Below are 55,192 nucleotides of genomic sequence, written 5' to 3'. Positions count from 1 at the left end.
CGTGCGTAAAATTAAACGTTCAGACCCCTGCCATAAGGACAGCTACTGCCATGATGAACCTGATGCACTGGCGCTTGCTGGTGGCCGTGGCCGATCACGGCAGCATCACCGCCGCCGCCGAGCGCGTGGGCATGACCCAATCCGCCGCCAGCCAGGCTATGGCCGGTATGGAAGCGACGCTGGGGGCGCAGCTGTTTACCCGTGAACCGCGCAAGACCTTGCCCACCGCCCTGGGCTTGAGTGTGATCGAGCAGGCGCGAGTCATGCTTGGGGCGTTGCAGGCGATTCGTAGCACCGTGGACGAAGCCAGGCCCATGTTGCGTGGGACGATTCGCATCGCCAGTTTCCCCATGGTGCTGGCGACATTTCTGACACCCGCATTGCAGCGTTTTGCGCAGCTCTATCCTGGTATTGACGTCACCACCTTGGATGTCACTGACAACGAAGTGCTCACCCTGCTCGACACCGGCCTTATCGACTTGGGCGTGGTGCTCAACCCCACGCCCGAGCGCAATGCGACGGTGTTGGGCCGTGACTTGTGGATGGCCGTGCTGCCAGTGGAGCACGCGCTGGCGCAGCGCCCCGCCGATGCCACGGTGTCGCTTGAGGAATTGCTTGAGCAGCCTTTCGTGCTGGCTACCGGTGGCTGTACCGCTAATGCCCGCAGCCTGGGCGCCGCCGCCGGGCTGACCCTGCGCGATGTCCGCGTTGAGGTGCGTGAATGGAACAGTGCCTTCAGCCTGGTGCGTGAGGGCGTCGGCGTCACACTGGTGCCGGAAATGGCCTTGCCGTCCCAGCGCAAGGGCCTGCGCGTGATGGCGTTGGATGTGCCGCTGCACCGCGAATTTGCCTTGGTCGGCTCGCCGGATCGCCCACTGTCAGCCGCCGCCCTCGCATTGTTAAAAATGCTGGCTGACTAGTGGCCTTGCATAGCGCCAAGCCCTGTCTATGCTCACCCGGAACCGTTTATGACGCTTGGCATATAAAGCGATTTGGATGGTTATTTCCCCATGAAGGTGTGCCAGCAATAGCCAACAAATGAATGGAATGCGCCTTCCAGGCGCCGGGAATCTAGGGTGATCTGACCATGTTCTACCGCCATCACAAATCCGACCTGCAACAAATCGAACGTTTTTCCTGCGCACTCACCGAATCCAACGCCAAACTCGCCGCTATCAGCCGTTCCATGGCCATGATCGAGTTCGACCCCAGTGGCGTGATCCTCGACGCCAACGACAATTTCTGCAAAACCATGGGCTATAGCGTCGAGGAAATACGCGGTAAACATCACCGCCTCTTTTGCGACGAGCCCTACACCCACACCGATGCCTACGCCAAGCTATGGCGCGACCTGGCGCGGGGCGAGGCCCTCAGTGGCACCTTCATGCGCTTGAACAAGCATGGCCAGGAAGTCTGGCTGGAAGCCAGCTACATGCCGGTGCTGGACAAGGACAATCACGTTCAGAGCGTAATCAAAGTCGCGTCGGACATTACTGCGCGAGTCCATCACGAGCATGAAAACCAGAGCCTGATCGATGCTATTGGCCGTTCCATGGCGGTGATCGAGTTCACCCCGCAGGGCCAGATCATCAACGCCAACGAAAACTTCCTGAAGACCGTGCAGTATTCTCTGGATGAAATCGTCGGCCAGCACCACAGCATGTTCTGCCACCGTAATGAAGTGGAATCGCCGGCCTACAAGGCGTTCTGGGCGTCGCTCAATCGTGGCGAATACCACTCGCACCGCTTCGAGCGCAAAAACAAGTACGGCAAGACCCTGTTCCTGGAAGCCTCCTATAACCCGATCTTCGACACCAATGGCCGCCTGTACAAAGTGGTGAAGTTCGCCAGCGACATCACTGACCAAGTCACCACCCTGCGCACCGCCGCCGACTCGGCCCACGCCACCTCGGTGCAAAACGACGCCTGCGCACGCAAGGGCTCGGAGGTGGTGCAGCAAACCGTACAGATCATCGAAGAAATTTCCCACGATTTGAACCAAGCGGCGCAGAGCATCGATGCGGTGAGTAAACAATCGGACATCATCGGAGCCATCGTGCAGACCATCCGTAGCATTGCCGAGCAGACCAACATGCTCGCGCTCAACGCCGCGATTGAAGCGGCGCGGGCCGGCGAACACGGGCGCGGCTTTGCAGTGGTGGCCGACGAGGTGCGCAGCCTGGCCGCACGGACGAGCCATGCGACGGTGGAAATTGTCGATGTGGTGCGCAAGAACCACGACCTGTCGCTGAGCGCGGTGTCGAGCATGCAATCGAGCTTGAGCCGCACGGGGCTGGGGGTGGAATTGGCGAATGAAGCGGGGCAGGTGATCCTGGAAATTCAGGAAGGGTCACGGCACGTAGTGGATGCGATCGGTCAGTTCAACTCGACGTTGCAACTGCAATAACCCAAACCCTATAGGAGCAGGCCTGCCGGCGATGGCGATCTTGAGGACGCTATCGCCGGCAAGCTGGCTCCTACACTGATTTGGGTGGCTTTTAGATTGCGGCCAGGGTTTCTTTTACTGTCTGGGCCTGCGGGTCAGCGGTTTTGGCGGCTACCTGCTGTTCTTGCTGTTGCTTCAAGCGCTCGGCCACTTGCTTGGCGAAGGCATCCTGCTTTTCCTTCGACATGTTCTGCAAATCGGCTTCAGTCAACCCCTGCTCCTTGAGCAGTTGGTCACGGATGCGCTCGGCCGGGGATTTGCTCATGTAGTCGGTGAATTCCGAGCGTGCACCGGAAGCGGCGCTGGTCGCCGGCACATCGCTGGTCGACGCGCTGGTCTGCAACTGCACGCGGGTCTTGGCAAAGGCTTCGTCGATGCGGTCGGCGGCCTTGTCCAGTTCCTTCTGCGCGGCGGGCACGGTCACGCTTTGCTGAGCGGCTTGCAAGGCGCCGCTGTACAGCGCGCTGGCGGCGGCGTTGGCGGGGTCCATGTCGGGCCGCTTGATCTGTTGAACAGTCGAAACGGCTTGGGTGTTGTTGTTAACCAGCATGATCGGTCACCTGGGGGAATGTTCGGTGCCACAGGTGGAGCAAATAGTGTGCCGGGTGTGAAGTGCCCGGTTTTATTGGGGATCGCCTGGCCGCTGCGGCAAGCATTGTCCCGCAGGCGGCCAACCGTTGCCGTCAATGGGCGATGTTTTCCAGCGCCAGGTTCCGCGTGCGCGGCCCGAACCAACTGATGGTGATCATCACGATCAACATGCTGCTGGCAATGAACGCCAACACGCCCGGCGTGCCCAGGTGTTCGAGGATAAAACCGATCAACAAACTGCTGAACACCGTGGACAAGCGGCTGAACGAGTAACAGAAGCCTACTGCCCGTGCGCGGATGTTGGTGGGGAACAATTCACTCTGGTACGAGTGATAGCTGAAGCTCAGCCAGGCGTTGCAGAACGTGATCATTACCCCACAGATCACCAGCCCCACCGCCGTGGTTTGCAGGGCAAACAGGCTGCCGAAGATCATCGCGCCGAGGGCCGAGCCGACGATCTGCCATTTGTTTTCAAAACGGTTGGCCACCTTCACGAACAGCAGCGGCCCCAGCGGATAGGCGAGGGTGATGATGAAGGCGTAGAGCAAGCTGTGGGTCACGCTCACACCCTGGCCGGACAGCAACGCCGGCAGCCAGTTGCCGAAACCGAAGAAGCCGATGGCCTGGAACACATGGAACACGATCAGCATCAAGGCGCGGCGGCGGTAAGGGGGCTGCCAGATATCGGCGAAGCGGCCGCTGCCTTGCACGCTGACGGCTTCGGGTTCGGGCTCATCCAAGGGTTTGCCATGGTCTTTCTGGCAGCGCGCTTCGAGGTTGTCCATGATCAGACCGGCCTCTTCAAAACGCCCTTTTTGTGCAAGCCAACGCGGCGACTCCGGCAAACGCTTGCGCAGTTGCCAGATAAACAGCGCAAACACGGCGCTCGACAACACCACCCAACGCCAACCTGACACGCCGAACGGCGCTTGCGGCACCAGCCACCACGACATCAACGCCACCGCCGGCACCGACAGGAACTGGATAAAAAACGCAAAGGCAAACGCCGAGCTGCGCATACGCTTGGGCACCAGTTCCGAGAGGTAAGCGTCGATGGTCACCAGTTCAATGCCCAGGCCAATGCCGACCAGGAAACGCATGCAGATGATGCCCACGGCGGAGGTCTGGATGCCCATCAATACTGTGGCGACGGTGTACCAGATCAACGCAAAGGTGAAGATCGCCCGCCGTCCGAAGCGGTCGGCGATGGGGCTGAGCAGGCTGGCGCCGAGGAACAGGCCGAGAAAAGTTGCCGAGGCGAATGCAGCCTGGTCCGAGAAGCCGAATACGCCCTCGCTGCCGGTATGGAAAATTCCGTCACTGATCAGGCCGGGGCTGATGTAGGCGGTCTGGAACAGGTCATACAGCTCGAAAAAACCGCCAATCGACAGTAACGCCACCAGGCGCCAGACGGTGGCGACGGCGGGGAGGCGGTCGATACGTGCGCTGATGTGGGCGGCGCGGATGGGGTCGATGCCGTCGGTGATAGAGAGTGCGGGCATGGGAAAACTCAATAAGTGATCGGAATCTCAAATGTCTGAAACGCATCATCCTGGGGATGGTAACCCAGCACCCGCGTGGTTTCGCTCAGGTCCAGGCGCTTGAAGCGGTTATTGGATATGCCGTGGGCGATCAGGTGCTTCACGCCCTCGGCTTCCACCGAACGTTGCAGCAACTGCACGGCATCGCGTGGGCTGAGCCAGGCGCTGAGGTCGCGGGCGTTATTGAGGTCGTGGGTTTCGGGGAATTCGAAGGCGCCGATGCGCAGGGCGATGGTCGACAGCGGGGTCTTGGCAGCGTAATAGCCGCACAACGCTTCTCCGTAGCATTTGCTCACTCCATACAGATTGGCGGGCATCACCTGCATGCCGGGCGTGATCTGGCGGTCCACCGGGTAGCCTTCGATGGTTTGCGCGCTGCTGGCGAACACCAGGCGTTTCACGCCAGCGGCCACGGCGGCTTCGAACAGGTGGGTGGTGGCAAGGATGTTATTGGGCAGTAACTCATCGAATGACGCGCTGGCGTGGGGAATGCCTGACAAATGCACGATCACGTCGATCACGTCGATGCCGTCGAGCAAGGCCGCCAGACTGGACTGATCGCTGAGGTCGGCGTGCACGAAGCGGTGCTCGCCCAAGTCGAAATCCGGCGCGATGCGGTCGGTGAGGGTGAAGCGGTAACGGTCTTTCGAGGCGTCGAAAAACGTCTTGCCGATTCTGCCGCAGGCGCCGGTGAGCAGTACGTTGAGTCCTTTCACAGTGGCGTCCTTGTTTTTAGTTATGGCCGTCGAGGGCGAAGGTTTTAAAGCCAGGGCGCTGGCTGAGGCGCTGGTAATACGCCTCCACTGCAAGGTAGGGAGGATGTTCCAGCGGGGCGTTGCGCCAGCGGTGTACCGAGAGGCCGACGAGTATGTCCGCCAGGGTGAATTCAGCGCCGGTGACGTAGGCGCCGGTCTTGATCAACTGTTGTTCGAGCAGGCCCATCTTGTCATTCCAGGCCTGCACGCCGGCTTGAATGCGCTGTGGGTCCTGGTAGTCCGGGTTCTGGCGCACCAACGCATGGAACGCGTAGCCCCAGGACGGGTTGAGTTCGGTGGCTTGCCAGTCCATCCATTGCTCGACCCGGGCCCGTGGCGCGGGTTCGGCGGGGAGCAGGTCGTGGCGTTGATAGAGGCTGACCAGGTAACGGCAGATGGTGTTGGATTCCCACAACACGCCGTGGTCATCGATCAACACCGGCACCTGGGCGTTGGGGTTCAGGGCGAGGAAGTCGGCGGATTGGGTGGGCTTGAAGCCGATGCCCCAGTCTTCGCGCTGGTAGTCGATGCCGAGTTCCTGGCAGGTCCAAAGCACTTTGCGCACGTTGATGGAGGACGTGCGGCCCAAGATTTTCAGTGAGTGTCCCATGGTGCTTTCCTAGCGGTGGAGAGCAACCAATCTAGCAGGGTCAGGTACTCTCCCGCACCTGCAACTCAAACCCCATGTCCACCACCGGCTTGGCGATCTTGTTGCCTGCCATGATTGTCAACAAGTGCTCCGCCGCACGCCGCCCAATCGCCTCACGCGGGGTGCTGATGCTGCTCAGGCGCGGCACCATGAAGGACGAGGCTGGCAGGTCGTTGAAACCGAGCACCGCGACGCGCTCCGGCACTTTGATGCCATGGCGCATGGCTTCCAGCAAGGCGCCCTGGGCCAGGTCGTCGTTGCCGAAGAAGATTGCATCCACGTCGGGATGGGCGGCCAGCAGTTGCAGGAAGAGTTCGCCACCCAGGCCGACTGAGGAAGGGCGGGGTGTCAGCAGTTCCAGCGCCGGGTCGTACAAGCCGGCGTGTTGCAGCGCTCGACGGAAACCTTCGCCGCGCAGCAACGTGCGTTGGTCCAGTTGCGCGCCGATATACGCCAGGCGTTTGTACCCACGGGACAACAGATGCGCCGCCGCCGTTTCGCCCGCGCTCAGTTGCGAGAAACCCACGCAGTTCACCCCGGCGTTGGGGTCCAGGTCCATCATGTACACGCACGGCACATTGCTGGCCTCGACCATCCGTCGGGCGCTTTCGGTGCGATCAAATCCGGTCAGCAGCAAACCCCGTGGCTGGTAGGCCATGTAGTTGCGCAGTAGGTTTTCTTCTTCATCGCGGGAATAATGGAAGTTGCCGATCAGCACTTCAAAGCCCTTGGGCCGCAGCACTTGGTGGATGGCTTCGAGGGTTTCGATAAACAGCAGGTTGGACAGCGATGGCACCAACACCACCACCGAATGGCTCTGGGCTGAGGCCAGGGCGCGGGCGGCGGGGTTGACCACGTAGTTCAGTTCGGCGGCGGCCTGCTGCACTTTTTCCACCAGTTCTGTGGCGACGGTGCTGATGCCGCGCAGCGCGCGGGACGCGGTAATCGGGCTGACGCCAGCCAGGCGGGCGACTTCGTTTAGGGTTGGGCGACCCGTGGTGCGCAATTTTTTATCGTTCTTGGAGGTCATCAGGCGGCTTGCCAAACAAAAATCGAGGCACTAAGGTAGCGCTGTCTCCAAAAGGCTGCAAATTCTTGAACAAAGGGTTGCCTGATCCTGTTCAAAGCGTTGGAGCGGATGCACGCGTCACTCCATAAAAAAAGACAAGACGGCGCGGGAAAAGCCTGTTTTTGCACTAGCCTTACAGCGTGCAAAGGTAGCGCTATCTGCGTCCTGAGGTGTTTCATGAGTCAACCTGTTACCGCCCTGGTCATCATGGGTGTTTCCGGCTGTGGTAAGTCCAGTGTCAGCGAGGCCCTGTGCCGCCTGAACGGCGCTACCGCCATTGAAGGCGACAGCTTTCACCCTGCCGCCAACATCGAAAAGATGAGCGCCGGCCACCCCCTCAACGACGACGACCGCGCCGGCTGGCTCGACATCCTCTGCGATGAACTGCGCCGTTCGCTCAAAGCGGGCGAGCATCCCGTGCTCACCTGTTCCGCCCTGAAAAAGAAATACCGCGATCACCTGCGCGAAGCCGCGCCGGGCCTGGGTTTTGTCTTTTTGGAGCTGACCCGCGCCGTGGCCGCCGACCGCGTGTCCCATCGCCCTGGGCATTTCATGCCAGCCAGCCTCATCGACAGCCAGTTTGCCACCCTTGAATCGCCCAAAGGCGAACCGCTGACCCTGGCTCTGAACGCCAGCGAAGACAGCATCGAGGAACTGGCCGAGCAGACCAACGCCTGGTGGCTGCAACACGGCTTTGAACCTACTCATTAATTTTTTGCCGGAAAAGATAGCGCTATCCCCGGCAGGAAATTCAACACCCGCTTTAATAACAACAACAAACAGGAGAGACCCCCCATGTTTGGCATGTCCCACGAGTCTTACCTGCTGCTTGATGCAGTGGTCACTATCATCGGGTTGATCGTTCTGATCACCAAGTTCAAGGTGCATCCGTTCATTGCACTGATCATCGCGGCCGGCTTCCTCGGCCTGACCTCGGGCATGCCCGTGGACAAGATCATCAAGGCGTTCCAGGACGGCTTCGGCGGGGTGCTCGGCTTTGTCGGCATCATCCTCGCGCTGGGCACGATGCTCGGCAAGATGATGGCCGACTCCGGCGGTGCCGATCAGATCGCCCAGACCCTGATCCGCGCCTTCGGCAAAGAGAAGGTCCAGTGGGCCATGATGTTTGCCGCGTTCCTGGTGGGCATCCCGCTGTTCTTCGAGATCGGCTTTGTGCTGCTGATCCCACTGGTGTTTATCGTCGCGCGCCGCACCGGCGTGTCGCTGATCAAGATCGGTATCCCGCTGCTCGCCGGCCTCTCGGCGGTACACGGGCTGGTGCCACCGCATCCGGGCCCGCTGCTGGCGATCGGCGTGTTTGGCGCGGACATCGGCAAGACCATCCTCTACGGCCTGATCGTCGCACTGCCGACCGCTATCATCGCCGGCCCGATCTTCGGTACGTTTATCGCCAAGTACATCCCGGGCAACCCGTCCCAGGAACTGGTCGATCAACTGGCCCGTGAGTCGGAACACAAGAACCTGCCGAGCTTCAGCATCACCCTGATTACCGTACTGTTGCCGGTGTTCCTGATGCTGCTCAAAACCTTCGCCGATATCGGCTTGCCGGACGGCCACATCGTGCGTAACTGGATGGACATGATCGGTCACCCGATCTCCGCCCTGTTGCTGGCGTTGCTGCTGTCGCTGTACACCTTTGGCCATCGCCAAGGCATCCACTCCAAGCAGATCCTCAAATTGCTCGACGCCAGCCTGGCGCCGACCGCTGCGATCATCCTGATCATCGGTGCCGGCGGTGGCTTCAAGCAGATGCTGGTGACCAGCGGTGTGGGCGACGTGATTGGCCATATGGCGGTGAACGCGCAGATCAATCCGATCCTGCTGGCGTGGCTGGTGGCGGCGGTGATCCGTGTGGCAACCGGTTCGGCCACGGTGGCGACCATTACTGGCGCGGGCATTGTAGTGCCGGTGGTGGGGATGATTCCGGGGGTTAACCGTGAGCTGCTGGTGCTGGCAACGGGGGCGGGTTCGTTGATCCTGTCTCACGTCAACGATGCAGGGTTCTGGCTGGTGAAGCAGTACTTCAACATGACCGTGGCCGAGACGTTCAAGACGTGGACAGCGATGGAGACGATTCTGTCGATTGTGGCCCTGATCTTCATCATGTTGCTGTCGTTGGTGGTCTAACCGACACACTACAAAGGCCCTTTGAAAATGGGCCTATTGTGGCGAGCTGGCTTGTGTGGTGAGCGGGCTTGTGTGGTGAGCGGGCTTGCCCCGCGCTGGGTGGCGAAGCCGCCCCAACAAAAACGCCGCATTCTGTCAGGCAGAATGCGGCGTTTGGTTTTAGGGCTGCTACGCAGCCCAGCGCGGGGCAAGCCCGCTCACCACATAAACCTGTTGTGTCAGGTCTTGTGAACCAGCCCATCCGCCCTGAACATCCCGCGAATCCCCCGCACCGCCTGGCGAATCCGGTCCTGGTTCTCGATCAGCGCAAAGCGCACATGGTCATCGCCATACTCGCCAAAGCCGATGCCCGGCGACACACACACCTTGGCCTCCAGCAGCAGCTTTTTGGCAAATTCCAGCGAACCCATGGCGGCATATGCCTCGGGAATCTTCGCCCAGACGTACATCGACGCCTTCGGGTTCTCGACCATCCAGCCCAGTTCATGCAGGCCCTTGACCAGCACATTGCGGCGCTGGCGGTATTGTTCGGCGATGTCTTTCACGCACTGCTGGTCGCCTTCCAATGCCGCAATCGCCGCGACTTGCAGCGGGGTGAAGGTGCCGTAGTCGTGGTAGCTCTTGATGCGTGCCAGGGCGTTGACCAGTTCCGGGTTGCCGACCATGAAACCGATGCGCCAGCCGGCCATGTTGTAGCTCTTGGACAAGGTGAAAAACTCCACCGCGATGTCCTTGGCGCCCGGCACTTGCATGATCGACGGGGCTTTCCAGCCGTCGTAGACGATGTCGGCGTAGGCCAGGTCGTGGATCACCAGCACGTCGTACTGCTTGGCCAGCGCGATCACACGTTCGAAGAAGTCCAGTTCCACGCACTGCGCGGTGGGGTTGGACGGAAAGCCGAGGATCATCATCTTCGGCTTGGGAATCGAGCCGCGAATCGCCCGTTCCAGCTCCGCGAAGAAGTCCACGCCAGGCACCAGCGGCACCGAGCGCACCTGGGCGCCGGCAATTACCGCACCGTAGATGTGAATCGGGTAGCTGGGGTTGGGCACCAGTACGGTGTCGCCCTGGTCCAGGGTGGCCAGCATCAAGTGCGCCAGGCCTTCCTTGGAACCGATGGTCACGATAGCTTCCGACTCGGGGTCGATGTCCACTTCATAGCGGTCCTTGTACCAGCGCGAAATCGCCCGGCGCAGACGCGGAATGCCTTTGGACGTGGAGTAGCCGTGAGTGTCTTCACGCTGGGCGACTTGCACCAGCTTTTCAACAATGTGCGGCGGCGTGGCGCCGTCAGGGTTGCCCATGCTCAAGTCGATGATGTCTTCGCCGCGCCGACGCGCAGCCATCTTCAGCTCGGCAGTGATGTTGAAAACATACGGGGGGAGTCGATCTATGCGCGCAAAGCGGCGCGGCGAACCTTGGTCTGCCATTGTTGCCTCGAGAGTACGTAAGCGCCCGGAACCGTCCGAGCGACGTCGGCCACTGCGGTGGCCTGCGGGGCAGACAATACGGTCGATGATGGCCCGTTGTCCAGATGCGCCGAAAAATTCTCTACATGGAGTACGACGTGGATATGCCCCTATACTCGTTGCGGGTTTGTTCCCTCATAAGAAGGAGACTGTTCGTATGGATCAGCAGACAAAACAACCGTTAGAGCCACGCATGGAAGCCGGTAAAGCCCTGGTGATCGCCGGGGTGCAAGGGCGTTATTCGAAGGCCACCGTGGGGGATATCCCCAAACTGTGGGAGTTGTTCGATACCTGCATCAAGGACATCAAGAAGCGTGTGGGCGGTGTGACGTATGGCGTTTGCCATAACCCCAAGCATGGCGAATTCGACTACATGGCCGGTGTCGAAGTCCCGACCAAAGCCGATGTGCCAGGCAACTTCGAATGCATCGAAATTCCACCGCTCAACTATGCCGTGTTCCCGCATTACGGGCCGGTGCAGGCGCTTGAGCAAACCTACGAGCGCATCATGTTCGAATGGCTGCCGCACTCGGGATACAAGGTGATGGGCGCGGATTTCGAGCGCTACAGCGCGGACTTTGACGTGAGCAAGGGCACCGGGACGGTGGAGATCTGGTTGCCGGTGGGCGAAAGAGGCTGACGCCCCTTGTAGGAGCCGGCTTGTCGAATCGTCGCACCGCGGCGATGGCGACCTTGAATTTGGCGACGATCTTTCGGGCCTCATCGCCGGCAAGCCGGCTCCTACCGATGTATCAATACAGCGTGCTTCGGACCCGCTCTGGCATCTCCCGGTCATAGGCCTCGGCGTCAAATTGCCCATCATTGAGCCGTTTGTGAAACGCGCCGGCCGACGGTAATGCCGAGCGGTCCAGATGCTTCTCGGGGTTCCAGCAGTCCGAGCGCACAAACGCCTTGGAACAGTGGAAATACGCGGCCTCCACCTGCACCAGAATCACCGACCGCGCCGCTTTGCCATTCACCGCAAAACTCTCCAGCAGTTCCGGTTCGATTGAAATCTGCGCCCGGCCGTTAACGCGCAAGGTCTCACCAATCCCCGGAATGATGAACAGCAGCGCAATCCGCGGATCCTGCACCAGATTGCGCAGGGTATCGAGGCGGTTGTTCCCCGGCCGATCCGGAATCGCCAAGGTGCGCTCATCCACAATCCGCACGAACCCCGGCACATCCCCGCGTGGCGAACCGTCGATACCGTCCGGCCCGGACGAACTCACCACCACCAGTGGTGAAGCCCGCACCATTGCCTGGTAGTCCTCATTGAGAAACGGGATTTCCTTGCGTACGGCGCGCTCGTGGGGGAGGCCGTAGAGCGCTTCGAGTTGTTCGAGGGTTGTCAGCATGCTTACCATCTCCTTATCGTTCAAAATATCAACGCCAGCCGGCGCTCATACCCAATCCGCCCCTTATACGCCTCCCCGCTGTCCACCCACCCAGCCCCCAGATACAGCCTCATCGCCGCCCCATTATCCGCATCCACCGACAACTCCAGCCCCTTGATCTGCGGCCACGCCTGCAATGCCGCTGCGGGCAGCGCTTGCAGGCAGCATTTGCCAAACCCACGCCCTTGCTGATGCCGATCCACCTGCAACGCATGCAAGGTTGCGCTGTGTGCATCCGCCCAGTGGGGCAGGCAAGGCGGGCGTTTGAGCAGTAGGAATGCCACGGGCGTTTCGTCGGCGAGCAGGGCGAAGCCTTTGATGGCATCGGGATGGGGATTGACCAGCAGGCTGTTCAGCGCACAGTAGATATCGCCGGAATACGCCAGTTGTTCGGGGTGCACTTGCAGGGTGTCGAGTTGCTGTTTCTGCGCAAGGCTCAGCGTCTCATAAAGGGCGAGGCGGGTTTCCATCGGGGGCGTATCCGAAATCCTACAAAGAGGCATCGATTCTAGCGGGTTTGCCGGGGGCGAAATTTTTTTTAAGCGGCTTGTCGATTTGCCGGTTGGCCATTCGACTAAGGGTGTCTTCCGTGATGTTTTCTACCCCAAGGAGTATCGCCATGAGCACTGCCATCAACACCCTGATCGAACAATGGAAAGAAGCGGTCACCGCCAAGGATGTCGAGAAAATTGTCAGCTATTACGCCGACGATATCGTCGCGTTCGACGCCGTTGGCGCCCTGCAATTCAAGGGCAAGGCGGCGTACCAGGCACATTGGCAGGCCTGCATGGAATTCTGCCCTGGCCCCGGCGTTTTCGACTTTCATGAGCTGCATATCGTTGCCGGAGCAGACAGCGCCTTTGCCCATTGGCTGGCCCACTGTGGCGGCACCGGGCCGGACGGTGTGCTCAAGACTTGCTGGATGCGCGTCAGCGCCGGTTATCAACGCATCGATGGCCAATGGAAAGTGGTGCATGAGCACTGGTCCGCGCCGTTCGACATGGAAACCGGCGCCGGTCTGTTCGACCTGAAACCTTGACCTGCGCGATCTATAGTCAGTAGTCCGAAAACGGAGAAGGCCATGAAATACCTCTGCCTGATCTACAGCAACGAACAGGTGCTGCACACCTCGCCGGATAGCCCGGCAGACCCGGAGTGCTTCGCCTACGCGCAGTCCGTTCGGGCCAGCGGTCGCATGCTGGCTGCCGAGCCGCTGCAGTCGGTGAGCACCGCCACCACCGTGCGTATGCGCAATGGCAAGTTGTCGATCACCGACGGGCCGTTTGCCGAGACCAAGGAGCAGCTCGCCGGTTTCTACCTGATCGAGGCCCGTGACTTGAATGAAGCGGTCCAGGTGGCCGGTGGTATTCCGGCCGCTCGGGTCGGCAGTGTGGAAGTGCGCCCCGTGCGTGAATTGAATCTCTGAATACAACAACCCTAAGACTCAAGAGGTTTACACCATGTCTACGCAATCTGCCGAGTTTGAATTGTCCATCCGCCGTGTGATCGATGCACCGCCTAGCCGCGTGTTCCGTGCCTGGACCGAGCCCGCCTTGCTCCAGCAATGGTGGGGGCCTCACGGCATGACCACCCCCGAGTGCGAAATGGACCTGTGGGTCGGTGGTTTGTTTCGCACCTTGATGCGGGCGCCGGACGGTGCCGAGTACCCGACCCAAGGTGTGTTTCTGGAAATTGATGCGCCCAATCGGCTGGTGTTTACCGACGCTTTCATGCCCGGCTGGATACCTTCGGGCAAGCCTTTCATGAGCGCCGAAGTCACCTTCGAAGAGGTCGACGGCAAGACGCTTTACACCGCCCGCGCCATGCACTGGAGTGCCGAAGACAAGCAGGCCCACGAAGCCATGGGCTTTCATGATGGCTGGGGCCAGAGCCTGGATCGGCTGGTCACCCTGGTGACCGAGGGCATGCCCGATTGACCCATCCGGTCGAGGCCATTTATCGCCGCGAATCACGTCGAGTCCTCGCGACGCTTATTCGCTTGCTGGGCGATTTCGACCTGGCCGAAGAAGCCCTGCACGAAGCGTTTTTTGTGGCGGTGCAGCGTTGGTCGCAGGAGGGTGTGCCGGACAATCCACGCGCCTGGCTGGTATCGACCGGGCGCTTCAAGGCCATCGACCGTCTACGCCGCCAGGCACGTTTCACCCCGTTGTTGCAGGAGCAGGCCAATGCATTGGAAGCGGCTGACTGGAGCGATGAAGACGTGGAAGACGATCGCCTACGGCTGATTTTCACCTGCTGCCACCCGGCACTGGCGGCCGACGCCCAGGCGGCGCTGACCTTGCGCGAGATCTGTGACCTCACCACCGAAGAAATCGCCCGGGCGTTCCTGGCCACGCCGGCCACCATCGCCCAGCGCATCGTGCGGGCCAAGGGCAAGATCCGCGAGGCGAAGATCCCGTATCAAGTGCCATCCCGAGACGAATTGCCTGAGCGGCTGGACAGCGTGTTGCGGGTGATTTACCTGGTGTTCAACGAGGGATATTCGGCGTCCATGGGGGCCGATATGACCCGCGAGGATTTGACCCGTGAGGCCATTCGCCTGGGGCGTTTGTTGACGGAGCTGCTGCCCGAACCGGAAGTCATGGGCCTGCTGGCGTTAATGCTGCTGCACGAATCCCGTCGCCCGGCACGCACCACGGCCAGTGGGGAGTTGGTGTTGTTGGATGAACAGGACCGCTCGCTGTGGGATGTGTCCATGATTGGCGAAGGCTGCGCACTGGTGGAGCATGCACTTGGCACACGGCGCTTTGGTCCGTATTGCCTGCAAGCCGCGATTGCGGCTGTACACGCCGAAGCGTCCAGTGCGGGTGAAACCGATTGGCCGCAGATCGTCGGGCTTTACGATGTGTTGCTCAGGATGATGCCGTCAGCGGTGATCGAACTGAACCGTGCCGTGGCATTGGCCATGCGCGATGGCCCCTTGGCGGGATTGCAGCAGGTCGAAGGGATTCTGGCGCGTGGCGAGTTGCTGGATTATCACCTGGCGCACTCGGCACGCGGGGAGTTTTACCGGCAATTGGGCCGTGTCGAAGAGGCGCGAGTCGCCTACGAACGGGCGCTGGCCTTGGCCCAACAAGCACCCGAACGCAGGTTTATCGAAAAGCGTTTGGCTGGACTCTGAATCAAGGCTGCTGACGCGTTGCCGCCAATACGATTTCGCGAATGCACACATGCTGCGGCTGCTGGTAGGCATAGGCAATCGCCGAGGCCACGTCATCGGCGCTGAGTACGGTGCCGCCCATGGCCTGTTTCCACGCCTGATAGCCGGTCTTGATCGCCTCATCGGTGGTGTGGCTGAGCAGTTCGGTTTCCACCGCACCTGGGGCAATGGTGATGACGCGCACGTTGCTCGGCGACAATTCTTCGCGCAGGTTTTCCGAAATCCCGTGTACCGCGAACTTGGTGCCGACATACGCCACATGATTCGGGAAGGTCTTGCGCCCGGCCACCGAGCTGACGTTGATGATGGTGCCGCCTCGGCGCGCAACCATGCTGCCGGCCACGGCGTGGATGCCGTTGAGCAGGCCTTTTACGTTCACATCCAGCATCTGTTCCCACTGCGCCGGGTCTTGCTCGCTGACTGCGCCCAGCAGCATTACGCCGGCATTGTTGATCAGCGCATCGGCTGGGCCGAACCGGGCTTCGGCTTCTTGCACGGCGGCGACCAGGGCCGCGCGGTCGGTGATGTCGACCCCACGGTTCAAGGTGTTCGGCAGGCGCAGATCGTTGAGGCGATCAATGCGACGCGCCAGCAACAACAGCGGGTGCCCGGCGGCTGACAATCGGCGGGCGGTGGCTTCGCCGATACCGGAACTGGCGCCGGTGATGATGATCAGTGGCTTGCTCATGCATGAACTCCTGGGATAAGAAAAACCGATAACTGAATCGTGACTGCAGTATATTTACCGTCGCAAAGGCTGAAAAATGCCTTATTTCTCTGTCAGCCATCGGATTCAGCTATGGATGTTCGTCACCTCAAGGCATTTCTCGCGGTCTTTGAAGAGCGCAATATCACTGCGGCGGCCCAGCGTTTGTTCATCAGCCAGCCGACCTTGTCGGTAACCATCAAACAACTGGAAGACGAACTGGGCGTGGCGTTGTTTGTGCGTCAGCCACGGGGTGTGGAGGTGAGTGCCGAGGCGCGTGTGCTGTACCCCCAGGCACGACGCATGGTGGCTGAAGCCGATGCATTGAGCCGCCTGTTTCGCGGACGCGAAAATCGCATCGCCCTGGAACTGGGGGTGGAAGGCGATATTGCCGACAGCCAGATCGAAACCTTCCTGCGCATGGCGCACCAAGGCCTGCCGGGTTTGCTGCTGACCTTGCAGGAAGGCTGCGAAGGCGAAGGGCGCCTGGCCGTGGAGGAAATGTGCTGCGAGGACGAGTTGTTCCTGCCGCTTTGGGAAGAGTCGTACGTGATGGCGTTGCCTGCCGCGCATCCCATGGCGCAGCCGGGCAAGGAACAGGCCTGGACGCCGATTGAAGACTGGATCACCTGCCCGCAGCACGATTCCCATCAACGCTTGATGGCCTTGTACGGTCGCTCGCCGCAAGCGGTGGCCGGGCATGCCGGTTCGCTGACCCAGGCGTTGCATATGGTCGCGGCGGGTGTGGGCGTGGCGATGTTGCCGCATTCGCTGGCGGCGGAGCGGGCCGGTGTGGTGATTCGGGAGTGGCATTTGCCGGCCCCCACGCGTCGGGTGGGCTTGTGTTTTGCTGCGCAAGCCTTGGAGTCGCCCGCATTACGTGCGCTGCACGAGTATTTCCAGGCAAACCGCCCGCCGCAACTCGTAGCCGCTTGACTCATATCGAACGTTCAACGGTTGCCAATGTAGGAGCTGGCTTGCCAGCGATAGCGGCGTAACAGTCGATACACGCGGGACTGACCTACCGCTATCGCCGGCAAGCCGGCTCCTACACGGGTGGCGAACTATTCGAGCATCTGGCTCAACATCCAGCTTCCCGCCGGCCCTGGTGGATGTTGGCGCGACCACAGTGCATCCACCGCCACCGAGCGTGGCCAACCCCGGACGTTGAGTTCAACCAGCCCGGCATTACCAAAACGCTCCACCAACCAGCGCGGCAATTCCGCCCAGCCGAAGCCGAGTTGAGCCATCTCCATCAGCATCAGAAAACTCGGCGCCGACCATACACGGCCCGAGGGGCGCGTTTCGTTGGGGCTGATGATGCTCCCCAGGCGCAGTTCACGGTGTTGCTGCAAGGCTTGCGGGTCGATGTTTTGGACGCGGGTCAACGCGTGGGTGGGGGCGACGAACAGCGCGATTTCCGTGCGTTCGGCCACAGGCGAGCGCGTCAGGTCGGGCGGGTAAACCTCCTGGGCTTCGATCAAGGCAATCTGTGCGCGGCCGCTCTGCACCAGGGCGATCAAGTCTTCGCACTCGGCGATCAGCCATTCCAGTTCAAGGTCCGGGTAGCGTTGTTCGAACGCTTTGAGGGCGAGCTCAAAGCGTTCTGACTGGTAGGTGTCTGACATGGCGATCGTCACCTTCGGCTCCAACCCCTGGGCCAACTGGCTCGCCGCCAACTCCAGACGGCTGCTGGCCTCCAGCACCTGCTCGGCGCGTTGCAGCAGCACCTGCCCGGCGGGGGTCAGTGTCGGCTTGCGGCTGCTGCGGTCGAACAGCACCACATCCAGGTCAATCTCCAGGCTCGCCACCGCTGCGCTGACAGTGGACTGGCTCTTGCCCAGCTTGCGCGCTGCGGCAGAAAAGGAGCCTTGGGTCGCGGCCTGGACAAACGCTTGCAGCACTTCGTGGGAGGCCATGACTATCGCCTTGATCGATGGTTATTAGTTATGAAGTATCGATTTAAAGGGTAATCATGGCAACCATCGTCACTCACGGAGAAGGGTCATGCACCCCACCAAGTCGATTACTGAACGTGTTTGCCAAGCCCTGGGTTTTGAAGGCCTGGCGTTGTTGATCTGTACACCACTGCTGGTCTGGATCATCGGCCGGCCGGCGCTGGAAATGGGCGCGGTGACCTTGGGGCTGAGCCTGCTGGCGCTGACCTGGAACATCATTTTCAACAGCCTGTTCGACCGCCTCAAGGTGCGCCTGCAACTCTCGGGCGGCGGTTGGACGCGGGTGTTGCATGCGCTGATGTTCGAAGGCGGACTGATTATCGTCGCGGTGCCGTTGATCGCGGCGTGGCTGAACATCAGCCTGATGCAGGCGTTTATGCTCGACATCGGTGTACTGCTGTTTTTCCTGCCGTACACCTATGTCTATCACTGGGGCTATGACGTACTGCGCGAGAAGTTTCTACAGAAACATGCCGCCCGACGCCTCGATGCGCTGCCCCGTGATCCAGTTGCTGCCGTCGGCCAGCAGGACGCCGATGGCACCGCCAATATCGTCCGGTAAGCCTGCCCGGCCCAGGGCTGTGTTGTTGGCGACCATCGTATTGAGCGCCGCATTGTCGCGCACGGCGCCGCCGCCGAAGTCGGTTTCGATGGCGCCGGGCGCGAGGATGTTCACGGTGATCCCACGCCCGCCCAACTCCTTGGCTTGATAGCGGGTCAGCACTTCCATCGCACCTTTCATCGACGCATACGCCGCATACCCCGGCAGGCTGAATCGCGCCAGACCGCTGGAAATATTGATGATGCGCCCGTCATCGCTGATCAGCGGCAGCAGTTTTTGCGTGAGGAAAAACGGCGCTTTGAAGTGAATCGCCACCAGTTGGTCGAACTGCGCTTCGGTGGTCTCGGCAAAGCTGGCGTGGGCGCCGATGCCGGCGTTGTTGATGAGAAAGTTGAAGTGATCCTGTGCAAATACATCCTTGAGCAAGCGGCCGACTTCACCGACAAAGCCATCGAAGCTGCCACTCTGGCTCACATCCAGTTGCAACATGGCGGCGCGGCCACCCAGAGCTTGAACCTGTTCGACCACCGCTTGGGCTTCAGCCGCCGCGCTGTGGTAAGTGCCGATGATGTCAACGCCCTGTGCCGCCAAGTGCAACGCGGCGTTTTTACCCAGGCCACGGCTGGCGCCGGTGATGAGTGCGATTTTACGGGTCATGGTGCAGTCCTCTCGGGTGATCAGTGGCAGCGAGTGTATTTATTCGCGCATAACGTGATAAACAGCGCTATACCGGAATCACTGGCCGGATAAGGCGAACAATCCCATGAACAAACTTGAGCTGCTGCGCACCTTCGTGCGCGTCACCGAACTGTCGAGTTTTACCCAGGCCGGCGAGAGCCTGGGCCTGCCGCGCTCTACCGTGTCGGAACATGTGCAGGCGCTGGAAGAGTTGCTCGGCGCGCGTTTGCTGCAACGCACCACGCGCAAGGTGCAGGCGACCCAGGATGGCCGTGTGCTGTATGAGCGCAGCAAGGACTTGCTGGCGCACATGGAAGAGTTGGAAGGGTTGTTTCGCCAGGATGAGGCGCAACTGACCGGACGGATTCGCGTGGACATGCCCAACGTGATGGCGCGCAGCATGATTCTGCCGCACCTGCCGCTGTTCATGGAACGCCATCCGCTGATCCAGATGGAAATCAGCAGCTCGGACCGCCAGGTGGACCTGATCGCCGAAGGCTTCGACTGCGTGTTGCGAGTAGGCGCCCAGCCCGATCAAACCGTGGTGGCGCGCCGGGTGTGCAGCATGCCGATGGTCAACTGCGCGAGCCCGGCCTACCTGCAGCGCTACGGTGTGCCGCAGACCCTGGCGGACTTGGCGGATCATCAATTGGTGCATTACGTACGGCCGTTGGGCGCACGCTCATCCGGCTTCGAATACCTGTCGGGCGGCAAAGTGCTGCGGGTGCCGATGGCCGGGCGTGTCACCGTCAACAGCACGGATGCCTATCAAGCGGCGTGCCTGGGCGGCTTCGGCATTACCCAGGTGCCGTTGCTGGGGATACGCACCTTGTTGGCCAATGGAGAACTGGTGTCGGTGCTGCCGGATTACCCGGCGCCGCCGTTGGACGTGTCATTGCTGTATGCCGGCCAGCGTCACTTGCCGTTGCGGGTGCGGGTGTTCATGGACTGGTTGGCCGCGACGTTGCACGCCCACCTTTAACGCCGCGCCGACAATTGTTGCGGTGCCAGGAACGCGTCGTGGAAGTAATCGCGCACCGCCTGCATCGCCGGGGTAAACGCGCGCTCGCGGTGCCAGGCTAGGCCCACACTCATCGGCGTCACTGGATCGGTGACGGTGAGTGTTTCGATACGCTTGCCTTCCAGGGACCAGGGCCTGTGCACCAGGTCCGACAGGATCGCCACGCCGCTGCCATTGGCGACCATGCTGCGCACCGCCTCCACCGAACTGGTGCGCAGGCGCACCTTGGGCGTCTGCCCGGCTTGTTCCCAATAACGCATGGCGCTGTGTTCGGCCTCGTCGACGGTGAGCAGAATGTAGGGCTCCTGGGCCACATCCGCCAGGCTCACGGCGCCGCGTTCGCACAGGGGATGATGGCTGGGCAGCCATAGGCGGCGCTCCGAATTGAACAGGATTTCCGAGACGATATCCGGGTGAGTGAGGTTGGCAGTAAGTACCACCGCCATGTCGAACTGGCCGTCGAGCAACCCTTGTTCGATGGCCTGACGTTCCTGCTCAAAGACTTCGATGGTTACGTCCGGATGCCAGTGTTCCATGCGTTGCAAGTGATGGGGCAGGAAGTAGCCGAGCACCGTGTAACTGGCCGCCAAGCGCAGCACGCCGCGCGCGCGGTAGTCGGGCAGCGGGCTGTTCAGCGCGTCATCGACACTGCGCAGGATCACGTAGGCACGGTTGAGAAAGTGCCGGCCCGCGTCGGTCAGGTTCATGCCTTGGGCTGAGCGCACAAACAACTGCACACCGAGCATGGCTTCCAGTTCCTTGATCGCCGTGGTCACCGCCGATTGCGAGATGTTCAGGTGGATGGCCGCCTGGGAAATCTGGCCGATTTCGGCGGTGGCGACGAAGTAGCGCACTTGGCGCAGGGTCAGGGACATGCCGGGCTCCTCCAGTGGGTGGTGGTATGGAGTATCTGATTTTCAGAAGATGGGCCATCTGATAATAGATCTTCCCAAGGGGTCAAGCCGCAGCCTACTTTTCCTCCATCACTTAGGCGGAGCGACTCTGATGCAGGCAGTGGATTTCAATTCGGACATGGGCGAAGGCTTCGGCCCCTGGACCATCGGCGATGGCGTCGACGCCGAGCTGATGGCGTACATCAGCTCGGCCAACATTGCTACCGGCTTCCATGCTGGCGACCCCGGCACCATGCGTCGTACGGTCGAGCGCGCCAAGCAACTGGGCGTGGCCATCGGCGCGCATCCGGGTTTTCGGGACCTGGTCGGTTTTGGCCGTCGCCACATCAACGCACCGGCCCAGGAACTGGTGGACGATATGCTCTATCAGCTCGGCGCCCTGCGGGAAATCGCCCGGGCCCAAGGTGTGACCCTGCAACACATCAAGCCCCACGGCGCGCTGTACATGCACCTGGCCCGAGATGAAGAAGCGGCGCGGCTGCTGGTGAAGAACCTGCAAATCATCGAACCGACGCTGTTGTTGTACTGCATGCCCAACTCGGTGATCTGGCGCGTGGCCAAGGAGCTGGGGCAGCCGGTGGTGCGGGAGTTTTATGCCGACCGTGAGTACGATCTGACCGGCTCCATCGTGTTTACCCGCAATGTGCGAGCGCTGGATCCTGCGACGGTGGCGGCGCGCGTCCTGCGGGCTTGTCAGACCGGGCTGGTGCGAACCGTGGAAGGCGAAGACCTGTTTATTGAATTCGATTCCATCTGCCTGCACAGCGACACGCCGGGTGCCCTTGAGTTGGTAGAGGCGACCCGCGAAGCGTTGGACCGAGCGGATATCACCGTCAAAACACCACAATAAAAACGATTCCTCAATTTTTTCGCCTGCCTTTCTACAATGATTCCAAGAGGAACAGACATGGCTGAAACATCTCCCATCCGCTACAGCTTCGGCGGTGATGAACACCTGTTTGCCGAGGTCAGCGACAGCATGTCCCTGGAGGCCTTTTTCAAAGGCATGGCGGTGACCCGTGCCGTGGAGCGCCTGGCGCTGGAAGGCGTGCTGGATGTGTGCCTGGCCAACGCGTCGTTCCAGATCCGCTTTGACCCCGACCGCATCGCCCCGCATGTGCTGCTCGATGCGGTGCAGACCGCCGAAGCCCAAGCTGTGGCTGAACGCACCTTGCACACGCGCATCATCGAAATCCCGGTGCTGTACAACGACCCGTGGACCCACGAAACCCTGATGCGTTTTCGCGACCGCCACCAAGACCCCAGCGGTACGGACCTGGAGTACGCCGCGCGCATCAACGGGCTGGCCGATGTCGAGGCGTTTATCGCCGCCCACAGTGGTGCGCCGTGGTTTGTGTCGATGGTCGGATTTGTGGCGGGCCTGCCGTTCATGTTCCAGATGGTCGAGCGCGAGCGGCAATTGCAGGTGCCCAAGTACCTGCGACCGCGCACTGATACGCCGAAACTCACCCTCGGCCATGGCGGCTGTTTTGGCTGCATCTACTCGGTACGCGGTGCCGGCGGCTACCAGATGTTTGGCGTGACCCCAGCCCCGATCTACGACCCGGCGCAGCAACTGGCGTACCTCAAGGAACACATGGTGTTCTTCCGTCCTGGCGATATCGTGCAGTTCAAACCCATGGACCGTGAGGCCTACGACTTGGCGGTGGCCGACGTGGATGCAGGACGTTTCGACCTGCGCATCCGTCCCGTGGAATTTTCCCTCGACGCCTTTCTCGCCGACCCCATCGGTTATCCGAAATCCCTGCAGGAGGCACTGGCATGATCAAGGTCCTCAAACCCGGCCTCGCCACCTCCGTGCAGGACCTTGGCCGTGAAGGCTATTACCACTTGGGCATCCCGCCGTCGGGTGCATTGGATCAATATGCGTTGAGTGCAGCCAACCACCTGGTCGGCAATCCAGTCGGCGCGGCGGGCCTGGAATGCACGCTGATCGGCCCCGAACTGGAGTTTCAGCAGGACGCGCTGGTGGCCCTCAGCGGCGCCTTGATGTCGCCGCGCCTGGACGGTGAAGTGGTGCACCAGGACACCGCGTTCCAGGTCCGCGCCGGGCAGGTGTTGCGCTTCGAGTTTCCCAAGGCGGGCGCACGGACCTACCTCGCGGTGGCCGGCGGGATTGACGTGCCGTTGGTGCTGGGCAGTCGCTCGACTTACATCCTCGGCGCCCTCGGCGGGTTCCACGGGCGGCGCTTGCAGGAAGGTGATGAACTGCCCATCGGTGCAGCCAGTGGCGTGGGCCGGGCGGGCAACAGCCTGCCGATGGCACTGCGCCGATCAGTGGGCGGTGATGTGACTCTGCGTGTAGTGCCGGGGCTGTATTACGAGCGCCTCACGGAGGCGGCCAAGAGTAGCTTTTTTGTCGAACCGTGGACCGTGGGTTCCGAAGCCGACCGCATCGGGTATCGCTTCAAAGGCGGGAGTGCCTTGAGTTTCCAGCCACGTGAGCAGCCGTTTGGCGCGGGGTCGGATCCGTCGAATATCGTCGACAGTTGCTACCCGATTGGCTCGATCCAGGTACCGGCGGGATTGGAGCCGATTGTGTTGCACCGGGATGCGGTGTCGGGCGGTGGCTACGCGATGATCGGTACGGTGATCAGCGCCGACTTGGACCTGATCGGCCAGATGCAGCCGAACCAGCGGGCGGGGTTTGTGGCGGTGACGCTGGAGGAGGCGTTGGAGGCGCGGCGGGTGTACAAAAAACGGCTGAAGGCTATGACTGGGCTTTTCAATCACTGAAGAAATACAAATCCAAATGTGGGAGCGAGCAAGCCCGCTCCCACATTGTTGCCCTGTGTGGTGTCAGAAGAGTTGGGTGAACAGCCAGTAGAGGCTACCTGACAGCAGGATGGCCGCTGGCAACGTCAGCACCCACGCCATCGCCAGGTTGCGGATTGTGCGCATCTGCAACCCGCCCCCGTTCGCGACCATAGTCCCCGCCACACCCGACGACAACACGTGGGTGGTCGACACAGGCAACCCATACATATCCGCCGCGCCGATGGTCAGCATCGCCACCATTTCTGCCGAGGCGCCTTGGGCGTAGGTCAGGTGCGTCTTGCCGATCTTCTCGCCCACGGTCACCACGATGCGCTTCCAGCCGACCATGGTGCCCAGTCCCAGGGCGATGGCCACGGCGATCTTCACCCACAGCGGAATGAAGCGTGTAGAACTGTCGATCTGTTGCTTGAACAGTTGCAGCTTGCCCTGGGTATCCGCGTCGAAATTACCGACCTTGCCCTTGTCCATCAGGCGAATGGTTTCGCTGGTCAGGTACATGTCATTGCGCACGTTGCCCACAGCCTCGGCGGGCACTTTGGCCAAGGAACCGTAGCCTTTGACTTCATCACCGATCTGCCCGGCCAGGGCGGCGAGGGCGGGGACCAGTTCCGGGGTGGCTTCCTTGGTGCGCACGTAGGTCGAGAGGATCGGGCGCGGGTCGCCGGTCAGTGCCTGCGGCGCGCTTTTCACCAGTGCCACTTGGGTCACTTCGGCCACCGCCGCGAACTGCAACGACTGCTCGGCCGGCATGGTGCGGTTCAGCGCGTAGGCCATCGGCAGGGTGCCGACCAGGATCAGCATGATCAGGCCCATGCCTTTCTGCCCGTCGTTGGAGCCATGGGCAAAAGACACGCCGGTGCACGTGGCAATCAGCATGCCGCGGATCCACCACGGTGGCGGGGTGTCGCCTTTGGGTGCCTTGTACAGCGCGCGATTCTTGACGAACGCGCGCAGGGCCAGCAACAGCATCGCCGCAAAGGCAAAGCCGATCAGCGGCGACAGCAGCAAGGCGTAACCAATCTTGATTGCCTGGCTCCAGTCCACCCCGCTGGTGCCATCACGCCCGTGCATCAGGGCATTCGCCACGCCGACGCCGATGATCGAACCAATCAATGTGTGGGACGAAGACGCCGGCAAACCCAGCCACCAGGTGCCGAGGTTCCACAGGATGGCGGCGATCAACAGGGCGAAGATCATCGCGAAACCGGCCGACGAACCCACCTGCAGAATCAACTCCACCGGCAACAACGCAATGATGCCGAACGCTACCGCGCCGCTGGAAAGCAGTACGCCAAGGAAGTTGAAAAAGCCTGACCACACCACCGCAAAGTGCGGCGGCAAGGAGTTGGTGTAGATCACCGTCGCCACGGCATTGGCGGTGTCGTGGAAACCATTGACGAACTCGAATCCCAGGGCGATCAACAGCGCCACCCCGAGCAGCAAGAAGGGCGTCCAGGTGGTGAGTTGGGCGCCCATTTCGTGCATGTCATGCATCAGGCTGTAGGCGGTGAACAACAAGCCCATGGCGAGCACGGCGAAGAAGATGATTACCGTCACCAGGCCGGGTTTCTTGTCCAGCCTGGGTTTTGGGTCTGCAGGTGAGGCGTGGGTGGAGGCAGTCAGGGAAGGGGTGGCCATGCCGGAGCATCCAGTGTGATGAGGATGTCGTTCATAGTCATTGCAGAATGTTACAGAGATGCTGCCATACATCAGTGTTTAGGTGATTGAGCTGGCCGCTGGTCAGTAATCCTTGCGCTTTCTGAAGGCCCAGCGCCCGGCAATCAACGTGAAGGTCGCGACGAGCGCCACCAGAATCCAGAAGCCTTCCGGGTCTTGGGAAAGCGGCACACCGCCCACGTTCATGCCAAAAAAGCCGGCGATGATGTTGATGGGCAACGCCAGCACTGTCACCACGGTTAGGGTGAACAGCGTGCGGTTGCTTTGCTCGTTGAGGTTGGCGGCGATTTCTTCCTGCAACAATTTGATGCGTTCACCCAGGGCCATCAGGTCGTTGATGATCAACGCAAACTCCTCGGTGGATTTGCGCAGCTCCTTGACGTCTTCCTTTTGCAACCACTGCGGCGGCCGGTTGAGCAGGCGCAGCAGCGAGCCCGGCTCCAGCGCCAGCAGGCGTTGCAGGCGCACCAGCACCCGGCGTGCGGCGCCGAGTTCGGCGCGGTTGGTGGACAGGCGTGAGGACAGCAACTGGTCTTCGATATGGTCGACGCTGATGCTGGTCTTGCGCACGATCTGGGTCAGCACTTCACCCTGGTCGCGTAACAGGTGCACCAGTAAGGCCAGCGGCGAGCGAAAGCTTTCACCGGCTTTTACCGACGAGCGCAGTTTATCCACCGAGTGCAGCGGTTGCAGGCGCGCACTGATCAGCAAGCGGCTGCGGGCGCAGACCCACAGCGTGGAAATGTCCGACGAGACCATGCTGCTGAAGTTGAACACCACGTCGTTGACCACCGCCAGCAAGGCCGAGTCGACGTGTTCGATGCGCGTGGAACGCGAGCCTTCGTGCAGGGCTTCGAAGAACTCTTCCGGCAGGTCCAGGTGGGCCTGCATCCAGCGCTCGCACGCGGCGTGGGCTAGGTTCAGGTGCAGCCACAGGAATTCTTCCGGGTCACCCGGTTGGCGCAACGCCTGGAGCGCCGCCGCCGAATCTATCTGCTCACCCTTTTCCCCTGGGCGAAAACGAAAACCGTAGAGCAAGCCAAACAGGTCGGAATCCTGGTGGCTGTGATCGATGCTGTGGTTCATGAGGGCTCGCAGAAAAAGCGCCTGTAGGAGATTTCACAGGTTCGCATGCGCGAATCATTGCAAGTGGATTTGACAGTTTTGTGACGGTTTTGAATTTATTTCGTAGTGATGACATTTATTTGACCTTTTGTCAGGAGCCGTTCAAGAAGGCTCTAATCCGGCCGATTCAAGGCATCAAGGCCCGCTGTGGATGGGCGGTGCCTTTTGATTACAAGGACGTTAGGCGTGCACGCACCAATTCCTTGTATCGAGGCTTTTCCCCGATGAATGTTTTGCGAACCTCCTTGAGAGCACAAATCCTGTCGCTGCTCGGTGGCAGTCTTTTGGCGATGCTGTTGATCGCCCTGGCCTGTTTCAATTTTTTGTCCAACGGGGTGCAGAGCTATCGCAGCTTGATCGATGGGCCGCTGCTGACTTCACAATTGATTGACGAGGCCAACCTGCAATTCAAGGTGCAGGTTCAGGAATGGAAAAACGTCCTGCTGCGCGGCAAACAGCCCCAAGACATGGAGAAATACTGGAATCAGTTTCAGGACCGCCAGCGCGACGTTCAAGGCATCCTCACCCGGCTGGTCACCCAGACTCGCAGCGACCCGAGCCTGAGCCGACGCATCGAAACCTTGCGCCAGGAACACCAGCAACTCGGCGTGGCTTACCAGAAGGGCCGCGATGCCTACGTGGCCGCCGGTGGCGATGCAACGGCCGGCGACACCGCGGTGAAAGGTGTGGATCGCGCCGCCAGTGAGCAGATGAGTGCGTTGGTCAGCGACCTGCGCGAACAAGGCAGCCAGCAATCCAAGGCCATCAGCGCCTATGCCGAGCGCACCGTGCTGGTGGGGCTGGCGATCATGCTGTTGTCGGGTGTGTTGATCGGTCTGTTCAGCCTGTGGTTGATCAACCGCAACCTGATCCTGCCGATCCGTGGCTTGATCGACTACGTGACGCAACTGAGCCATGGTCGCTTTGCCGAGCGTGTTGCCAGCCGTCGTCAGGATGAGCTGGGCCACCTGGCCGCTGCCGCGAATACCTTGCGTGACTTTCTTGCCGAAACCTTCAGCCGTTTACAGCGCAGTGCTACCGACCTGGTCAGCGCCAGCGGCGAGTTGAATGCCATCGCCGGGCAGATGGCGACGGGCACCAATGATCAATTCAACCGAACCGACCAGGTGGCCACGGCCATGACTGAAATGTCGGCCACCGCCCAGGAAGTCGCGCGCCACGCCGCCAGTGCCTCCCGCGCGGCGGACGAGGCCGATCACTCGGCCCGCGAAGGCGGTGAAGTGATGAAAGTCACTATTGCCACCATCGGCCAGATGCGTAACGAGATCCTTAATACCGGCACCATCATCCGCCGCCTGGAAACCGACAGCGTGCGCATCGGCAAGGTGCTGGAAGTGATTCGCGGCATTGCCGAGCAGACCAACCTGCTGGCGCTCAATGCCGCGATTGAAGCTGCGCGCGCAGGCGAAGCCGGCCGTGGTTTTGCGGTGGTGGCCGATGAAGTGCGAAGCCTGGCGCAACGCACGGCGGCGTCGATCATCGAGATCAACGGGATTATCGAAGCGGTACAGAACGGCGCGGTGGATGCGGCTGAAGCCATCGTGAGTGGCCAGTCGTGCAGCGATGAGAGTGTGGAAAAGGTCACGCAAGCCGGTGCCATGCTGGCTCACATTACCCAGGCGGTGGAAGCGATCCGCGACATGAACCGCCAGATCGCCACGGCGGCCGAGGAGCAGACGTCGGTGGCGGAAGATATTTCGCGCAACATCACGCAGATCACCACCGTGGCCACGGCCAACCTCGATAACGTCAAGCGTACCGAAGCGGCTAGTCACAACCTACGTGGGCTGTCAGGTGAGTTGAATGAGGTGACGGCGCGCCTTGGCGCCTGATCAAACGGTCGGCAAGCTGAACGTGAACACGGTGCCGTGCTGCTCGGTAGTGGACACGCTCAGCTCACCACCGTGGGCATCGGCAATCTGCTTGACGATGTACAACCCCAGGCCGAGCCCGGCTTGGGGCGCATCGGTAACTGGACGCGCGTAGGGCTGAAATAATCGCGGCAGGGCTTGTGCGCTGATCTGCCCCGGGTTTTTCACCGTCAGCGTGAACTGCGACTGCTCGACCCTTGCCGTGACTTCAACCGGGCCATCGTGACTGCCGTGGTGGATGGCATTGGCGACCAGGTTGGAGAGCAGTTGCGCCAGTCGCTCCCGGTCACCTTTGAGCCCTTGAAGTTCGCCGATATGCGCAACAATTTCGCGTTGTGGATGAACGCTCTGCACCTCAGACACCACATGTTGCAACGCAGCCTGCAAGCCCTGGCAATCACCCATGCTCAAGGGAATGCCGCTGCCCATGCGCCCGCGGGCGAAATCCAGCACGTCCTCCACCAGTTGCGCCGCGCGCCGACCGCTGGTGAGGATATGGCGCACAATCTTGTCAGTGGCGGGGTCGGGGTGTTTGCGCAGCAGTCGCTCAGCGCCGAAGTTTATGGCGAACAACGGGTTACGCAAGTCGTGCCCGAGCACCGCGATGAATTGTTCACGCAATTCGGCGGTGCCACGTTCTTCCTGCAACTCGGCTTCGGTTTGTTGCTGGCTTTCTTCGGCTTCGATCTGCAGCGACAGCACGCGTGCAAACGACTCCATAGTTGATTGGATGGTGCTGCTGCGCAGTGACGCGGGGTTGGGGTCCAGCGCGCAGATGGTGCCGAAGAAGCGCCCATCGGTGCGGAACACCGGCACGGAAATGTAGCTTTCAAACTGATAGACACGTGGCGTGTGGTGGTCGTGGTAAAGCGGATCTTCGCTGGCTTTGTCGATCACCACGGACACGTGTGAACCGCGGATTTCGTGGCAGATCGTGGTGGTCAGGTCCAGCTCGCCTCCCACACCCAGGCCGAAACCCAGGTTGTCGAGCACCGCGCAGGCCGTCCAGGTGTCTTCCGTTACGCGAGCAACAGCGGCAAACCGCAGGCCGGTCATGTCACTGATCACCTTGAGCATGGCCGGTACAGCGCTGATACGCCCGATAGTGGCGATGTCGGCGGCTTTTTGCCCCATGTAACGGTCCCTGTTCGGGTGCAATGGCGTTATGCCTTGGCTGTAGCTTGAGAGTCTAACGGCCTTGTACTATGTGGGGGTAATTTCATTCGTCTCCAAGGCAGATTTCCTACGGTTTGCCGACGAGCGCCCACAAAAAACGCCACCCGAAGGTGGCGCTGTTTTGTTCAGAGGGTAATCAAGTGTCCAGCTTGTCTTCCAGCACAGCACCGGTCTTGGCATCGAGCTTCACTTCAAACTTCTTGCCAGCGGTGTCGGTCAAGTCAACTTCGTAGACCAGTACGCCGCTGTTGTTATGGTCCAACTCGGTGTCAGTGATGGTGGCACCCGCGTGTTTGGCCACGGCGGCAGCATTGAGTTTTTCGAAAGGCATCACTGCGCCGGACTTGACCAGGCCTTCAATCTGGTCTGGACGAACATCGGCCTGGGCCAGGCCAGCGGTCAGGGTCAGGGCGGTAGCGGCGAACAAAGCGGTCAGGGTTTTCATGATGTGTATCCTTCTGGTGAGCTGTTTAAGTGGGATCAGGTTAACCAGCGCAACTTAATTCACCCTTAATTATTTCAAGCGGTTGCGCAGTTTTTTCAATCCGTCACGCGCGGGGAATTTCATGCTGGAGGCTCACTTCAAAGGAGACTCGGCATGAAACGGTTAGTGAGTTGGATCTACGCCCCTGCATTCCTGCTGGGGTTTCTCGGTTACGGGCTTTGGCAGCCGGACAGCTTGATTCTGCTGTTCGTGATTGCGGTCGTGGTGTCATTCCTGGCAGAACAATGGTTGCCCTATGAACCGCAGTGGAATCGCAGTCTGGGCGATCGTCGGCGCGATACGTTGCATGCCCTGGTCAACGAAAGCCTGAACGCTGTGGGCTTGTTGATCCTGCCAGGGCTCACGGCGTTATTGGCGTTTGAGGGCATTTGGCCGCGTGGCTGGCCGTTGTGGGAGCAACTGCTGATGGCCATTGTGCTGGCCGATGCCGGCATCACCTTGATGCATTACGCCAGCCATCGCGTCCGGCCGCTGTGGCGACTGCATGCGGTGCATCACAGCGTGCAGCGGCTCTATGGTTTCAACGGGTTGATGAAGCATCCGTTGCACCAGGTGCTGGAAGCCACGGCCGGTTTGCTACCGTTGATCCTGCTGGGCATTCCCTTGGACGTGGCCCAGTTGCTGGCGTTGGCCATTGCCCTGCAATTGCTGCTGCAGCACTCCAATGTGGACATGCGCCTGGGGCCGTTGCGCTGGGTGTTCGCCTGGGCGCCGGTGCATCGCTTTCACCATATGAAATATGGCCGCGCCGGGGATGTGAATTTCGGTTTGTTCTTCAACCTGTGGGATTGGCTGCTGGGCACGGCGTATTACCGCGAACGCTATCGCATGGGGCCGGGGGATCTGGGGATTGGCAGTCGTCCGGACTTTCCGGTGGGCTATGGGGCGCAGTTGCGTGATCCCTTCAAGGCGGTTGGCTTGAGCAAGGAGCCGTCACTGCCGGACGATTTACGTTAACAGTTGAACATCCAGCTGACGCAATGAGGCGGCTGCCGTGACGCCAAACAGTTGCTTCATGGTCCGCGAAAAATGCGCCGAATCGGCAAACCCCGCACCGTGAGCCGCATCGGTCAGCGTGCCACCGGCAAGCGCCAGTTGCAGGGCGATGCGCAATCGTCGCCACAGCACCAAACGACGCACAGGTAAACCCAGTTGATGGGCGAACAGTCGCTCCAGTTGGCTCAATGACAGGTGCGCGGCCTGGGCCAGGACCTGGGCTGATACTTTGCCGTCGAGTTGTTGATCCAGTGCGGTGAGGGCGCGCTCCAGACGTGGATCATCCAGGCTGCGCCGAGGGAGTCGGCGCAATGCCTCCAGGGACAGGTCCTGGTGCAGCAAAGGGGCGAGATCAAACACGGCCGGTTCGGCGTACAGCACCGAGACCTCACCTTGAGTCTCAAGAATGGCGTGGGTTTGTCGCGACGGGATAAACAGGCGATGGGCCGTGGTGACCTGGCCATCGAGGCTGATCGTGATCGGTGAACCTTTGGAGGCCATCAACTGATGGGCGTAGTGCGCATGGGGCGCGGTGCGCCCCAGCTCGCCGAGGATCAGGCCGTAGTCACGGCCCAACCATAGGCGGCCTGACCATTCGGCCTTCACTCAGTACTTATAGTCGTGCAGCAGGTCCTGCACGCTGGAGGACGGCCAGCGCTTGTAGAACTTCAGCAGTTCGGCGGCGCGGTTGGTGAAGATGCCATCCACGCCGGCCTTCATCACTTTGTCGAAGTCCACCGGCTCGTCCACGGTGTAGACGTGCACCAGCAGGCCCTTGTCGTGGGTCAGCTTGTTCATTTCCGGTTTGACCAGGTCCGAATAGCTCTGGTCGCCGTGGTCTGTCAGCTCAGCCGAGGGACCGGTGCCGATGGCGCCGAGGCTCTTGGCTTCGTCGACCCACTTTTCGAACTCGGCCGCGTCTTTCGGCTCTTGCTTGGCGTAGTAGGCGGCCTTGGTGGTTTCGCCGGATTCAGCAAATGTCTGCTTGTTCTTCGGCTCGATGCTGCCTTCACCCACCCACAGCAACAGGATCTTCGGGGTGTTGGGCATTTCTTTCTGCAGCTCTTTCAGGCTCGCCACTTCGAAAGTTTGCAGCACCACGCGACCCTTGCCCTGGCCGACGCCGGTGTTGCTCTTGCCCAGCTTGGAGCCGGCGGAGCTCAGCCAGCCTTTGTCGAGCAGCTTGTTCTTGAGGTCAGCTTCGATGCCCGGGAATTGCTTGGGCTCCTTGGTTTCGATGTACAGGCCGGGTTTGTGCTGTGGGTTGCCTTCGGCGATCTTGATGATGTCGTCCAGGCTCTGGATTTTCAGGCCGACGAAACCTGGACGTGCGCGGTCCGGGTAGGCGGCGTTGAACCAGCTGCCGGCGTCGAGGGTTTGCAGTTCTTTCCAGGTGAACTCGTTGGCCGGGGCGTCCTTGCGATCAGGGAACTTGGTGGCCACGTCGGTGGTGCGCTGCAGGTTGTTGTCGTGCAGGGCGAACAGCACGCCGTCCTTGCTGCGCTGCAGGTCCATTTCCAGGTAGTCGGCACCCAGGTCGCGGGCGATCTTGTAGGCGGCAGCGGTGGACTCCGGTGCATCGTAGGACGCACCACGGTGGGCGATCACGGCCGGGTACGGAATGCCTTCATTGGTTGCCAATTCAGCCGGGCTGATCGGATCGGCAGCCTGCGCTTGGCCAAGGCCGAGCATCAGAGCGAGCAGCAGGGCGCTCTTGGTAAACGTGACAGGCATATGCGAAGTCCTTTCGTGGAGGTAGCTTTGAGAAGGCCTCCTTTTTAACAATTGATTGCGAAAGGCGCTATCACCAAACCGACATTAACGTGCGCAGGCTTCAATTTTCTCGGATTTTTTGCCTGGCATTGCAGTATTCTTGCCCGAAGCTGCCCCATTAGAGGGCGGTACTTTCCGCCACGCGTGTAAACCATCTTTCCAGTCCCTGTGGGACTTTTCAGTGAGGTTTACCATGCGCATCACCTCCGAGCTTATCTGCCAGGCCGCCGACCAACTCCACGGTTTTGTTGGCCTCAACCGCAAGACAGGCCAGTACATCGTGCGTTTCAGCGAAGACTCCTTCGGCATGGACGTGGCCGATGACGGCATCATTCCCACCGCCGAATTCGTCTGGCTACCGGCCCCGGAGCAGACCATGACGCTGTCCCGCGAGCGCATCCAGTTGCTGCTGGACCAGAACATCGACGAGCGCATCAACATCACCGAGCCGTTGCGGGTGTATATGCGCCGGGTGGAGATTGCGCAGATCAGTGCGTTGCGCAGTCTGGTGAGCTAGCTCGCTTCAAAACTGTAGGCCCGTTCGACTTTGCATACCCGGGTCTGGAAGGCCGAGTACCAAGTGGCGCGCCCCTGTTCGCGCACCGCCTGGTGCTCGGCCTGCTGCTTCCAGGCCAGGATGGCCGCTTCACTTTCCCAGTACGACACGGTGATGCCCAGGCCGTCTTCCCGTGCGGACTCCACGCCGATGAATCCCGGTTGTTCACGCGCCAGTTCCAGCATGCGGCTGGCCGCCTGGCCGTAGCCTTGATCGCCTTCGGTGCGCAGTGAGCTGAAGATCACCGCGTAATAGGGCGGCGAAGGTGTGCGGGCGATCATGCGGACACCGCCTGGCAAGCCTTGAGCAGGGCCATCGCCAAGGGCGGGGTAATACCTTGCAGCGCGGCGCGTTCGGGTTGGAAGAGGGTGGCGACGAAGAACGGGTGGTCGAGCAGTTCCACCGCGCGCAGGTCGCCGGTCGAATCATGGCCGCTGGGGATCAGGTCGCCTTCGAGCAAGGCATCGAGGAACTCGGGGTTCACGCCGTAACGGCAGCGATAACCTTCCTGCACATCCAGGGTGTCATAGGCCTCGGCGATCCGGGTGTAGGGCGCCAGGCGCACGCCGTCGGTGGCCTCCACCAGGGCACAGCTCAGTGGCGCGATCACGGCGCGCTTGGCCTGCGGCGCGAGTTCGCCATGCTCGGCATCCTTCCAGCCCAGGACATTGCGTGCGTATTCCAGCACGGCATGCTGAAAACCGCCGCACGTGCCGAGGAACGGTCGGCGTTGCTCGCGGGCAAACCGGATCGCCCGCATTGCGCCGTCAGTGTCGCGGTAAGGGCTGGCGGGGACGCACCAGAAACCGTCGAATTCATGCAGTGATTGGGGCAGGTTATCGGTGTCGAGCCACTGCACGTGAACCGCCAGGCCGAGGGTCTCGGCCGCCTGTTGCAGCGCCACGGGGATGGCCTGGTGGGCGATGACATCGGGGTTGTAATCGCCGATCAGGGCGAGGTGCAGAGGCGTGGTTTTCATCGTGTACATCCCATGGCTTGTGGTGTCCTGAGGCGCACTATAGATTGGCGTTCACGCAATCAATATTGGCGTTTTAGCACATGCTCAATGCGGTCACGCACTATTCAATTGACTACCCCGACTTATCGCTGATCCTCGCCCTGGTGCGCGGCGGCACACTCGCACGGGCGGCCGCGTTGTTGCGGGTGGACGTGTCCACGGTGTTCCGCGCGGTGCGGCGCCTGGAGGCGGCGCTGGGCCAGACGTTGTTCGAAAAAAGCCGCGCCGGCTACCTGCCCACCAGCCTGGCGAGCAACCTGGCGCAGCAGGCGGAACGCGCCGAGCAAGCGCTGGAGGCCGCGCGCATTGGTGTGGAGCAAGGTGGTGAGGTGATCAGCGGCACGGTGCGCCTGACCTGTACCGATTCTGTGCTGCAAGGCTTGCTGTTGCCGGCCCTGGCGCAATTCATGCCGCAGTACCCGGCGTTGATCCTGGAACTGAGTACATCGAATGACTTCGCCAACCTGAGCCGCCGCGACGCGGATATCGCGCTGCGCCTGACTCGCACGCCGCCGGAGCATCTAGTGGGCCGGCGCCTGAGCAATGTGGCGTATCGGGTGTGCGCCAGTCCGGGTTTCGCCCAACAACACGAAGGTCGCGAGCTGGCAGACTTGCCATGGATCGCCCCGGATGACTTCCTGCCCGACCACCCCACGGTAGCCTGGCGCCGCGAGCACCTGCCCGGCGTGCGTCCCAGCTATCGCTGCAACAGCATGTTGTCGGTGACCGAACTGGTGCGTGCAGGGTTGGGGGTGGCGGCGTTGCCGGACTTTCTAGTCGGGGACCGCCTGCAACCACTGGGCCCCGCATTGGCGGGGTACGACACGGCGTTATGGTTGCTCACGCGCCCCGATTGTCGGGCGCTGCGCTCGGTGGTGACACTGTTTGACGAGCTGGGGCGACACCTGCGGTTGCCTTAGGTTTTTCGCACAAAATGCTCGTGCATTTCGCTAGTCAGGCTTTCGATATGCTCTGTCAGTTGCTTGGTCATTTCCGTCAGTCGGGTGTTCTGCTCCAGCAGCTCCAGCAACTGTTTGGTGGTCTGCGCGGCCTGGGCCTGGCGCTCGGTGTTGGCAATCGCCAGCGCTTCGCGGTGCTGGGCGTCGGCGTCTGACTGCGCTTTGTCGCGAGCGGCCTGACGCGTCTGGGCCAGCAGGATCAGCGGCGCGGCATAGGCCGATTGCAGGCTGAAGGCCAGGTTGAGCAGGATAAACGGGTACACGTCGAAATGCGTGACGCCGGTCATGTTCAGCACCACCCACAAGACGACGATGGCGGTTTGCGCGCCGAGGAAGGTGGGCGTGCCGAAGAAACGGGCGAACGCTTCGGCCTTGAGGGCAAAGGTGTCATTGCCGAAGGTTGGCGCCAAGTGGGCATGGGGACGATGGAAGCGCAGGTGGTCGACGGCGGCGGTTTCGGTCTTTTCTGGGGTCATGGCGGGCTCGGATCGTTTGCTTGAAGACAAGCAAGCACTATAGACCGAGCCCCCAGCGCCCCGTATGAAGATCGGGTCAGTTGCCACCGCGCTCATTGGCGAATGCACTCACCGCCTGCACGGCCTCGCTGGTGCCTTCGCGGATCTGCAGGATTACCGTGCCGGCGCGGTTTGCCAGGTCGACCCCTTGCGCGGCGCGGTCGCGGGTGCCGTCCATACTGTGGATGGCCTGGCGGGTCTCCTCCTGAATCATCGCGATCATGCTGGAAATTTCCGCCGTTGAACCGCTGGTGCGGGCCGCCAATTGCCGTACTTCATCGGCCACCACGGCAAACCCGCGACCTTGCTCGCCGGCACGCGCCGCCTCGATGGCGGCGTTGAGGGCCAGCAGGTTGGTCTGGTCGGCGATGCCGCGAATGGTATTGACGATGGCGGTGATCTGCTGCGAGCGCTCGCCCAGCTTGGCGATCAGCTGTGAGGAGCCGTCGATGTCCGCCGCAATGTCGCGCATGCCACTGGCGGTTTGCTGGATCACTTCGGCGCCTTTTTCGGCGATGTCCCGGGTGTTCAGGGAGATGTGGTACGCCTGGGCCGCGCTGGCGGCGTCGGCGGTATGTTGTTGCACCATGGCGGTCACGTCCGAGGCGAACTTCACCACTTTGCACAGGCGTCCGCCGGCGTCGTACACCGGGTTGTAGTTCGCTTCGAGCCACACGGCCTGACCGTTCTTATCCACCCGTTCGAACTGGCCGCTGAACATTTCGCCCTGGTTCAGGCGCTTCCAGAAGTCGCTGTAGGTCGAGCTGCTGGCCACGGCCGCGCTGCAGAACATGCGGTGATGCTGGCCCTGGATCTGCGCCAGGGTGTAACCCATGCGCTGCAGGAAGTTGGCGTTGGCCGTGATAATGGTGCCGTCGAGGTTGAACTCGATCACTGCCATGGCGCGGCCGATGGCGGCCAGTTTGGCATTGGCTTCGCTTTCGGCCTGCAGGCGCGGCGTGACGTCCATGGCGTACTTCACCACTTTGATGACTTGACCTGCTTCGTCACGCACCGGGTTGTAGCTGGCCTCCAGCCAAACCGACTGGCCATCGCCCGCCACCCGTTCAAAGGTGCCGGACTGGAACTGGCCATTACGCAGGTTCGACCACAGCTGGTTGTACTCGGCGCTGCGGGCGAATGCGGGGGTGCAGAACATACGGTGGGACTGGCTCTCGATCTGCTCGGCGCGGTAGCCCATGGTCTGGAGGAAGTTGGCATTGGCTCGCAGCACAGTGCCAGACAGGTCGAATTCGATCACCGCCATGGAGCGCTCGATGGCATCCAGCAGGCTGGCCTGTTGGGCGACGGTGTGTTGCAGTGCGTTGATGGTTTTTTTATGGGCTTTAAATAGCATGTTCGGGGGCTCGGGCAAGCAAGCTTCTGGGTTTCCTTGGATATGCGCCTGCCCCCGTAAGGCATTCGCTATACGGTTGACTTGCTCATTGTCAGCTTCCTTGTACCGACAGCGGGGGTGGAACAACGGGTTCAGAGTGATCAGCCTGGCAAGAAGTTCGCCTCAGGGGCAGGACCTTTTTTGGGTAGCCGACAAATGGTGGCATTATGCTTTCTCTTGGCGTGCAGGCATGAGGACTCAGACGAGGACTCGTAGGACAACCTCAGGCGGAATGAGCGATCACTGCTTCGCTGATGTTGACCCGGTTACGCCCGGTGTCCTTGGCGGCATACAGCGCGCGATCCGCCGCATTCAGCCACATGGCGGCGTCGGTAAAGAAGGGCTGGAAATCAGCCAGGCCGATGCTCAGGCTCACGCGCAATTCAGGGATCTGCGGGTTGCGGTAATTGCTGAAGGTCTCGCGCATGCGTTCCATCACCTGTGCCGCCTCTTCCAGCGGAACTTGCGGAAGAATCACACAGAATTCATCGCCACCGTAACGCCCGGCCAGGTCGTTTTCACGCAAGTTGCGTCGCAACTCCAGGCTCAGTTGACGCAGGACCGCGTCGCCGACGATGTGGCCGTGGGTGTCGTTGATCTGCTTGAAGTGATCGATATCGATCAACGCGATGGTGGCATGGCTTTGCTGCTGTTGGCACTTATGAAATTTAAGGTGCAGCAAGTCTTTCCATGAGCCGTGGTTCAGCAGACCGGTGAGGCTGTCGGTTCGGCTGAGGGCGCTGAGTGCGCGTTTGTGTTCCGACAACTTAATCGCCAACTGATAGCAAACCGTGCCGATGGCCATGGGGTAGAGCGTCAGCATCGGCAGGCAGGTGTAGACCTGTGTGAGGCTGACGTTGGGGTTGAATTTGATGCCGAAAAACGCACAGGCGACCCCGACACCGGCCACTTGCGCCAGCAGCCCACGCAGGAACAGCCGCTTGCCGCCCGCCGCCACGTTGTTCATGGTCATCATGGAAAGGATGGTAACGGTTGTCAGTGGTGTGAACTGCGTGGCGGCGGCCCAGAACCCGCCGAACAATGAGTCGTACAGCAGATTGCGTTGCTCAGCCTGGTAGGGGAATTGCGAGCGCGCTGAGAGTTGGTAGGCCACATGTGCCCAGGCGAAACCGTTGAACAACAGGAATGCCCAGACCCACCCCGGCATTGCGAGCGGATAAAGAGCGCCTGTGACACTGATGCAGCCGATGCCCAAGCCGATAATCCTTGGCTTGTAGATACGTCTGGCAAATGAAAGCCCTTTGCCTCGTCTGTTTTCCATAAATTCCTGGAGCCGTTTTTTCTGCAGGTGCGGCAAAGTGCGTCAGCGGGTTGAACCGTTGATCGGATAATAATTGTGAATATTGTCAGTTATTCGCGTGGGAATAATCAGTGTCCTTCCAAGCCATTTGCTCAGGACAGCGTGCGAATACGTCAAAAACGACCTGGAATGTCGTTCACACAACAGGTTTTTACGGCTGCCGGGGCGACGTGACTTCGTAGCCGGCCAGGAACAGGTCGATAGCCGATTCGATCACACAGGCCTGACTGGCGGCGTCCAGGACTGGTTGGCCCAGGGTAATCTGCGGCCAGAATGCAAACGCCTTGAGCAGGCTCTGGATCTGGTGGGCGGCAAATGCCGGGTCGCTGCAATTGAGCCGGCCATCGTCCTGGGCGGCGCGTACCCATTGGGTAAAACCTTCTTCGCGCTTGCTCAGGCGGGTGACCATGTCTTGCGCGCGCTCCGGCGAATGGATGGTGGCGGCGATGGCGACCCGGGCCAGGTCGAGGAAATTGGCATCCGCCATCATCTTCATCTTCGCTTCCAGCAAGCCGCGCAATTGTTCGCGCAGCGGGCGGTCGCTGGCGTAGCTGACGTCGAGCTGCGCAACGCTGCTGGCCCAGAGTTGATGGAGAATTTCGGCGAACAACTCTTCTTTGCTGGGGAAGTGGTTGTACACCGTGCGCTTGGAAACGCCGGCGGTGGCGGCGATCTTGTCCATGCTGGTCACCTCGAAACCGTTTTCGCGAAATTCAGCGATGGCCGCGGCCACGATGGCTTCGCGTTTACGGTCGGTAAGGCGTTGAGGGGCAGTCATGGAGGGCGCTCGGTTCGTCAAGGAAAGTTACACTCTGTAGTTTACTTGCTGTGTATTTTGTTGCAATCTTGAAACTACACTGTGCAGTGTAATTCAAGAGCGGTCTGTAGGAGTCACCTGTAAATGGCCACGATTTCGTCCCGCGTTGATTCTTCGCCGGCAGCGCCCAAGCAAGACCAAGGGCACTTCAGCAACGATGCACCCGTGCAGCAGGGTGGCTTCGGCAAGACCTTGCGTATTTTTTGGAACATGCTGTTCAACAAGCCGCGCACCACGCGGCCGGTAGGACAGATTCCGGTGCAGCCGCTGACCCGCGAGCAGTTGCTGGCGGCGCCGGATCACAGCGTATTCCGTCTCGGGCATTCCACCGTTTTACTGAAAATGCGCGGCAAATTCTGGGTGACCGACCCGGTGTTCGCCGAGCGTGCGTCGCCGTTCAGTTGGGCCGGCCCCAAGCGTTTCCACCAACCGCCCATCAGTCTTGAAGAGCTGCCGCCGTTAGAAGCGGTGATTCTTTCCCACAACCATTACGACCACCTGGACCGCAAGGCTGTCGTCCAATTGGCCGATAAGACCCGCTACTTTCTCGCGCCGCTGGGCGTCGGGGATATTCTGGTGAAATGGGGCGTGGACGCCAGCAAAGTGCGGCAACTGGATTGGTGGCAGGGCACCGAAGTGGATGGCATCCGGTTTGTCGCCACACCAGCGCAGCATTTTTCCGGGCGGGGCCTGTTTGATGCCAACCAGACCTTGTGGTGTTCCTGGGTGATGCTCGATGGTGCTCGACGGATTTTTTTCAGCGGCGATACCGGTTACTTCGACGGTTTTAAACGTATCGGCGAACAGTACGGCCCGTTTGACCTGACGCTGATGGAAACGGGTGCTTACAACGTCGATTGGCCGCACGTGCACATGCAACCTGAGCAAACCCTGCAAGCGCATATCGACCTCAAAGGCCGCTGGTTGCTGCCGATTCACAACGGCACCTTCGACTTGGCGTTCCATGCATGGCATGAACCGTTCGACCGCATTATGGCCCTGGCCTGGGAGCGTAACGTGTTTATCACCACACCGCAGATGGGGCAGGCGTTCAGCTTGCACCAGCCTGACCGAGGGTATGCGTGGTGGCTGGAGGTAGAAACCCAAGGTGCAGAGGAGCGCCTCGCCAACTGAAGTAAGAGGCGTCGGAAAAAGGAGTTTTCAAGCTGTTTCAGAGCTGCGACAGACGCCAGCCAAGGGTGCGATGATCCCCGGAAAGTCATTTCTCGGGGGCGGATTTTATGGACGGTAAATGTCAGAAATATTGGCATGCAGGTATGACTTGCCCGACGGGCCAACCTGCTCCTGTTCTCGCTGAACGTTCAGGCCTGGCGACGATAGCCAACAATCATGCGAGCCCTAAAGGGATCGATTTCGGCGTCGAGCCCCTGGCTCGTGAAAACCCTGGGCGAAGCGTCCCCGTTCCAGGATATGACGTTCCGAGTCTTCCCCTGAAACCCTTGCGGGACCCATCGCTTTCATTGATTGCGTTGAGTGGAGTCGATCCTTCCGGGCCGGTGATGGTTGAAGTCCCCCTAGTAGAAAACAACACGGCCTTCACGGCGGATCACGCGCTGGGCGGCAGGCGCGTGGGGTTTGCCGAGCGGTTTGTAGATGACCACGAACATGAGCGGATCGAGCACAACTCATCCTTCCTGAGAGCCTTGGACATATTGCGTCGATCCGGAGCTGAGTTGATACCGGTGGCTGCCCACCGGGCCAATCACACCCTTCACACCCGCAACGAAATCGATGAGCTGGTGCGTGCATTCCGACTGGATGCCCTGGTATCCGACAGCCGCAGCAGCGCCTTCCACAGCGCGTGCTGGAGTGGCTACCCAGGGTTTGGCACGCCGCTCGAGGGTGGCGCGACGCTGTGGTTCTACGGTGCACGATGGGCGAAGGATTGGCTGCCGGCTTTGGTGCAGGGGTATCAAAACGGACGCCGACTGATGGACCGGCAGGACGAGCCACCCGCAGCGCTGAACTATCCCACACGGTGAGTCGCCCGCGTCGCGCAGCCAATGAGGAGTGGAGTTTTTAGACTGGCCACGGATCAACATTGGTCCTTCTTCATCTCTTACTCCTCAAGAGGTCTTATGTTAGGCATCGCATCTGTAGGGATCGCATATGGCATGGGCTCCATGGTCCGGCAAGTCGTACAGTCCTTCGCTGGAGGCTACTTACCCGTTGCTTCAAAACCCTTGCCCGCCGGTACTGAGTACCTCAGTGTCAACGAGCTAAGCAGGCAAATGGCCCTCCCGGGCGGGCTTACTTCGGCCGATCTGGTCACTCATCTGCAGGAGCGGATTCGCAGGCTGGATCCGCAACTGAGCGCTGTCATTGAGCTCAACCCCAAGGCGCTTGAAACCGCACGTGAGCTGGACCGTGAACGGGCCAGCGGCAACGTGCGCGGGCCGCTGCATGGCATTCCCATCTTGCTCAAGGACACGATCGAAACCGAAGGTATGCAAACCAGTGCAGGCGCGTTTGGGTTGGTCGGTGCAACGGCCGGTAAGAACGCCCCGTTGGTGGACTACCTGATCAAGCAGGGCGCAGTGATCCTCGGTAAAACCAATATGACTGAAATGGCTGGGTTCCGTGGGGGGGCCGATGGCTGGAGTAGTCGAGGCGGGCAAACCCGTAACCCTCATCAAGCGGATGCCGACGTGGGAGGTTCCAGTTCCGGTTCCGCCGCAGCGGTTGCTGCTGGCTTCGCGCCTTTGGCGGTGGGTGCGGAAACCAATGGCTCGATCATTGTGCCGGCAGCACGCAACGGTATTGTCGGGTTCAAGCCTACTGTCGGGCTGCTGGACCGTAACGGGATTATTCCGGCGAGCCATCACCAGGACACACCGGGGCCGATGACGCGTTCGGTGTTTGATGCTGCGTTGATGCTCAATGCCATGTCAGGCAGTGATCCTAAGGACCCGGCAAGTGTAGGAGCGCCCCAAGGTATCGATTACACGCAGTTGCTGGTACCGGGGGCCTTGAAAGGCAAGCGTATCGGCTACCCTGCCACGTTCTCCAAAGATGGCGAAACCCTGTCAGTGGAGAACAGCCCGCAGTTCAATCGGACACTGGACGTGCTTCGCGAGCAAGGCGCGGTGTTGGTGCCGGTCAACCTGCGCCTGGCCGATACCTCACGCTACGACGAACTGTTGCTCTCGGATGTGAAGGAAGAGCTGAACACCTACCTGGGCAAGCGCTCGGGGTTGCCGGTCAGGTCGCTGACTGAACTGATCCGGTTCAACGATTTACGTGACGGCAGTGAGACGGATCATCAAGCTGTGCTAAAGGAGATCGGCGCCTCAACGCTGACGCCAGAGGAACGCAAGCCACTGTGGGACGCGCTGATCCAGGATTTCAGAAGCACGATCGATGGCCCGATCAAGGCAGAAAACCTGGACGCGATGGTGTCGGATTTCGACACCAACAGTTACTTCGGTGTCGCAGCGGCCGGCTATCCGGGAATTGCCGTACCGTCTGGCGTCGATGAGGAGGGCCTACCCACCAGTGCCCACTTCTTCGGTACCCAATGGGCCGAACCCATCTTGCTGGCAGTGGCCCATGGGTATGAGCAGGCAGCTCAGGTAGCGGTTAAACCGGAACTTTGACGCCGTAACGTGCCGCTGGGGAGCGATGTGACAGGTTGGGCCCCAGGGCCAGGCGTGCTGTTTCATAGGCATCCCAGTCCAGGCGGTCGGGCAATGAGGGGATTGTCACCTTCTCACCCTGGGCAAGGCCTGCCAGCGCGGCATCCACCAGATTTTCCGTGGTCATGACGATGGTGTCGGGGAGGTTGTTCACTGGTAGTCCCGCGACATTCCAGAACTCGGTGGCGGTGGCGCCAGGCAGCACCACTTGAACACTGACACCTTTGTCGCTCAGTTCATGGTCGAGGGATTCGCTGAACGCCTGCACAAAGGCCTTGGTGCCGCTGTACACACCATTCAACAACTTAGGCGCGAGCGCGACTATTGAGCCGATGTTGATCAGGGTGCCACGACCCTGGGCAACGAAATTGGTCGCGGCAGCTTTTGCCAGGCGAGTGAGCGCGAGGACATTGAGCAAGATCATGGCGTCCATCTTGTCCGCGTCCGAGGCCAGCAGTGACGCCGTTGCACCGACGCCGGCGTTGTTCACCAGCAGGCTGATGCGGCTGTCTTCAAGCAGAATCTGTTCAATGCGCGACAGGTCGGCAGGCAAGTTGAGGTCGGCCGCCACTGTCTGGATGTCCCGTTGGGTCTCGGCTTTCAGTCGGGCCGCGAGTTGGTCCAGTCGTTGCTGGTTGCGTGCCACCAGAATCAGGTCGTAACCCTGGTTAGCCAGGCGGTCGGCATACACAGCGCCAATCCCGGACGAAGCGCCAGTGATCAGGGCGAAACCTTTGGATTGAGTCATTGCAGTTGCTCCAGAAGGGCCGGGGAAGGGCGGCCTTGTTGGAACCAAGATTATGGGTGTAATGTATTGGCTGCAATGTCGTATATCCCTCCTTTTGGGACGTGAGGTCTCGCCATGGTATCTATTGGTATTCTGCTGTTTCCCGGGTTCCAGATGCTCAGCCTGGGCACCAGTACCGTGTTCGAATTTGCCAACTTTGAGTTGGACCAGCCGTTTTATCGCGTGGACCTGTTATCGGAACACGGTGGGCCAATCAAAAGCTCCATGGGCTTCGCCATCGATACCGTGCCCTTCGGCCAACAGCACTACGACACATTGCTGGTGGTGGGAGACAACGAATTGCTGAAAGCCACGCCCGGGATGCTGACCTACTTGCAGCAAGCCATGTTTACCTCGCGTCGCGTGACATCGGCCTGCACCGGCTCCTTTTATCTGGCCGCCGCGGGGTTGCTGGAGGGCCGCAAAGCGACGACCCATTGGTACCATGCCCACACGTTTCGCCAGGCCTACCCGAATGTACGGCTGGAGGAAGACCGGATCTTCACCGTCGATGGTCCGCTCTGGACCTCCGCCGGCCTGACCGCCGCCCTCGACCTGGCCCTGGCACTGGTTGAGCATGACCTGGGTGTTGAGGTTGCACGCGCAGTGGCGCGTAAATTGGTGGTCTACCATCGCCGCGCAGGTGGCCAGTCGCAATTCTCCGCACTGCTGGAAATCGCCCCCAAATCCGACCGCGTGCAAACCGCATTGGTCTACGCCCGACAACACTTGCAGGCCGATCTCTCAGTGGAGCAGTTGGCTGAAGTCGCCCACTTGAGCCCACGCCAATTCAGCCGATTGTTCCGTGCCGAAACCGGCCAGTCACCCGCCAAGGCTATCGAGCGGTTGCGCATCGAGGCAGCCCGCCTGTTGCTTGAGTCTGGCGATCACTCCATCGATATCATCGCCCGCGAGACCGGCTTCGGCGACCCGGAGCGCATGCGCCGCGCCTTCCTAAGGGCCTTTGGCCAACCGCCGCAAATGATGCGTCGGGCGCTGCAACTGCAGGCTTGAAGCTCTATGTACCGCTAGGTTCAAGTGGTGCCGACGTTGCCCCTATCAAGCGAGAGAGGATGCCTTGCGCCACAGGCTCCGGTTCTTCGGTGTCGAACCGGCGCACACTCATCCCCCATCCCGGCGCAAACCCTGGGAAGAACACCAACCCTTCAGCTTCCAACCGAAACGCCAAGGCCAGGCGGGTTTCATCACCCACGTCATATTGGTTTTCAAACTGTTGAACCGCCTCAACCGCCACTCCGGCCTGGTGAGCCAGGTCTTCCCGGCTCCAGCCCAAGATCGCGCGGGCCTGCACGCTGTGCTTGGCGGTGAATTGATGCAGGACGATCTGCTGTTCTACGAAAGAGCTCATTGCCAGAGAGGACATGGGTTTTCTCCAGGTTCGACGGGGGAGGGCAAACTATACTGTGTTTTTGTACAGTTGTTTTGACCGCTCATCAACTGGATTCTCGAACATCCTCTATTCCACCCCTGGCGCCTCCCGAATGATCAGGTGGTCGAGGTTCTCGATGTTCGCGCTGAATACCCCAAACGTCTGCTCGGGATTCCTTTTGCTCGGCACCTGTTGCAGCTTCGGCGTCACCCCGTAGAAGAAGCAGTACAACGCTCGCTCACTGTCTACTGCTGCCTTGATCTGCTCTAAAAACGCTTTGCGCTTGCGATAGTTCTCTATGAGCTTTTTGCTCAGGTAGACGTTGACCGAGTAGGGCTTCTTGTCGAGCCACACTTTCTTTTCGAAATCGATGCGAAAGCTACTGGTGTAGTCTTTGATTTCTTTGATCTTGCCCCAGTAGATCAGGCCCTTGTTGTCTTGCAGGTATTCGATCTTCTTGAAAAACGTCCAGTAGCTCGCGGTGTGGTCACCGATCTTCAACGGCATGGACTTGAGCTTGTCCTTGTCGTCGATGTTGGACACGAAACATTCCACCGGGTGGGCGAACACGCTGGTTTTGTCTGGAGTGCTGTCGTTGGGGCTATGGGATACAGAGCTCCGGTTTGAAGGCACTTTCAGTGGATCGTATGGGACGTTTCCCTCTTTACTCACAACTGGTGTCTTGCGTTCGTACTGACGAGGGGTGAGGACAAACTCCGATGGGAAATTGTCCTCACGCTCGTCGTCATTTTCATCTGTCGCGGTTTTATGGCTACTGGTGTAACGACAACCCTCTATATGCCGGGTGCTGGTCTTGTTCTTGAAATGCGGCGTGCGCAGGTAATTGACGTTTTTGGCGTTGAAGGTGCTCAGTGCGTTGCTGGTATCAAACGCCGCACGACATTCATCATTAGGGCAGAGGAAGCTGTCCTTGTCTGAGTCGAAGTCGGTTGTTTCGTCGAAATTCAGGTCTCGTACGTCGTAGATCGACAACTTGTCATCGAGACTCAGGCTGTAGGCCGTGTCGAATTTCATCGGGCTCGGGTCCGTGAGAAGTTTCGCTATTAATAGCGGGATCCAGCGCAAATATCAGCAAGAACCTGCAACCCTTCGCCCGCTCAAGAAACACAGCGTTCCACCGACCGCAGTCAGTGCCCCCAATGCATAGAACATGCTGGCCGGCGCCGCATTGATCAGCAGATAGCCGCAAATCACCGGGCTCATCGCCCCTCCAAACGCGGCCAGGTTCTGCGCGCCGTAGTAACTGCCGCGCAGTGCATCCGGCGCGATGGTGTCGATAAACAGGAACTCGGAGGGGTAGATGATCATCTCGCCGAGGGTGAATACGAACATCGCCAGGCACCAGGTGAGCAGGCTGTCCGCGAGGCTGAAACCGATCAGTCCGGCAATGAACAGCAGCGTGCCGAGCACAATCCAGTAGCGCAGTTGTTCACGCTTCAGAAAGCGGCCGATCTGGTACTGCATCAGAATTACGGTAATGGCATTGCACGCCAGCACCGCAGACAGAATCTTCAGCGCCTCCGCGGGCTTGTAGGCCACCAGCAAGAACTGCGACAGATACAGGGTGTAGCGCCCATGGACAATGGTGCTCAGCAAGCTGCCGCTGGTGAACAGGATGAGTGTGCGGTCGCTGCGCAACGTGCGCAGGGTGGTGAGAAAACTCAAGGGCTTGTTGCTGTCATCCCGTTGGGTGGGCGGGATGCCGATCATCAGGAACAGGCTGCCAAAGGCGATCGCACTGGCAATCAGGAACGGTGCCAGTTGCATGTGGCCGGCGATCACCACGCCGACCATCGGGCCCGTGGCGTAGCCGACGTTGGTCAGGGTGTAGCGCAGGGAAAACACCTTGGCACGGTCACCCACCGGCAGGTTCTCGCTGATGATGGCTTTTGAGCCAATCAGGAACAGCGCCGACGCCGCTTCGGTGATGACCAGGGTCAGGGTGGTGAGGTAGAGGTTGCTGGCAAAAGTCAGCAACAGAAAACCGATGGAGCTGGAGAGCATGGCCAGGATCAGCAGCTTGCGCTTTTCCAGGCGGTCGATGATGTAGCCGCCGTACAGGCCCAGCAAGGTCGCGATAAAGACGGCAATGCCCATCAGCAGGCCGATGTCCTGCTGGTTCAGGCCAAGGCGGGTACTCAGCAACAGGGCCAGCAACGGGCTGGTCATGGCGCGGCTGACCACGATGGTCACCGAGCAGATCATCAGGCGGCGGATTACCAGGGAGTAGGTGGCCACGGTGGGGCAGATGTCCTTATTCGATCAAGTGCACACATTCCGTGTAGGAGCCGGCTTGCCGGCGATGGCGTCCGTAAGCTCGCTATCGGCGGCAAGCCGGCTCCTACAAGGTTGTGGGTTACTGGCCGGCGTTGATGGAGATTTTTTCTACGGCGCCTTGCTCCAGGTCCCACTTTTTCAGGATCTTGCCGTAGGTGCCGTCATCAATCATGCCCTGCAACGCTTCACTGATCGCCGTGACCAATTCCGTGTTGCTCTTCTCAATCCCAAGCCCCGTGAATTGCTTGGAAATCGCCAGGCCCACCGGCTTGTACTTGCCCTTGTCCAGCGACATCAAGTAGGGAATGGTCTCGCTGCCCTGCATCGCGGCATCCAGGCGATTCTGCTGCAACTGCGCCCGCGCATCCGCCGAACCTTCGGTGCCGATCACCACGATCGCCGGCTTACCCGCCGCCTCGCAGTTTTCCTTGCTCCATGCGGCAATTTCCGACGGCCAGGTGGTACGGCGGCTGGTGCCGACTTTTTTACCGCACAGGTCAGTCAATTCCTTGAGGTCTTCACGCTTGGCCAGTGTGTAGAGCTGCGGGCCGCTGGTGAAGTAGTCGATGAAGGTCACGGCCTTCTGGCGTTCGGCGGTGTCGGTCATGCCCGATAGCACGATGTCCACGCGCTTGGTGGTCAAGCCGCTGAGCATCTGCTCGAAGCCGGTCTCCTGCCATTTGATCTTCACGCCCAGGCGCTCGGCCAGGGCGTTGCCCAGGTCAAAGTCCAGGCCGGTGATCTTGTTGGTGGCCGGGTCCTTGAAATCCATCGGCGGATAGTTCGGCACGATGGCCGCGCTGATCTCGCCCTTGTCCTTGATTGCCGCCGGCAATGCCGCGAAAACAGCGGAGGAGGCCATCAGGCCTGCAAGCAACGTTGGGATAAACAATTTTTTCATGGGGGCGTTCTCGTTTGTTTTTTAGTTAAGTGCGAACGGCAGAAATAAAGCTTTGGGTACGCGGGTTTTGTGGGCTTATTAGAATTTCTTCCGGGCTGCCGGCTTCCACAATCTGGCCGGCATCCATAAACACCATGCGGTTGGAGACTTCACGGGCAAAGCCCAACTCATGGGTGACCACGATCATGGTCATGCCGGTGGTGGCCAGGTCGCGCATCACCGACAGCACTTCGCCTACCAGCTCAGGGTCGAGGGCTGACGTGGGTTCGTCAAACAGCATCAATTTGGGTCGCATCGCCAACGCACGGGCAATCGCTACCCGCTGTTGCTGGCCGCCGGACAACTCCACCGGGTAGGCATTGCGCTTGTCCGCCAGGCCGACGCGGGCCAGCAGTTCCAACGCATCTTCGATAGCTTCCTTGGGCGAGCGCTTGAGCACCTGGCAGGGGCCTTCGATGATGTTCTGCAACACGGTCATGTGCGGGAACAAATTGAAGCGCTGGAACACCATGCCGGTGGCCAGGCGCTGGCGGGCGATCTGCGATTCGTTCATCTCATGCAGCTTGTTGCCGACGACGCGGTAACCCACCAGTTCGCCGTCGACCCACAGCCCGCCCTTGTCGATTTTTTCCAGTTGGTTGACGCAACGCAGCAGGGTGCTTTTACCAGACCCCGACGGGCCGATGATGCACATGACTTCGCCTTGCTCGACCTCGATATTGATGTCGCGCAGCGCGTGATACTGGTCGTAATACTTGTTCAGGTTGACGGCCTTGACGATGCTTCTCATGGGGCAAATCTCCTCAACCCAGACTTACGAACGCTTGCCGGCGCCGCGGGCAAAACGACGCTCGAGGCGGCTTTGACCAAATGAAAGAACAGTCACCACCGCCAGGTACCAGATGCCGGCCACGATCAGCAGCTCCATGACCCGCGCGTTGGCGTAGTAAATGTTTTGCGCGTTGTGCAGCAGCTCCGAGTACTGGATCACACTGGCCAGGCTGGTCATTTTCACCATGCTGATGAACTCGTTGCCTACAGGCGGAATGATCACTCGCATCGCCTGCGGGAGAATGATCCTACGCAACGCCTGCAGGCTCGGCATGCCGATGGACTTGGCGGCTTCATACTGGCCGGTATCGACCGACAACAGGCCGGCGCGCACCACCTCGGCGGTGTAGGCGCCCTGGTTGATGCTCAAACCGAGCAGGGCGGCCACGAACGGCGTCATCAGGTCGACGGTGTCGATGCTGAACAGGCCTGGAATCGCGATCACTGGGAAAATCAACGCCAGGTTGAACCAGAGCAGCAGTTGCAAAATCAGCGGCGTGCCGCGAAACAGCCAGGTGTAGGTGATGGCCACATAACGCAGGATCGGGTTGGCCGACATGCGCATGATCGCCGTGATCACCCCGATCACCACGCCCAGCACCATCGCCAGGATCGACATGACGATGGTGTTCACCAAGCCCCAGAGGATGGCCTCAGACGTGAGGAACTGCCCGATGTAGGACCATTCGATCTGGCCGTTGGCAAACGCACGCAACAGCGCGGCCAACACGATCACGATCAAGGTGGCAAAAAACATCCGCCCGTAATAACGACGCGGCACGTGTTCGTACTGCGTGATATCGAACTGGTTCTCGGACAACTTGCGCTCGGCTTCCAAGCGCTCTGCCGGGGTTTGGTTCATGGTGAATCTCCAAAACTTACAACGCTCTAACTACTGTACGCGGTCCAAATGTGGGAGCTGGCTTGCCTGCGAAGACGCCAGCCCGAACACCGCAGATTTAAATCCGGAACCCCTGATAACTCTCTGCCCACTGCTGTTGAGCCGCTAATGCGGACTTCAACCGCCCAATCTGCTCCCGAACCCGCTCCGGCGCCGTCCCACCCCACCCACTGCGCGCCGCAATCGCCGCTTCCAGTGTCAGGCAGTCGCGCACTTCGGGTGTGAGCCGAGCATCCACCTCCGCCAACATCGCCGGCGAGGCTTCCCACAACTCAATCTCATGCTTCTCACACGCCTGTACCAGCGCGCCGGTGATCTCATGGGCCTCTTTGAACGGCACACCACGGGTCGCCAACCAATCCGCCACCTCGGTCGCCAAGGTAAAGCCCATCGGCGCCTGACGCCGCAGCTCTTCCACTTGCACCTTCATGGTCGCAACCATTCCCGCCATCGCCGGCAACACCAGCAGCAACGTATCCACACTGTCCAACACGCTGTGCTTGTCTTCACTCAAATCACGGTTGTACGACAGCGGCAGCGACTTGAGCGTCGACATCAACCCGGTCAGGTTGCCAATCAAGCGCCCAGCCTTGCCCCGCGCCAATTCGGCAATGTCCGGGTTCTTTTTCTGCGGCATGATCGAACTGCCAGTGGCGTAGGCGTCATCCAGCACCACCCAGCGAAATTGCCGCGACGACCACAGGCAAAACTCCTCGGACAGACGCGAAATATTCACCCCGAGCATGCCCGCCACAAACAGAAACTCCGCCACATGGTCACGGCTGGCGACGGCGTCGATGGAGTTTTCGCACGGCCCGGTGTAGCCCATTTCCTTGGCCGAATGCTCCGGCTGGCGCGCAATCGCAGAACCCGCCATCGCGGCAGCGCCCAAAGGCGACAAGGCCGTGCGCGCATCCCAATCCACCAGACGTTGCACATCCCTCAACATCGACTGCGCGTGAGCCAGCAAGTGGTGAGCGAACACAATCGGTTGCGCCTGCTGCAAATGGGTAAAGCCGGGGCAGATGCTCTCGATATGCTGCTCGGCCTGCTCCACCAACGCCTGCTGCAAACCCAGCACCTCGGTGGTGATGGTGCGCGCGTGGTCCCGTAGGAAAAGCCGCAGGTCATTGGCTGTCTGATCGTTGCGAGAACGCCCGGCGCGCAACTTACCGCCCAAGGCGCCAAGGCGCTCGGTCAATACGCGCTCGATGAAGGTGTGTACGTCCTCATCATCCAGGGTCGGATGCAGGTTACCGGCGGCGAAATCCGCACTGATCTCGTCCAGCGCGGCCAGGGTGCATAAGGTTTCCGACTCATCCAGCAACCCGGCGCGCTGCAACTCACGGGCATGGGCACGGGAGCCGGCCAGGTCGTAGGGCGTCAGGCGGAAATAGCGCTCAGGGCAACGCGACAACGCGGCCAATGCAGCAGACGGGCCGGTCTTGAAACGAGCGCCCCAAAGGCGGTCGGTGGGCTGGGACATGGGTATTCCTCACGCTTGTTTTTAGAAGAGTCGGAGGCAGTAAAAATAAGGTTTCAACTAGACTGAATCAGCGTCTGACGCGCCGTATTCAAGGTTGCCAAGGGCGGATGTTTATGTTCATTATCGCCGCCTGGCTATGTTCAAGGACTGGGTTGAAGCCTGTTGAATATGGCACTTGAGGTCAACGCGTATTATGGAAACTCCACTTTCCACTTCTGGAAACCTGCCGCCAAAACCCGGCACAAGACCGCCCCTGCAGTTGAGCGGGCTGGACTTCAAATTGCTGCGCGTGTTCATGGCCGTGGTCGAAGCGGGCGGCTTCAGTGCCGCGCAAAACGAGCTGAACGTGGGGCTCGCGGCCATCAGCAAACAAATCTCCGACCTCGAGATTCGCATCGGCATGCGCCTGTGCACACGGGGCAGGGAAGGGTTCGGGCTGACCGAAGAAGGCAAGTTGGTGTATCAGGCATCCATCGAGTTATTTACCTCGGTGGACAGTTTTCGCGACAAGCTTAGTTCGGCGCAAAATGAGCTTATTGGCGACCTTAGTGTGGGCGTTATTGATAACACCGTATCCGATGTTAATTCCCCGCTAATTGCCGCGTTGGGGAAATTACATAGCGAATCGCCAAAGATTAGATTGCGCCTACACGCCTCGCAACTGGACGAAGTTGAGCGCGGCGTGGTGGAGGGACGCTTGATCGTAGGCATCGTGCCGGTGTACCAGCGCCGCGAAGAATTCGATTATTTTCCGCTGTATGAAGAAAAGGCCCACGCCTACTGTGCCGTAGGACACCCACTCTTCGACGCGAACGACATCACGCCCGAGGTCTTGCGCCAATACGAAGGGGTGAACCATCGGTATGCGATCCACCGCGACAAGGCCAACTTCGTCAACTATGACAGCCGGTCCGCGTCGGCCTCACAAGTCGAAGCCGTCGCGATCCTGATCCTTACTGGCCGTTTCCTCGGCTTCTTGCCCGAACACTACGCTATGCCCTTGGTAAGAGAAGGGCGCCTGCGCGCACTGTGCCCGGAGCACGTTCACCTGAGCACCGCCTTCAACCTCATCCTGCGCCACAACGCCCCGCGCAGCCCGATGGTAAAAGCCTTCGCCACAGCCCTGGGCGTAGACCTCAAAGCCTCTGTCTGATCAACCTGTGGTGAGCGGGCTTGCCCGCGCTGGGCTGCGCAGCAGTCCCAATAAAAACGCCGCATGCTGTCAGACAGAATGCGGCGTTTGGTTTTAGGGCCGCTACGCGCCCCAGCGCGGGGCAAGCCCGCTCACTACAATGGTCAGCGCAGCACTTTCGCCCGCTTCTTCTTCGCATGAAAATGCCGAAAATGCGCATCCTGCGCCGCCGCCAACAACTCCCGATCCCCACGCGTATCGCCCCAGGCCCGCAGCCGATATTCGCCCAAATCCCCATACACCGCTTCAAGCCGCAGCACCTTGTTCTCACAACGGCAATTGTTCCCGGTGAGCTTACCGGTCAATACCCCGTCGACCACCTCCAGCTCAGTCCCAATCAACTTGATCCCGAGCCGATTCGCAAACGGCTGCAACACCAACGCCGGCGACGCCGAACACAGCGTGACCTCCGCACCGGAGCCCAACTCCTGCTCCACCGAAAGCACCCCCGCCGGGCGCATCAACCGTGCCCAGTTGCGCTGGCAATACTCCTCGGCCTTCTGCTGCACCCACGTCTTCTGCACCCCAGTCATAAAGGTGCGGATCAACTGCGCCTTCAACTCATCCCGGCTGATCTGCCGCACCAGAAAGCGCAGCCCCGGCACCGCCAGCTTGACCATCCGGCCATAGAACTCACCGGGGCCAAAGGCAAACTTGAGGAAGGGCACGAAACTGTCGTGGTGGGTCAGGGTGCCGTCGAAGTCAAAGACGGAAAGTACTTTGGCGTCAGCGGGGCCGGCTTCGAGCATGTCTGGGTTCACGGGTTGGCCTCGGTCCTATCTACTATTTTTTGAGTGTGCATCAGGTGTGACAGCGGGAGTTTACTCCCGTGCCAATCTTCCGACTTTGGCGTAAAGCCCTTCGGTGAAGGCATCCCGGTCACTCGACCGGTGACAACGCTGATGGCAATTGGGGCACAAGGCTACAGCATTGGTGATGCGATCCGAACCCTTCCGGGCGAGGTGGTCAGCTTGATGTGCTTCAAGAAGTGGCCATTCACCGGGCATAAAAAAGCCCTGAACGTGTCAGGGCTTAATGGGGTTGATGGGCTTAGGCATCAATCCCAGCTCAGCGCGCCGCCAGTCTGGTACTCGATCACACGGGTTTCGAAGAAGTTCTTCTCTTTCTTCAAGTCCATGATTTCGCTCATCCACGGGAACGGGTTAGTCGTCCCCGGATACTCTTCTTTCAGACCAATCTGCGACAGACGACGGTTGGCGATGAACTTGAGGTAGTCCTCCATCATCGCCGCGTTCATGCCCAGCACACCGCGTGGCATGGTGTCGCGCGCGTATTCGATCTCCAGCTGAGTCCCTTGCAGGATCATCTGGGTCGCTTCTTCCTTCATCTCGGCATCCCACAGGTGTGGGTTTTCGATTTTGATCTGGTTGATCACGTCGATACCGAAGTTCAGGTGCATCGACTCGTCACGCAGGATGTACTGGAACTGCTCGGCCACGCCGGTCATTTTGTTGCGACGGCCCATGGACAGGATCTGGGTGAAGCCGCAATAGAAGAAGATGCCTTCCAGCACGCAGTAGTAGGCGACCAGGTTGCGCAGCAGCTCTTTGTCGGTCTCGACGGTGCCGGTTTCGAACTTCGGATCGGAGATCGAACGGGTGTACTTCAGGCCCCAGGCGGCTTTCTTAGCGACCGATGGGATCTCGTGGTACATGTTGAAGATCTCGCCTTCATCCATGGCCAACGATTCGATGCAGTATTGGTAGGCGTGGGTGTGGATCGCTTCTTCGAAGGCCTGGCGCAGGATGTACTGGCGGCACTCCGGGTTGGTGATCAGGCGGTACACGGCCAGCACCAGGTTATTGGCGACCAGGGAGTCGGCGGTGGAGAAGAAGCCCAGGTTGCGCATGACGATGCGACGCTCGTCGTCGGTCAGGCCTTCAGGGTTTTTCCACAGCGCGATGTCGGCGGTCATGTTGACCTCTTGCGGCATCCAGTGGTTGGCGCAGCCGTCGAGGTACTTCTGCCAGGCCCAGTCGTACTTGAAGGGTACGAGCTGGTTGAGGTCGGCGCGGCAGTTGATCATGCGCTTTTCGTCAACGGCGACACGGGCGGCGGAGCCTTCCAGCTCGGCGAGGCCTTCGGCGACGTCGAGTTTGTCGAGGGCGGCCTTGGCGCG

57 protein-coding genes and 4 pseudogenes are annotated in these 55,192 nt (G+C 60.3%); 25 read left to right on the top strand and 36 right to left on the bottom strand.

Features of this window, described 5'->3' with window-relative positions:
• Positions 1-50 precede the first annotated feature (50 nt).
• The 3 genes and pseudogenes from U367_RS0115335 (at position 51) to U367_RS1000000132730 (ending at position 2,407) form a co-directional block, all read left to right on the top strand.
• On the top strand, positions 51-920 hold the full coding sequence (locus tag U367_RS0115335) for a LysR family transcriptional regulator (RefSeq protein WP_028617675.1): 870 nt from the start codon (positions 51-53) through the stop codon (positions 918-920).
• 167 nt (positions 921-1,087) lie between these two features.
• A pseudogene (locus U367_RS1000000132735) lies at positions 1,088-1,864 on the top strand (PAS domain-containing protein); the annotation flags it as partial.
• Positions 1,838-2,407 (top strand): methyl-accepting chemotaxis protein, encoded by a 570-nt coding sequence (locus U367_RS1000000132730; RefSeq protein WP_372514816.1) that lies wholly within the window; start codon positions 1,838-1,840, stop codon positions 2,405-2,407. The pseudogene U367_RS1000000132735 and the gene U367_RS1000000132730, both read left to right, overlap by 27 nt.
• 91 nt (positions 2,408-2,498) lie before the next feature.
• On the opposite strand, the gene U367_RS0115325 is transcribed toward U367_RS1000000132730, so the two are convergent.
• The 5 genes from U367_RS0115325 to gntR form a co-directional block, all read right to left on the bottom strand.
• A complete protein-coding gene (locus U367_RS0115325) occupies positions 2,499-2,996 on the bottom strand; it encodes a hypothetical protein (protein ID WP_028617673.1) in 498 nt (165 codons plus the stop codon).
• 133 nt (positions 2,997-3,129) lie between these two features.
• Positions 3,130-4,539 carry an MFS transporter gene (locus U367_RS0115320; protein WP_028617672.1) on the bottom strand — a complete coding sequence of 470 codons (1,410 nt, stop codon included), beginning with the start codon at positions 4,537-4,539 and terminating at the stop codon, positions 3,130-3,132.
• An 8-nt stretch (positions 4,540-4,547) separates the two neighbouring features.
• Positions 4,548-5,294 carry an NAD-dependent epimerase/dehydratase family protein gene (locus U367_RS0115315; protein WP_028617671.1) on the bottom strand — a complete coding sequence of 249 codons (747 nt, stop codon included), beginning with the start codon at positions 5,292-5,294 and terminating at the stop codon, positions 4,548-4,550.
• A 16-nt stretch (positions 5,295-5,310) separates the two neighbouring features.
• Positions 5,311-5,943 carry a glutathione S-transferase family protein gene (locus tag U367_RS0115310; protein ID WP_028617670.1) on the bottom strand — a complete coding sequence of 211 codons (633 nt, stop codon included), beginning with the start codon at positions 5,941-5,943 and terminating at the stop codon, positions 5,311-5,313.
• A 40-nt stretch (positions 5,944-5,983) separates the two neighbouring features.
• The gene (gene gntR / locus U367_RS0115305; protein WP_028617669.1) at positions 5,984-7,015 is read right to left on the bottom strand and encodes an HTH-type transcriptional regulator GntR; all 1,032 of its coding nucleotides are present in this window, start codon (positions 7,013-7,015) and stop codon (positions 5,984-5,986) included.
• A gap of 213 nt (positions 7,016-7,228) precedes the next feature.
• Here gntR and U367_RS0115300 point away from each other — a divergent pair, with 213 nt between their 5' ends.
• Both U367_RS0115300 and U367_RS0115295 read left to right on the top strand, forming a co-directional pair.
• Positions 7,229-7,762 (top strand): gluconokinase, encoded by a 534-nt coding sequence (locus U367_RS0115300; protein WP_016975994.1) that lies wholly within the window; start codon positions 7,229-7,231, stop codon positions 7,760-7,762.
• 84 nt (positions 7,763-7,846) lie between these two features.
• A complete protein-coding gene (locus U367_RS0115295; protein ID WP_028617668.1) occupies positions 7,847-9,199 on the top strand; it encodes a GntP family permease in 1,353 nt (450 codons plus the stop codon).
• 218 nt (positions 9,200-9,417) lie between these two features.
• On the opposite strand, the gene alaC is transcribed toward U367_RS0115295, so the two are convergent.
• On the bottom strand, positions 9,418-10,629 hold the full coding sequence (gene alaC / locus U367_RS0115290; protein ID WP_028617667.1) for an alanine transaminase: 1,212 nt from the start codon (positions 10,627-10,629) through the stop codon (positions 9,418-9,420).
• A 196-nt stretch (positions 10,630-10,825) separates the two neighbouring features.
• On the opposite strand from alaC, the gene U367_RS0115285 reads away from it, so the two are divergent.
• A complete protein-coding gene (locus U367_RS0115285; RefSeq protein ID WP_016978312.1) occupies positions 10,826-11,308 on the top strand; it encodes a GyrI-like domain-containing protein in 483 nt (160 codons plus the stop codon).
• Positions 11,309-11,420: 112 nt separating this feature from the next.
• Here the strand turns inward: U367_RS0115285 and U367_RS0115280 are convergent, their stop codons facing one another.
• Together U367_RS0115280 and U367_RS0115275 are read right to left on the bottom strand one after the other, a co-directional pair.
• Positions 11,421-12,026 (bottom strand): pyridoxamine 5'-phosphate oxidase family protein, encoded by a 606-nt coding sequence (locus U367_RS0115280; protein WP_028617666.1) that lies wholly within the window; start codon positions 12,024-12,026, stop codon positions 11,421-11,423.
• Positions 12,027-12,046: 20 nt separating this feature from the next.
• Positions 12,047-12,535, bottom strand: a complete 489-nt coding sequence (locus U367_RS0115275) for a GNAT family N-acetyltransferase (RefSeq protein ID WP_028617665.1) — start codon at positions 12,533-12,535, stop codon at positions 12,047-12,049.
• A gap of 149 nt (positions 12,536-12,684) precedes the next feature.
• On the opposite strand from U367_RS0115275, the gene U367_RS0115265 reads away from it, so the two are divergent.
• Genes U367_RS0115265 through U367_RS0115250 form a run of 4 tightly spaced genes read left to right on the top strand, consistent with a single transcriptional unit; the run spans position 12,685 to position 15,207 of the window.
• Positions 12,685-13,104 carry a YybH family protein gene (locus U367_RS0115265; RefSeq protein WP_028617664.1) on the top strand — a complete coding sequence of 140 codons (420 nt, stop codon included), beginning with the start codon at positions 12,685-12,687 and terminating at the stop codon, positions 13,102-13,104.
• A 42-nt stretch (positions 13,105-13,146) separates the two neighbouring features.
• Positions 13,147-13,491: a YciI family protein gene (locus tag U367_RS0115260; RefSeq protein WP_028617663.1), complete on the top strand. Its 345-nt coding sequence runs from the start codon at positions 13,147-13,149 to the stop codon at positions 13,489-13,491.
• 34 nt (positions 13,492-13,525) lie between these two features.
• The gene (locus U367_RS0115255) at positions 13,526-14,002 is read left to right on the top strand and encodes an SRPBCC family protein (RefSeq protein WP_028617662.1); all 477 of its coding nucleotides are present in this window, start codon (positions 13,526-13,528) and stop codon (positions 14,000-14,002) included.
• Positions 13,999-15,207 carry an RNA polymerase sigma factor gene (locus U367_RS0115250; protein ID WP_028617661.1) on the top strand — a complete coding sequence of 403 codons (1,209 nt, stop codon included), beginning with the start codon at positions 13,999-14,001 and terminating at the stop codon, positions 15,205-15,207. The genes U367_RS0115255 and U367_RS0115250 overlap by 4 nt, the downstream gene beginning before the upstream one ends.
• 1 nt (position 15,208) lies before the next feature.
• Here U367_RS0115250 and U367_RS0115245 read toward each other — a convergent pair whose 3' ends face one another.
• Positions 15,209-15,934, bottom strand: a complete 726-nt coding sequence (locus tag U367_RS0115245) for an SDR family oxidoreductase (RefSeq protein ID WP_028617660.1) — start codon at positions 15,932-15,934, stop codon at positions 15,209-15,211.
• Between the two features lie 111 nt (positions 15,935-16,045).
• Here U367_RS0115245 and U367_RS0115240 point away from each other — a divergent pair, with 111 nt between their 5' ends.
• Complete coding sequence (locus U367_RS0115240; protein WP_028617659.1) at positions 16,046-16,888, top strand: LysR family transcriptional regulator; 843 nt, start codon at positions 16,046-16,048, stop codon at positions 16,886-16,888.
• 128 nt (positions 16,889-17,016) lie between these two features.
• Here the strand turns inward: U367_RS0115240 and U367_RS0115235 are convergent, their stop codons facing one another.
• Positions 17,017-17,871, bottom strand: coding sequence for a LysR family transcriptional regulator (locus U367_RS0115235; RefSeq protein WP_028617658.1), 855 nt, complete (start codon positions 17,869-17,871; stop codon positions 17,017-17,019).
• 88 nt (positions 17,872-17,959) lie between these two features.
• Here U367_RS0115235 and U367_RS01000000130170 point away from each other — a divergent pair, with 88 nt between their 5' ends.
• Complete coding sequence (locus U367_RS01000000130170) at positions 17,960-18,472, top strand: multidrug/biocide efflux PACE transporter (protein ID WP_032864318.1); 513 nt, start codon at positions 17,960-17,962, stop codon at positions 18,470-18,472.
• On the opposite strand, the gene U367_RS0115225 is transcribed toward U367_RS01000000130170, so the two are convergent.
• On the bottom strand, positions 18,371-19,129 hold the full coding sequence (locus U367_RS0115225) for an SDR family NAD(P)-dependent oxidoreductase (protein WP_028617657.1): 759 nt from the start codon (positions 19,127-19,129) through the stop codon (positions 18,371-18,373). The genes U367_RS01000000130170 and U367_RS0115225 overlap by 102 nt on opposite strands.
• A 106-nt stretch (positions 19,130-19,235) precedes the next feature.
• On the opposite strand from U367_RS0115225, the gene U367_RS0115220 reads away from it, so the two are divergent.
• Positions 19,236-20,132 (top strand): LysR family transcriptional regulator, encoded by an 897-nt coding sequence (locus U367_RS0115220; RefSeq protein WP_028617656.1) that lies wholly within the window; start codon positions 19,236-19,238, stop codon positions 20,130-20,132.
• Here U367_RS0115220 and U367_RS0115215 read toward each other — a convergent pair.
• Positions 20,129-21,046 carry a LysR family transcriptional regulator gene (locus U367_RS0115215; RefSeq protein ID WP_028617655.1) on the bottom strand — a complete coding sequence of 306 codons (918 nt, stop codon included), beginning with the start codon at positions 21,044-21,046 and terminating at the stop codon, positions 20,129-20,131. The two genes, U367_RS0115220 and U367_RS0115215, sit on opposite strands and share 4 nt — an antisense overlap.
• Before the next feature lie 130 nt (positions 21,047-21,176).
• Here U367_RS0115215 and U367_RS0115210 point away from each other — a divergent pair, with 130 nt between their 5' ends.
• Genes U367_RS0115210 through U367_RS0115200 form a run of 3 tightly spaced genes read left to right on the top strand, consistent with a single transcriptional unit; the run spans position 21,177 to position 23,842 of the window.
• Positions 21,177-21,935: a 5-oxoprolinase subunit PxpA gene (locus U367_RS0115210; RefSeq protein ID WP_028617654.1), complete on the top strand. Its 759-nt coding sequence runs from the start codon at positions 21,177-21,179 to the stop codon at positions 21,933-21,935.
• A 57-nt stretch (positions 21,936-21,992) separates the two neighbouring features.
• Complete coding sequence (locus U367_RS0115205) at positions 21,993-22,871, top strand: 5-oxoprolinase subunit B family protein (protein ID WP_028617653.1); 879 nt, start codon at positions 21,993-21,995, stop codon at positions 22,869-22,871.
• Entirely contained in the window at positions 22,868-23,842 is a 975-nt protein-coding gene (locus U367_RS0115200; RefSeq protein ID WP_028617652.1) for a 5-oxoprolinase subunit C family protein, read from the top strand. Before U367_RS0115205 ends, U367_RS0115200 begins: the two co-directional genes overlap by 4 nt.
• Positions 23,843-23,905: 63 nt before the next feature.
• On the opposite strand, the gene U367_RS0115195 is transcribed toward U367_RS0115200, so the two are convergent.
• Both U367_RS0115195 and U367_RS0115190 read right to left on the bottom strand, forming a co-directional pair.
• Positions 23,906-25,522 (bottom strand): inorganic phosphate transporter, encoded by a 1,617-nt coding sequence (locus tag U367_RS0115195; protein WP_028617651.1) that lies wholly within the window; start codon positions 25,520-25,522, stop codon positions 23,906-23,908.
• A gap of 102 nt (positions 25,523-25,624) precedes the next feature.
• A complete protein-coding gene (locus U367_RS0115190; protein WP_016978332.1) occupies positions 25,625-26,647 on the bottom strand; it encodes a transporter in 1,023 nt (340 codons plus the stop codon).
• A 263-nt stretch (positions 26,648-26,910) separates the two neighbouring features.
• Here U367_RS0115190 and U367_RS0115185 point away from each other — a divergent pair, with 263 nt between their 5' ends.
• Positions 26,911-28,539, top strand: a complete 1,629-nt coding sequence (locus tag U367_RS0115185) for a methyl-accepting chemotaxis protein (RefSeq protein ID WP_028617650.1) — start codon at positions 26,911-26,913, stop codon at positions 28,537-28,539.
• Here U367_RS0115185 and U367_RS0115180 read toward each other — a convergent pair whose 3' ends face one another.
• Positions 28,540-29,712: a GAF domain-containing sensor histidine kinase gene (locus U367_RS0115180; protein ID WP_028617649.1), complete on the bottom strand. Its 1,173-nt coding sequence runs from the start codon at positions 29,710-29,712 to the stop codon at positions 28,540-28,542. It lies immediately after the preceding gene.
• Between the two features lie 178 nt (positions 29,713-29,890).
• Entirely contained in the window at positions 29,891-30,199 is a 309-nt protein-coding gene (locus U367_RS0115175; protein WP_028617648.1) for a PepSY domain-containing protein, read from the bottom strand.
• Between the two features lie 153 nt (positions 30,200-30,352).
• Between U367_RS0115175 and U367_RS0115170 the strand changes: the two genes are divergently transcribed.
• Positions 30,353-31,216, top strand: a complete 864-nt coding sequence (locus tag U367_RS0115170) for a sterol desaturase family protein (protein ID WP_028617647.1) — start codon at positions 30,353-30,355, stop codon at positions 31,214-31,216.
• Here the strand turns inward: U367_RS0115170 and U367_RS0115165 are convergent.
• Positions 31,208-31,861 (bottom strand): helix-turn-helix domain-containing protein, encoded by a 654-nt coding sequence (locus tag U367_RS0115165; protein ID WP_028617646.1) that lies wholly within the window; start codon positions 31,859-31,861, stop codon positions 31,208-31,210. The genes U367_RS0115170 and U367_RS0115165 overlap by 9 nt on opposite strands.
• Positions 31,862-32,989: a glycerophosphodiester phosphodiesterase family protein gene (locus U367_RS0115160; RefSeq protein ID WP_028617645.1), complete on the bottom strand. Its 1,128-nt coding sequence runs from the start codon at positions 32,987-32,989 to the stop codon at positions 31,862-31,864.
• Between the two features lie 232 nt (positions 32,990-33,221).
• Between U367_RS0115160 and U367_RS0115155 the strand changes: the two genes are divergently transcribed.
• Complete coding sequence (locus tag U367_RS0115155; protein WP_028617644.1) at positions 33,222-33,545, top strand: DUF2025 family protein; 324 nt, start codon at positions 33,222-33,224, stop codon at positions 33,543-33,545.
• Here U367_RS0115155 and U367_RS0115150 read toward each other — a convergent pair.
• Together U367_RS0115150 and U367_RS0115145 are read right to left on the bottom strand one after the other, a co-directional pair.
• Complete coding sequence (locus U367_RS0115150; protein ID WP_028617643.1) at positions 33,542-33,865, bottom strand: antibiotic biosynthesis monooxygenase family protein; 324 nt, start codon at positions 33,863-33,865, stop codon at positions 33,542-33,544. The genes U367_RS0115155 and U367_RS0115150 overlap by 4 nt on opposite strands.
• Positions 33,862-34,563: a CTP synthase C-terminal region-related (seleno)protein gene (locus tag U367_RS0115145; protein ID WP_028617642.1), complete on the bottom strand. Its 702-nt coding sequence runs from the start codon at positions 34,561-34,563 to the stop codon at positions 33,862-33,864. Before U367_RS0115145 ends, U367_RS0115150 begins: the two co-directional genes overlap by 4 nt.
• A gap of 80 nt (positions 34,564-34,643) precedes the next feature.
• Between U367_RS0115145 and U367_RS0115140 the strand changes: the two genes are divergently transcribed.
• A complete protein-coding gene (locus tag U367_RS0115140; protein ID WP_028617641.1) occupies positions 34,644-35,522 on the top strand; it encodes a LysR family transcriptional regulator in 879 nt (292 codons plus the stop codon).
• On the opposite strand, the gene U367_RS0115135 is transcribed toward U367_RS0115140, so the two are convergent.
• The 5 genes and pseudogenes from U367_RS0115135 to U367_RS0115120 all read right to left on the bottom strand — a co-directional run bounded on the left by U367_RS0115135 (position 35,519) and on the right by U367_RS0115120 (position 39,571).
• Positions 35,519-36,037, bottom strand: a complete 519-nt coding sequence (locus U367_RS0115135) for a DUF1003 domain-containing protein (protein ID WP_028617640.1) — start codon at positions 36,035-36,037, stop codon at positions 35,519-35,521. The two genes, U367_RS0115140 and U367_RS0115135, sit on opposite strands and share 4 nt — an antisense overlap.
• A gap of 76 nt (positions 36,038-36,113) precedes the next feature.
• Positions 36,114-36,548 (bottom strand): annotated as a pseudogene (locus tag U367_RS1000000132725) (methyl-accepting chemotaxis protein); the annotation flags it as partial.
• A 117-nt stretch (positions 36,549-36,665) separates the two neighbouring features.
• Positions 36,666-37,433, bottom strand: a pseudogene (locus tag U367_RS1000000132720) (PAS domain-containing protein); the annotation flags it as partial.
• Between the two features lie 262 nt (positions 37,434-37,695).
• Complete coding sequence (locus U367_RS0115125) at positions 37,696-38,754, bottom strand: diguanylate cyclase (RefSeq protein ID WP_028617638.1); 1,059 nt, start codon at positions 38,752-38,754, stop codon at positions 37,696-37,698.
• Between the two features lie 190 nt (positions 38,755-38,944).
• The gene (locus tag U367_RS0115120) at positions 38,945-39,571 is read right to left on the bottom strand and encodes a TetR/AcrR family transcriptional regulator (protein ID WP_028617637.1); all 627 of its coding nucleotides are present in this window, start codon (positions 39,569-39,571) and stop codon (positions 38,945-38,947) included.
• A 123-nt stretch (positions 39,572-39,694) separates the two neighbouring features.
• Here U367_RS0115120 and U367_RS0115115 point away from each other — a divergent pair, with 123 nt between their 5' ends.
• The 3 genes from U367_RS0115115 (at position 39,695) to U367_RS0115105 (ending at position 43,227) form a co-directional block, all read left to right on the top strand.
• A complete protein-coding gene (locus tag U367_RS0115115) occupies positions 39,695-40,744 on the top strand; it encodes an MBL fold metallo-hydrolase (RefSeq protein ID WP_028617636.1) in 1,050 nt (349 codons plus the stop codon).
• 356 nt (positions 40,745-41,100) lie between these two features.
• A complete protein-coding gene (locus U367_RS0115110) occupies positions 41,101-41,613 on the top strand; it encodes a hypothetical protein (protein ID WP_236319855.1) in 513 nt (170 codons plus the stop codon).
• A gap of 249 nt (positions 41,614-41,862) precedes the next feature.
• The gene (locus tag U367_RS0115105; protein ID WP_084651064.1) at positions 41,863-43,227 is read left to right on the top strand and encodes an amidase family protein; all 1,365 of its coding nucleotides are present in this window, start codon (positions 41,863-41,865) and stop codon (positions 43,225-43,227) included.
• On the opposite strand, the gene U367_RS0115100 is transcribed toward U367_RS0115105, so the two are convergent.
• Entirely contained in the window at positions 43,211-44,014 is an 804-nt protein-coding gene (locus U367_RS0115100) for an SDR family NAD(P)-dependent oxidoreductase (RefSeq protein ID WP_028617633.1), read from the bottom strand. The two genes, U367_RS0115105 and U367_RS0115100, sit on opposite strands and share 17 nt — an antisense overlap.
• 114 nt (positions 44,015-44,128) lie before the next feature.
• Here U367_RS0115100 and U367_RS0115095 point away from each other — a divergent pair, with 114 nt between their 5' ends.
• Positions 44,129-45,067 (top strand): GlxA family transcriptional regulator, encoded by a 939-nt coding sequence (locus tag U367_RS0115095; RefSeq protein WP_028617632.1) that lies wholly within the window; start codon positions 44,129-44,131, stop codon positions 45,065-45,067.
• Positions 45,068-45,071: 4 nt separating this feature from the next.
• Here U367_RS0115095 and U367_RS0115090 read toward each other — a convergent pair whose 3' ends face one another.
• The 7 genes from U367_RS0115090 to argH all read right to left on the bottom strand — a co-directional run bounded on the left by U367_RS0115090 (position 45,072) and on the right by argH (position 51,860).
• A complete protein-coding gene (locus tag U367_RS0115090) occupies positions 45,072-45,437 on the bottom strand; it encodes a helix-turn-helix domain-containing protein (RefSeq protein WP_028617631.1) in 366 nt (121 codons plus the stop codon).
• 93 nt (positions 45,438-45,530) lie between these two features.
• A complete protein-coding gene (locus U367_RS0115085) occupies positions 45,531-46,478 on the bottom strand; it encodes a hypothetical protein (protein WP_028617630.1) in 948 nt (315 codons plus the stop codon).
• Positions 46,479-46,532: 54 nt separating this feature from the next.
• Complete coding sequence (locus tag U367_RS0115080) at positions 46,533-47,702, bottom strand: MFS transporter (protein WP_028617629.1); 1,170 nt, start codon at positions 47,700-47,702, stop codon at positions 46,533-46,535.
• A gap of 118 nt (positions 47,703-47,820) precedes the next feature.
• Positions 47,821-48,642 carry an ABC transporter substrate-binding protein gene (locus U367_RS0115075; protein ID WP_028617628.1) on the bottom strand — a complete coding sequence of 274 codons (822 nt, stop codon included), beginning with the start codon at positions 48,640-48,642 and terminating at the stop codon, positions 47,821-47,823.
• 25 nt (positions 48,643-48,667) lie between these two features.
• Positions 48,668-49,432 carry an amino acid ABC transporter ATP-binding protein gene (locus U367_RS0115070; RefSeq protein WP_010208290.1) on the bottom strand — a complete coding sequence of 255 codons (765 nt, stop codon included), beginning with the start codon at positions 49,430-49,432 and terminating at the stop codon, positions 48,668-48,670.
• A gap of 24 nt (positions 49,433-49,456) precedes the next feature.
• Entirely contained in the window at positions 49,457-50,335 is an 879-nt protein-coding gene (locus U367_RS0115065) for an amino acid ABC transporter permease (protein WP_028617627.1), read from the bottom strand.
• A 97-nt stretch (positions 50,336-50,432) separates the two neighbouring features.
• Positions 50,433-51,860 (bottom strand): argininosuccinate lyase, encoded by a 1,428-nt coding sequence (gene argH / locus U367_RS0115060; protein WP_028617626.1) that lies wholly within the window; start codon positions 51,858-51,860, stop codon positions 50,433-50,435.
• Between the two features lie 193 nt (positions 51,861-52,053).
• Between argH and U367_RS0115055 the strand changes: the two genes are divergently transcribed.
• The gene (locus U367_RS0115055; protein ID WP_028617625.1) at positions 52,054-53,013 is read left to right on the top strand and encodes a LysR family transcriptional regulator; all 960 of its coding nucleotides are present in this window, start codon (positions 52,054-52,056) and stop codon (positions 53,011-53,013) included.
• A 143-nt stretch (positions 53,014-53,156) separates the two neighbouring features.
• Here the strand turns inward: U367_RS0115055 and U367_RS0115050 are convergent, their stop codons facing one another.
• The 3 genes and pseudogenes from U367_RS0115050 to U367_RS0115045 all read right to left on the bottom strand — a co-directional run.
• Entirely contained in the window at positions 53,157-53,801 is a 645-nt protein-coding gene (locus U367_RS0115050) for an HAD-IB family hydrolase (RefSeq protein ID WP_032864314.1), read from the bottom strand.
• A gap of 72 nt (positions 53,802-53,873) precedes the next feature.
• Positions 53,874-54,044: pseudogene (locus tag U367_RS1000000130960) on the bottom strand (HNH endonuclease); the annotation flags it as partial.
• A gap of 65 nt (positions 54,045-54,109) precedes the next feature.
• Positions 54,110-55,192 (bottom strand): ribonucleotide-diphosphate reductase subunit beta (locus tag U367_RS0115045; RefSeq protein ID WP_028615974.1); only part of this gene is annotated, 1,083 nt, incomplete at its 5' end.

The organism is Pseudomonas canadensis, assembly GCF_000503215.1.
Lineage (GTDB): Bacteria > Pseudomonadota > Gammaproteobacteria > Pseudomonadales > Pseudomonadaceae > Aquipseudomonas > Aquipseudomonas canadensis.
The sequence above is the reverse complement of the archived record's forward strand: the minus strand, read 5'-3'. Positions and strand labels throughout refer to the sequence as shown.

Bases quoted from the DNA above. Each gene is read 5' to 3' on its own strand.
- U367_RS0115335 (WP_028617675.1), top strand. From the start codon at position 51: ATGATGAACCTGATGCACTGGCGCTTGCTGGTGGCCGTGGCCGATCAC.
- U367_RS0115325 (WP_028617673.1), bottom strand. From the start codon at position 2,996: ATGCTGGTTAACAACAACACCCAAGCCGTTTCGACTGTTCAACAGATC.
- U367_RS0115320 (WP_028617672.1), bottom strand. From the start codon at position 4,539: ATGCCCGCACTCTCTATCACCGACGGCATCGACCCCATCCGCGCCGCC.
- U367_RS0115310 (WP_028617670.1), bottom strand. From the start codon at position 5,943: ATGGGACACTCACTGAAAATCTTGGGCCGCACGTCCTCCATCAACGTG.
- U367_RS0115300 (WP_016975994.1), top strand. From the start codon at position 7,229: ATGAGTCAACCTGTTACCGCCCTGGTCATCATGGGTGTTTCCGGCTGT.
- U367_RS0115295 (WP_028617668.1), top strand. From the start codon at position 7,847: ATGTTTGGCATGTCCCACGAGTCTTACCTGCTGCTTGATGCAGTGGTC.
- alaC (WP_028617667.1), bottom strand. From the start codon at position 10,629: ATGGCAGACCAAGGTTCGCCGCGCCGCTTTGCGCGCATAGATCGACTC.
- U367_RS0115285 (WP_016978312.1), top strand. From the start codon at position 10,826: ATGGATCAGCAGACAAAACAACCGTTAGAGCCACGCATGGAAGCCGGT.
- U367_RS0115280 (WP_028617666.1), bottom strand. From the start codon at position 12,026: ATGCTGACAACCCTCGAACAACTCGAAGCGCTCTACGGCCTCCCCCAC.
- U367_RS0115275 (WP_028617665.1), bottom strand. From the start codon at position 12,535: ATGGAAACCCGCCTCGCCCTTTATGAGACGCTGAGCCTTGCGCAGAAA.
- U367_RS0115265 (WP_028617664.1), top strand. From the start codon at position 12,685: ATGAGCACTGCCATCAACACCCTGATCGAACAATGGAAAGAAGCGGTC.
- U367_RS0115260 (WP_028617663.1), top strand. From the start codon at position 13,147: ATGAAATACCTCTGCCTGATCTACAGCAACGAACAGGTGCTGCACACC.
- U367_RS0115255 (WP_028617662.1), top strand. From the start codon at position 13,526: ATGTCTACGCAATCTGCCGAGTTTGAATTGTCCATCCGCCGTGTGATC.
- U367_RS0115245 (WP_028617660.1), bottom strand. From the start codon at position 15,934: ATGAGCAAGCCACTGATCATCATCACCGGCGCCAGTTCCGGTATCGGC.
- U367_RS0115240 (WP_028617659.1), top strand. From the start codon at position 16,046: ATGGATGTTCGTCACCTCAAGGCATTTCTCGCGGTCTTTGAAGAGCGC.
- U367_RS0115235 (WP_028617658.1), bottom strand. From the start codon at position 17,871: ATGGCCTCCCACGAAGTGCTGCAAGCGTTTGTCCAGGCCGCGACCCAA.
- U367_RS01000000130170 (WP_032864318.1), top strand. From the start codon at position 17,960: ATGCACCCCACCAAGTCGATTACTGAACGTGTTTGCCAAGCCCTGGGT.
- U367_RS0115225 (WP_028617657.1), bottom strand. From the start codon at position 19,129: ATGACCCGTAAAATCGCACTCATCACCGGCGCCAGCCGTGGCCTGGGT.
- U367_RS0115220 (WP_028617656.1), top strand. From the start codon at position 19,236: ATGAACAAACTTGAGCTGCTGCGCACCTTCGTGCGCGTCACCGAACTG.
- U367_RS0115215 (WP_028617655.1), bottom strand. From the start codon at position 21,046: ATGTCCCTGACCCTGCGCCAAGTGCGCTACTTCGTCGCCACCGCCGAA.
- U367_RS0115210 (WP_028617654.1), top strand. From the start codon at position 21,177: ATGCAGGCAGTGGATTTCAATTCGGACATGGGCGAAGGCTTCGGCCCC.
- U367_RS0115205 (WP_028617653.1), top strand. From the start codon at position 21,993: ATGGCTGAAACATCTCCCATCCGCTACAGCTTCGGCGGTGATGAACAC.
- U367_RS0115200 (WP_028617652.1), top strand. From the start codon at position 22,868: ATGATCAAGGTCCTCAAACCCGGCCTCGCCACCTCCGTGCAGGACCTT.
- U367_RS0115195 (WP_028617651.1), bottom strand. From the start codon at position 25,522: ATGGCCACCCCTTCCCTGACTGCCTCCACCCACGCCTCACCTGCAGAC.
- U367_RS0115190 (WP_016978332.1), bottom strand. From the start codon at position 26,647: ATGAACCACAGCATCGATCACAGCCACCAGGATTCCGACCTGTTTGGC.
- U367_RS0115185 (WP_028617650.1), top strand. From the start codon at position 26,911: ATGAATGTTTTGCGAACCTCCTTGAGAGCACAAATCCTGTCGCTGCTC.
- U367_RS0115180 (WP_028617649.1), bottom strand. From the start codon at position 29,712: ATGGGGCAAAAAGCCGCCGACATCGCCACTATCGGGCGTATCAGCGCT.
- U367_RS0115175 (WP_028617648.1), bottom strand. From the start codon at position 30,199: ATGAAAACCCTGACCGCTTTGTTCGCCGCTACCGCCCTGACCCTGACC.
- U367_RS0115170 (WP_028617647.1), top strand. From the start codon at position 30,353: ATGAAACGGTTAGTGAGTTGGATCTACGCCCCTGCATTCCTGCTGGGG.
- U367_RS0115160 (WP_028617645.1), bottom strand. From the start codon at position 32,989: ATGCCTGTCACGTTTACCAAGAGCGCCCTGCTGCTCGCTCTGATGCTC.
- U367_RS0115155 (WP_028617644.1), top strand. From the start codon at position 33,222: ATGCGCATCACCTCCGAGCTTATCTGCCAGGCCGCCGACCAACTCCAC.
- U367_RS0115150 (WP_028617643.1), bottom strand. From the start codon at position 33,865: ATGATCGCCCGCACACCTTCGCCGCCCTATTACGCGGTGATCTTCAGC.
- U367_RS0115145 (WP_028617642.1), bottom strand. From the start codon at position 34,563: ATGAAAACCACGCCTCTGCACCTCGCCCTGATCGGCGATTACAACCCC.
- U367_RS0115140 (WP_028617641.1), top strand. From the start codon at position 34,644: ATGCTCAATGCGGTCACGCACTATTCAATTGACTACCCCGACTTATCG.
- U367_RS0115135 (WP_028617640.1), bottom strand. From the start codon at position 36,037: ATGACCCCAGAAAAGACCGAAACCGCCGCCGTCGACCACCTGCGCTTC.
- U367_RS0115125 (WP_028617638.1), bottom strand. From the start codon at position 38,754: ATGGAAAACAGACGAGGCAAAGGGCTTTCATTTGCCAGACGTATCTAC.
- U367_RS0115120 (WP_028617637.1), bottom strand. From the start codon at position 39,571: ATGACTGCCCCTCAACGCCTTACCGACCGTAAACGCGAAGCCATCGTG.
- U367_RS0115115 (WP_028617636.1), top strand. From the start codon at position 39,695: ATGGCCACGATTTCGTCCCGCGTTGATTCTTCGCCGGCAGCGCCCAAG.
- U367_RS0115105 (WP_084651064.1), top strand. From the start codon at position 41,863: ATGGCCCTCCCGGGCGGGCTTACTTCGGCCGATCTGGTCACTCATCTG.
- U367_RS0115100 (WP_028617633.1), bottom strand. From the start codon at position 44,014: ATGACTCAATCCAAAGGTTTCGCCCTGATCACTGGCGCTTCGTCCGGG.
- U367_RS0115095 (WP_028617632.1), top strand. From the start codon at position 44,129: ATGGTATCTATTGGTATTCTGCTGTTTCCCGGGTTCCAGATGCTCAGC.
- U367_RS0115090 (WP_028617631.1), bottom strand. From the start codon at position 45,437: ATGTCCTCTCTGGCAATGAGCTCTTTCGTAGAACAGCAGATCGTCCTG.
- U367_RS0115085 (WP_028617630.1), bottom strand. From the start codon at position 46,478: ATGAAATTCGACACGGCCTACAGCCTGAGTCTCGATGACAAGTTGTCG.
- U367_RS0115075 (WP_028617628.1), bottom strand. From the start codon at position 48,642: ATGAAAAAATTGTTTATCCCAACGTTGCTTGCAGGCCTGATGGCCTCC.
- U367_RS0115070 (WP_010208290.1), bottom strand. From the start codon at position 49,432: ATGAGAAGCATCGTCAAGGCCGTCAACCTGAACAAGTATTACGACCAG.
- U367_RS0115065 (WP_028617627.1), bottom strand. From the start codon at position 50,335: ATGAACCAAACCCCGGCAGAGCGCTTGGAAGCCGAGCGCAAGTTGTCC.
- argH (WP_028617626.1), bottom strand. From the start codon at position 51,860: ATGTCCCAGCCCACCGACCGCCTTTGGGGCGCTCGTTTCAAGACCGGC.
- U367_RS0115055 (WP_028617625.1), top strand. From the start codon at position 52,054: ATGGAAACTCCACTTTCCACTTCTGGAAACCTGCCGCCAAAACCCGGC.
- U367_RS0115050 (WP_032864314.1), bottom strand. From the start codon at position 53,801: ATGCTCGAAGCCGGCCCCGCTGACGCCAAAGTACTTTCCGTCTTTGAC.